Origin of the sequence: Streptomyces sp. NPDC046870 (assembly GCF_040704595.1) — a bacterium.
Taxonomy (GTDB): domain Bacteria; phylum Actinomycetota; class Actinomycetes; order Streptomycetales; family Streptomycetaceae; genus Streptomyces; species Streptomyces argyrophylli.
The window spans coordinates 308988-366658 of the sequence record NZ_JBEYXM010000002.1 but is presented as its reverse complement, the minus strand read 5'-3'; the positions used below and the strand labels follow the sequence as shown (position 1 = coordinate 366658).

The 57671-nt window shown below is 71.4% G+C and carries 49 protein-coding genes and 1 pseudogene (1 of these 50 only partly in view); 31 read left to right on the top strand and 19 right to left on the bottom strand.

Translation table 11 applies throughout. The features are described 5' to 3' along the window. The 3 genes from AB0946_RS06100 to AB0946_RS06090 form a co-directional block, all read left to right on the top strand. On the top strand, positions 1 to 326 hold the 3' portion of the coding sequence (locus AB0946_RS06100) for a (deoxy)nucleoside triphosphate pyrophosphohydrolase (protein WP_366759399.1). Its footprint begins 100 nt before the window's first position; the window shows 326 of its 426 coding nt (coding positions 101-426); its start codon lies beyond the left edge, outside the window; the stop codon is at positions 324 to 326. A 113-nt stretch (positions 327 to 439) separates the two neighbouring features. Beyond that, on the top strand, positions 440 to 868 hold the full coding sequence (locus AB0946_RS06095) for an ATP-binding protein (RefSeq protein ID WP_366759397.1): 429 nt from the start codon (positions 440 to 442) through the stop codon (positions 866 to 868). A gap of 277 nt (positions 869 to 1145) precedes the next feature. Then, entirely contained in the window at positions 1146 to 3734 is a 2589-nt protein-coding gene (locus AB0946_RS06090) for a SpoIIE family protein phosphatase (RefSeq protein ID WP_366759396.1), read from the top strand. 60 nt (positions 3735 to 3794) lie between these two features. Here AB0946_RS06090 and AB0946_RS06085 read toward each other — a convergent pair whose 3' ends face one another. Further along, a complete protein-coding gene (locus AB0946_RS06085; RefSeq protein ID WP_366759395.1) occupies positions 3795 to 5423 on the bottom strand; it encodes a hypothetical protein in 1629 nt (542 codons plus the stop codon). A gap of 80 nt (positions 5424 to 5503) precedes the next feature. Between AB0946_RS06085 and AB0946_RS06080 the strand changes: the two genes are divergently transcribed. Then, positions 5504 to 6685 (top strand): hypothetical protein, encoded by a 1182-nt coding sequence (locus tag AB0946_RS06080; protein WP_366759394.1) that lies wholly within the window; start codon positions 5504 to 5506, stop codon positions 6683 to 6685. Here the strand turns inward: AB0946_RS06080 and AB0946_RS06075 are convergent. Genes AB0946_RS06075 through AB0946_RS06060 form a run of 4 tightly spaced genes read right to left on the bottom strand, consistent with a single transcriptional unit; the run spans position 6663 to position 10525 of the window. Then, on the bottom strand, positions 6663 to 7436 hold the full coding sequence (locus tag AB0946_RS06075) for a succinate dehydrogenase/fumarate reductase iron-sulfur subunit (protein WP_366759393.1): 774 nt from the start codon (positions 7434 to 7436) through the stop codon (positions 6663 to 6665). The genes AB0946_RS06080 and AB0946_RS06075 overlap by 23 nt on opposite strands. After that, positions 7433 to 9364, bottom strand: coding sequence for a fumarate reductase/succinate dehydrogenase flavoprotein subunit (locus AB0946_RS06070; RefSeq protein ID WP_366759392.1), 1932 nt, complete (start codon positions 9362 to 9364; stop codon positions 7433 to 7435). The genes AB0946_RS06075 and AB0946_RS06070 overlap by 4 nt, the downstream gene beginning before the upstream one ends. Before the next feature lie 23 nt (positions 9365 to 9387). Further along, a complete protein-coding gene (locus AB0946_RS06065) occupies positions 9388 to 10209 on the bottom strand; it encodes a hypothetical protein (protein WP_366759391.1) in 822 nt (273 codons plus the stop codon). Between the two features lie 28 nt (positions 10210 to 10237). After that, positions 10238 to 10525, bottom strand: a complete 288-nt coding sequence (locus AB0946_RS06060) for a hypothetical protein (RefSeq protein ID WP_366759390.1) — start codon at positions 10523 to 10525, stop codon at positions 10238 to 10240. Between the two features lie 313 nt (positions 10526 to 10838). Here AB0946_RS06060 and AB0946_RS06055 point away from each other — a divergent pair, with 313 nt between their 5' ends. From AB0946_RS06055 to AB0946_RS06025, 7 genes are all read left to right on the top strand, one after another. After that, positions 10839 to 13145 carry an ABC transporter family substrate-binding protein gene (locus tag AB0946_RS06055; RefSeq protein ID WP_366759389.1) on the top strand — a complete coding sequence of 769 codons (2307 nt, stop codon included), beginning with the start codon at positions 10839 to 10841 and terminating at the stop codon, positions 13143 to 13145. A 173-nt stretch (positions 13146 to 13318) separates the two neighbouring features. Continuing rightward, positions 13319 to 15226, top strand: coding sequence for a translational GTPase TypA (typA, locus tag AB0946_RS06050; protein WP_366759388.1), 1908 nt, complete (start codon positions 13319 to 13321; stop codon positions 15224 to 15226). Positions 15227 to 15717: 491 nt separating this feature from the next. Then, entirely contained in the window at positions 15718 to 16758 is a 1041-nt protein-coding gene (locus tag AB0946_RS06045) for an ABC transporter permease (RefSeq protein ID WP_366759387.1), read from the top strand. A gap of 103 nt (positions 16759 to 16861) precedes the next feature. Further along, positions 16862 to 18655, top strand: coding sequence for an ABC transporter substrate-binding protein (locus AB0946_RS06040; protein ID WP_366759386.1), 1794 nt, complete (start codon positions 16862 to 16864; stop codon positions 18653 to 18655). A 92-nt stretch (positions 18656 to 18747) separates the two neighbouring features. Continuing rightward, the gene (locus AB0946_RS06035) at positions 18748 to 19725 is read left to right on the top strand and encodes an ABC transporter permease (protein WP_366759385.1); all 978 of its coding nucleotides are present in this window, start codon (positions 18748 to 18750) and stop codon (positions 19723 to 19725) included. 14 nt (positions 19726 to 19739) lie between these two features. Continuing rightward, entirely contained in the window at positions 19740 to 20801 is a 1062-nt protein-coding gene (locus AB0946_RS06030; protein ID WP_366759384.1) for an ABC transporter ATP-binding protein, read from the top strand. A 13-nt stretch (positions 20802 to 20814) separates the two neighbouring features. Beyond that, positions 20815 to 21927 (top strand): dipeptide ABC transporter ATP-binding protein, encoded by a 1113-nt coding sequence (locus AB0946_RS06025; RefSeq protein WP_366759383.1) that lies wholly within the window; start codon positions 20815 to 20817, stop codon positions 21925 to 21927. Here AB0946_RS06025 and AB0946_RS06020 read toward each other — a convergent pair. The 6 genes from AB0946_RS06020 to AB0946_RS05995 all read right to left on the bottom strand — a co-directional run bounded on the left by AB0946_RS06020 (position 21924) and on the right by AB0946_RS05995 (position 29035). Beyond that, the gene (locus AB0946_RS06020; RefSeq protein WP_366759382.1) at positions 21924 to 22676 is read right to left on the bottom strand and encodes a class I SAM-dependent methyltransferase; all 753 of its coding nucleotides are present in this window, start codon (positions 22674 to 22676) and stop codon (positions 21924 to 21926) included. The genes AB0946_RS06025 and AB0946_RS06020 overlap by 4 nt on opposite strands. A 272-nt stretch (positions 22677 to 22948) precedes the next feature. Further along, positions 22949 to 23992 carry a dipeptide ABC transporter ATP-binding protein gene (locus AB0946_RS06015; protein ID WP_366759381.1) on the bottom strand — a complete coding sequence of 348 codons (1044 nt, stop codon included), beginning with the start codon at positions 23990 to 23992 and terminating at the stop codon, positions 22949 to 22951. A gap of 26 nt (positions 23993 to 24018) precedes the next feature. Next, positions 24019 to 25056, bottom strand: a complete 1038-nt coding sequence (locus AB0946_RS06010; protein WP_366759380.1) for an ABC transporter ATP-binding protein — start codon at positions 25054 to 25056, stop codon at positions 24019 to 24021. Between the two features lie 71 nt (positions 25057 to 25127). Then, on the bottom strand, positions 25128 to 26108 hold the full coding sequence (locus AB0946_RS06005; RefSeq protein ID WP_171153140.1) for an ABC transporter permease: 981 nt from the start codon (positions 26106 to 26108) through the stop codon (positions 25128 to 25130). Positions 26109 to 26204: 96 nt separating this feature from the next. Next, the gene (locus AB0946_RS06000) at positions 26205 to 27965 is read right to left on the bottom strand and encodes an ABC transporter substrate-binding protein (protein WP_366759379.1); all 1761 of its coding nucleotides are present in this window, start codon (positions 27963 to 27965) and stop codon (positions 26205 to 26207) included. A gap of 80 nt (positions 27966 to 28045) precedes the next feature. Continuing rightward, positions 28046 to 29035: an ABC transporter permease gene (locus AB0946_RS05995; RefSeq protein WP_366759378.1), complete on the bottom strand. Its 990-nt coding sequence runs from the start codon at positions 29033 to 29035 to the stop codon at positions 28046 to 28048. Between the two features lie 512 nt (positions 29036 to 29547). Here AB0946_RS05995 and AB0946_RS05990 point away from each other — a divergent pair. The 5 genes from AB0946_RS05990 to AB0946_RS05970 are packed head-to-tail and all read left to right on the top strand — an operon-like array spanning position 29548 to position 35131. After that, on the top strand, positions 29548 to 31173 hold the full coding sequence (locus AB0946_RS05990) for an ABC transporter substrate-binding protein (RefSeq protein ID WP_366759377.1): 1626 nt from the start codon (positions 29548 to 29550) through the stop codon (positions 31171 to 31173). A 6-nt stretch (positions 31174 to 31179) separates the two neighbouring features. Next, positions 31180 to 32103 carry an ABC transporter permease gene (locus AB0946_RS05985; RefSeq protein WP_366759376.1) on the top strand — a complete coding sequence of 308 codons (924 nt, stop codon included), beginning with the start codon at positions 31180 to 31182 and terminating at the stop codon, positions 32101 to 32103. Continuing rightward, positions 32096 to 33088: an ABC transporter permease gene (locus tag AB0946_RS05980; protein ID WP_366759375.1), complete on the top strand. Its 993-nt coding sequence runs from the start codon at positions 32096 to 32098 to the stop codon at positions 33086 to 33088. The genes AB0946_RS05985 and AB0946_RS05980 overlap by 8 nt, the downstream gene beginning before the upstream one ends. An 8-nt stretch (positions 33089 to 33096) precedes the next feature. After that, the gene (locus AB0946_RS05975) at positions 33097 to 34080 is read left to right on the top strand and encodes an ABC transporter ATP-binding protein (protein WP_366759374.1); all 984 of its coding nucleotides are present in this window, start codon (positions 33097 to 33099) and stop codon (positions 34078 to 34080) included. Further along, positions 34064 to 35131 (top strand): dipeptide ABC transporter ATP-binding protein, encoded by a 1068-nt coding sequence (locus AB0946_RS05970; RefSeq protein ID WP_366759373.1) that lies wholly within the window; start codon positions 34064 to 34066, stop codon positions 35129 to 35131. Before AB0946_RS05975 ends, AB0946_RS05970 begins: the two co-directional genes overlap by 17 nt. 100 nt (positions 35132 to 35231) lie before the next feature. On the opposite strand, the gene AB0946_RS05965 is transcribed toward AB0946_RS05970, so the two are convergent. Next, positions 35232 to 37373, bottom strand: a complete 2142-nt coding sequence (locus AB0946_RS05965) for a prolyl oligopeptidase family serine peptidase (protein ID WP_366759372.1) — start codon at positions 37371 to 37373, stop codon at positions 35232 to 35234. A gap of 173 nt (positions 37374 to 37546) precedes the next feature. Here AB0946_RS05965 and AB0946_RS05960 point away from each other — a divergent pair, with 173 nt between their 5' ends. From AB0946_RS05960 to AB0946_RS05925, 8 genes are all read left to right on the top strand, one after another. Continuing rightward, positions 37547 to 37741, top strand: coding sequence for a hypothetical protein (locus AB0946_RS05960; protein ID WP_031163587.1), 195 nt, complete (start codon positions 37547 to 37549; stop codon positions 37739 to 37741). Positions 37742 to 37789: 48 nt separating this feature from the next. Continuing rightward, positions 37790 to 38650: an N-acetyl-1-D-myo-inositol-2-amino-2-deoxy-alpha-D-glucopyranoside deacetylase gene (gene mshB / locus AB0946_RS05955; RefSeq protein ID WP_366759371.1), complete on the top strand. Its 861-nt coding sequence runs from the start codon at positions 37790 to 37792 to the stop codon at positions 38648 to 38650. After that, positions 38647 to 39063, top strand: a complete 417-nt coding sequence (locus AB0946_RS05950; protein ID WP_366759370.1) for a DUF6113 family protein — start codon at positions 38647 to 38649, stop codon at positions 39061 to 39063. Before mshB ends, AB0946_RS05950 begins: the two co-directional genes overlap by 4 nt. A gap of 193 nt (positions 39064 to 39256) precedes the next feature. After that, complete coding sequence (locus AB0946_RS05945) at positions 39257 to 41683, top strand: hypothetical protein (RefSeq protein WP_366759369.1); 2427 nt, start codon at positions 39257 to 39259, stop codon at positions 41681 to 41683. A 221-nt stretch (positions 41684 to 41904) separates the two neighbouring features. Next, on the top strand, positions 41905 to 42834 hold the full coding sequence (locus AB0946_RS05940; RefSeq protein ID WP_366759368.1) for an ABC transporter ATP-binding protein: 930 nt from the start codon (positions 41905 to 41907) through the stop codon (positions 42832 to 42834). Continuing rightward, the gene (locus tag AB0946_RS05935; protein ID WP_366759367.1) at positions 42831 to 43571 is read left to right on the top strand and encodes an ABC transporter permease; all 741 of its coding nucleotides are present in this window, start codon (positions 42831 to 42833) and stop codon (positions 43569 to 43571) included. The genes AB0946_RS05940 and AB0946_RS05935 overlap by 4 nt, the downstream gene beginning before the upstream one ends. Before the next feature lie 5 nt (positions 43572 to 43576). Next, a complete protein-coding gene (locus AB0946_RS05930) occupies positions 43577 to 44770 on the top strand; it encodes a histidine kinase (protein ID WP_366759366.1) in 1194 nt (397 codons plus the stop codon). Next, the gene (locus AB0946_RS05925) at positions 44767 to 45381 is read left to right on the top strand and encodes a response regulator transcription factor (RefSeq protein WP_366759365.1); all 615 of its coding nucleotides are present in this window, start codon (positions 44767 to 44769) and stop codon (positions 45379 to 45381) included. The genes AB0946_RS05930 and AB0946_RS05925 overlap by 4 nt, the downstream gene beginning before the upstream one ends. 9 nt (positions 45382 to 45390) lie before the next feature. Here AB0946_RS05925 and AB0946_RS05920 read toward each other — a convergent pair whose 3' ends face one another. Beyond that, on the bottom strand, positions 45391 to 46257 hold the full coding sequence (locus AB0946_RS05920) for a transglutaminase-like domain-containing protein (RefSeq protein ID WP_366759364.1): 867 nt from the start codon (positions 46255 to 46257) through the stop codon (positions 45391 to 45393). A 441-nt stretch (positions 46258 to 46698) separates the two neighbouring features. After that, positions 46699 to 47694 (bottom strand): annotated as a pseudogene (locus tag AB0946_RS05915) (GNAT family N-acetyltransferase); the annotation flags it as partial. A 140-nt stretch (positions 47695 to 47834) separates the two neighbouring features. Here AB0946_RS05915 and fdxA point away from each other — a divergent pair. Both fdxA and AB0946_RS05905 read left to right on the top strand, forming a co-directional pair. Continuing rightward, positions 47835 to 48155, top strand: coding sequence for a ferredoxin (fdxA, locus tag AB0946_RS05910; RefSeq protein WP_014674796.1), 321 nt, complete (start codon positions 47835 to 47837; stop codon positions 48153 to 48155). 123 nt (positions 48156 to 48278) lie between these two features. Beyond that, positions 48279 to 49376 carry a bifunctional succinyldiaminopimelate transaminase/glutamate-prephenate aminotransferase gene (locus AB0946_RS05905; protein ID WP_366759363.1) on the top strand — a complete coding sequence of 366 codons (1098 nt, stop codon included), beginning with the start codon at positions 48279 to 48281 and terminating at the stop codon, positions 49374 to 49376. 70 nt (positions 49377 to 49446) lie between these two features. Here the strand turns inward: AB0946_RS05905 and AB0946_RS05900 are convergent, their stop codons facing one another. Together AB0946_RS05900 and AB0946_RS05895 are read right to left on the bottom strand one after the other, a co-directional pair. Then, positions 49447 to 49944 (bottom strand): ATP-binding protein, encoded by a 498-nt coding sequence (locus tag AB0946_RS05900; protein ID WP_366759362.1) that lies wholly within the window; start codon positions 49942 to 49944, stop codon positions 49447 to 49449. Between the two features lie 286 nt (positions 49945 to 50230). Beyond that, positions 50231 to 51247, bottom strand: coding sequence for a heavy metal transporter (locus tag AB0946_RS05895; protein ID WP_366759361.1), 1017 nt, complete (start codon positions 51245 to 51247; stop codon positions 50231 to 50233). A gap of 105 nt (positions 51248 to 51352) precedes the next feature. Between AB0946_RS05895 and dapE the strand changes: the two genes are divergently transcribed. Then, positions 51353 to 52432 (top strand): succinyl-diaminopimelate desuccinylase, encoded by a 1080-nt coding sequence (gene dapE / locus AB0946_RS05890; RefSeq protein WP_366759360.1) that lies wholly within the window; start codon positions 51353 to 51355, stop codon positions 52430 to 52432. A gap of 106 nt (positions 52433 to 52538) precedes the next feature. After that, positions 52539 to 53297 (top strand): TIGR00730 family Rossman fold protein, encoded by a 759-nt coding sequence (locus tag AB0946_RS05885; protein ID WP_366759358.1) that lies wholly within the window; start codon positions 52539 to 52541, stop codon positions 53295 to 53297. A gap of 55 nt (positions 53298 to 53352) precedes the next feature. Here the strand turns inward: AB0946_RS05885 and folP are convergent, their stop codons facing one another. Then, positions 53353 to 54213 carry a dihydropteroate synthase gene (gene folP, locus AB0946_RS05880; RefSeq protein ID WP_366752069.1) on the bottom strand — a complete coding sequence of 287 codons (861 nt, stop codon included), beginning with the start codon at positions 54211 to 54213 and terminating at the stop codon, positions 53353 to 53355. Positions 54214 to 54351: 138 nt separating this feature from the next. Between folP and AB0946_RS05875 the strand changes: the two genes are divergently transcribed. Beyond that, on the top strand, positions 54352 to 54717 hold the full coding sequence (locus AB0946_RS05875; protein WP_366759357.1) for a DivIVA domain-containing protein: 366 nt from the start codon (positions 54352 to 54354) through the stop codon (positions 54715 to 54717). Further along, positions 54714 to 55301 (top strand): DNA-3-methyladenine glycosylase I, encoded by a 588-nt coding sequence (locus AB0946_RS05870; protein WP_366759356.1) that lies wholly within the window; start codon positions 54714 to 54716, stop codon positions 55299 to 55301. The genes AB0946_RS05875 and AB0946_RS05870 overlap by 4 nt, the downstream gene beginning before the upstream one ends. Positions 55302 to 55378: 77 nt before the next feature. On the opposite strand, the gene AB0946_RS05865 is transcribed toward AB0946_RS05870, so the two are convergent. Continuing rightward, entirely contained in the window at positions 55379 to 56182 is an 804-nt protein-coding gene (locus AB0946_RS05865) for an enoyl-CoA hydratase-related protein (RefSeq protein ID WP_366759355.1), read from the bottom strand. A 371-nt stretch (positions 56183 to 56553) separates the two neighbouring features. Between AB0946_RS05865 and AB0946_RS05860 the strand changes: the two genes are divergently transcribed. Beyond that, a complete protein-coding gene (locus tag AB0946_RS05860; RefSeq protein ID WP_018544333.1) occupies positions 56554 to 56721 on the top strand; it encodes a DUF3117 domain-containing protein in 168 nt (55 codons plus the stop codon). 84 nt (positions 56722 to 56805) lie between these two features. Here AB0946_RS05860 and AB0946_RS05855 read toward each other — a convergent pair whose 3' ends face one another. Continuing rightward, positions 56806 to 57504, bottom strand: coding sequence for an O-methyltransferase (locus AB0946_RS05855; RefSeq protein ID WP_308071244.1), 699 nt, complete (start codon positions 57502 to 57504; stop codon positions 56806 to 56808). Between the last annotated feature and the right edge of the window lie 167 nt (positions 57505 to 57671).

The window sequence follows — 57671 nt, the reverse complement described above, 5'->3', positions numbered from 1 at the left end:
ACCTGGCCGGACGCTGGGAGCTGCCCGGTGGCAAGGTCGAGACGGGGGAGCGACCCGAGGACGCGCTGGTGCGCGAACTGCGCGAGGAACTGGGCGTCGACGCCGAGCCGGTCGACCGCGTGCCCGGCGAGTGGCCGCTGCGGACGCCGTACGTCCTCCAGGTGTGGACCGTGCGTCTGCGCCCCGGCTCGCCCCCGCCCCGGCCCCTCCAGGACCACGACGAGCTGCGCTGGCTGACGCCGGACCGGATCTGGGAGGTCGACTGGCTCGACCAGGACGTCCCGGCGGTCCGGGAGGCGATGGCCGTGATCGGGCACGGGGTGTAGGCGCACGGCCCCCTGGCGGGACGCGCCCGTTCGTGCCACAGTGCGCCCTCTCGCGCGGTACTGCCGCCCGGATATCGGGTATGTGCCCATTAACCCCATGAAACCGGACATGGGTGGGCTCGCTGGCCTGGGAAGTGATCGGCGTGATCGACACCGATGGCGACTGCGCCGAGTGGACGTTTCCCGCCGAACCGGGCGCCGTGCGCAGCGCCCGCGCGGCGGTCCGGTCGAAGCTGCACGGCTGGCACCTGGACTGCGTCGCCGACCTCGCCGCACTGCTGGTCAGCGAGCTGGTCACCAACTCGCTGCGGCACGCCACCGGTCCCATCGGCGTACGGCTCGTCCGCCCGGCCGGACTCGACGGCACGCTGCGCGTAGAGGTCTCCGACCCGCTCCCCGACCTGCCGCGCGAACGCGTCGCGCACCCCGAGGACGAGAGCGGACGCGGCCTTCAGCTGGTCGCCGGCTCCTCGCTGAGCTGGGGCACCCGGCCCGCCGCGAACGGAAAGACCGTCTGGTTCGAACTGGCGGTGCCCGGGTGACGGCTCGGCACGGCACGCGCAGGGGCACGGGGGTGTACAGCCGACGGCGTGCCGTCCATCGTGCGCGCCGGGGGCGCACGTGGTCCCGCGGTGGGTGGTTCGGCGGTGTGTTCCCTGGTTAGAAGAGTGGAAGTGTTGTCACGGACCGGTCCGAAAAGTACCTGGGCCGTGCTGTGATCGTGAACACCGTGTTGTGCGGCGCCGTAGTGCTGGATACTGCGGGCAGCCGCCCCCGGTGACCGGTGCCGGACGCGGTGAGCTGGAGGGGACGGTTCGCGTGAGCGAGATACCAGCGAAGGCCACGGAGTCCGAGGACCCGTCGGACGGCGCGAGGAGGCAGGCCGCGGAGGCCGCCGCGGCACCTGGTGACGCCATGTGGCAGAGCAGTCCGCCCGGTTCCATCTACGACTACATCAAGGTCGCGTCCTTCTCCATCAGTCCCGGCGGGCTGGTCGACCAGTGGAGCCTGCGCGCCGAGCAGCTCTTCGGCATCCCCGCCGCACGCGCCGTCGGCATGGACCCCATAGAGGCCTTCATCGACCCCGATCTGCGGGAGCGCGGCCAGCGGAAGATGGCCGAAATCCTCGACGGCCGGGAGTGGACCGGGGTGGTGCCGTTCCGGATGCCCGACCGGCCGGACGGCACGCGCGGTGAAGAGGGCCTGGCCGAGGTGTACGTCATGCCGACGCGCACCGCCGAGGGCGACAAGGCGGCCGTGTGCATCGTCGTGGACGTCCGCACGCTGCGCAACATCGAGACCGACCTCGCCGCCTCGCAGGCCATTTTCGGTCAATCCCCTTTCGGATTCCTGCTGATCGACACGGATCTGCGGGTGCGCCGCGCCAACATGCGGTTCGCCTCCATCTTCGGCGGCACCCCGGACGACCACCGGGGCAAGGGAGTCCACGACTACCTGCCGCGCGGCGAGGCCGAGCGGGTCTCGGCCACGCTGCGGCGGGTGCTGGAGAGCGGCGAGTCCATCACCGACATGCACGTCACCGGCTTCGTCCCGGGGTCCGAGGAACGCCGGCACTGGTCGGTCAACCTCTACCGGGTGCACAGCGGCAGCGGCCGGCCCATCGGCGTCGCCTGGCTCGGCACCGACATCACCTCCCGTCGCGCCGCCGCGCGCGAGGCGGCCGCCGCCCGGCGCAACCTGGCCCTGCTCAACGAGGCCGGCGCCCGCATAGGGAACTCCCTCGACCTGGAGACCACGGCCCGCGAACTCCTCGACGTCGTCGTCCCCGGCTTCTGCGACCTCGCCACCGTCGACCTCTACCAGGGCCTGCTGACCGGCGACGAGGCCCCGCCCGGCCTCGCCGACGGCAGCGCCGAACTGCGCCGTGTCGCCTACGCCAGCGCCGTCTCCGGCGCGCCCTTCGGCCATTCCGGCAAGCGCGTCGAGGTGGGCGCGGTCCACCACTTCCCGTTCACCTCGCCCTGCGCGGACGCCCTGCGCACCGCCCGCCCGCAGCACGTGCCCCCCGAGGAGGGCGGACTCGTGCAGTCCACGCTGGCGGTGCCGATGGTCGCCCACGACACGGTCGTGGGACTCGCGCAGTTCGCCCGGACGAAGGGCAGCGAGCCGTTCGGCGACCGCGACCGGGACCTCGCGGTCGAACTGGCCGCACGGGCCGCCGTCTGCATCGACAACGCGCGCCTGTACCGCCGGGAACACGAACGGGCGTTGATACTGCAACGCTCCCTGCTCCCGCCCGGCGACCCCGAGGCGTCCGGCCTGGACATCGCCTGCCGCTACCTTCCCGGCAACGCGGCGACGGAGGTGGGCGGCGACTGGTTCGACGTCATCGAACTCCCCGGTCACCGCACGGCCTTGGTGGTCGGGGACGTCATGGGCCGGGGCCTCAGGGCGGCGGTGGCGATGGGCGAACTCCGCACCGCCGTGCGCACGCTGGCCCTGCTGGACCTGGAACCGGCGGAAGTGCTCTCGGCGTTGGACGAGATCGCGCGGGGCCTCGGCACGCCCGGCGGTATCCAGCAGGCGACCCGGACGGCCCGTCAGCCCCGGGACGCGGACCTCTCCGAGGTGTACCTCGCGACCTGCGTGTACGCCGTGTACGACTCCGTCACCCGACGCTGCACGTTCGCCAACGCCGGGCACCTGCCGCCGGTGCTGGTCGAGCCCGGGGAGGCGGCGCTGATGCTCGACGTGCCGCCCGGCATGCCGCTGGGCGTGGGCGGGGAGCCGTTCGAGGAGGTCGAGGTCGAACTCCCCGAGGGCGCGCTGCTCGCGCTCTACACGGACGGCCTGGTCGAATCCCGCGACCACCCGCTGGACGAGGGGCTCCAGGCTTTCGTCGGCGCCCTCACCGACCCCTCCCGGCCCCTGGAGGACGTCTGCGACCACGTCCTCAACACCCTCGACACCCACCACGGCGAGGACGACATCGCCCTGCTGATGGCCCGGGTGCAGGGGCTGCCCGCCGAGTCCGTCGGCGACTGGACGCTGCCGCGCGAGCCGCGCAGTGTGGGCCGGGCCCGGGAGTACGCCCGCGGACAGCTGCTCTCCTGGGACCTGGAGCCGCTGGTCGACACGACGGAGCTGCTGGTCAGCGAGCTGGTGACGAACGCACTGCGGTACGGCGAGGGGGACATCAGGCTACGGCTGCTGCTGGACCGCACCCTGGTCTGCGAGGTCTGGGACTCCGGCCTGGTCCAGCCCCGGCGCCGCCGGGCCCGCGACACCGACGAGGGCGGGCGCGGGCTCCAGCTGGTCGGGCTGCTCAGCGCGGCCTGGGGCTCCCGGCGGACGCCTCGCGGCAAGACGGTGTGGTTCGAGTTGCCGCTGCCCGGCTCGGAGGGCGGCCTCACCGACCCGGCCGAGGCCCTGCTGAGCCTGTTCTGACCCCGGTCCGCCCACGCGCCTGGCCCCCAGGCCGCCGCTGCCGGGGGCGTCCGGCCGGTCCTACCTGTGCAGCCGGGAGCGGGTCCGGGGGCCGCCGAACGCGGGCGGGGGACCGCCGTCCGGGTCCTCCGCGAGGAGGATCCCGCCCAGGACCGCACCGGCGAGGCCGGCCGCGTCCCCTGCCGGTCCGTGGGCCCGGACATCCCGGTCGGCCAGCCTGCGCGCCTCCCCGGCCACGACGTCGGCCCGCCCCGCGTTGCCCGCGCCCTGCTCGCGCACCGCCTCCGCCAGCCGCGCCCGGGCCTCCGTACCCACCGCCCCCCGGTGCACCCCGACGAACTCCTCCGCCCCGGCGACCGAACTCCGCGCCACGAGCAGCGCCGCCGTGTCCAGCACCCCCGACCGCACCCCCGTCAGCCGCTCGACGGCCCGGGTGATCCGGCGCAGCGCGTCCAGCGGGTCGTACGGCCCACCGGTCAGCTCCTCGCGGACCGCAGCCAGCACCGCGTCGGCGTGGGCCGGCCGGGCAGCCGGTTCGTCCGGGGGCGGCGACGTCTTCCCGGTCTCCCCCCGGACCGTGGCCGGCGCCCCGTCGGCGGGTGCGGGCCGGACGTGGGGTCCGCCCGGCGTGGGCGTGGCGCGCCGGGCCGCGGCCACCTCCGCCTCGGCGCCGGTCAGCGCCGCCGGCAGCAGTCCGGCCGCCTCCCGTACCTGGTCCGCGAGCCGCTCCACCCCGTCCACCAGCACCACCGTCCGGGCCACGGCGCCCTCGCCCGCGCGCAACTGCCATACGGCCCGCTGTGTCTCGCCCACGTCGGCGGCCTGCCGGGCCTCGTTCAGCCGTGCGCCGGCGAACACCAGCAGATCCTTGGCCTGTTCGACGTACCCGGTGACGGACCCGGTGGCCGAGGGCGCGTACCGCTCCCGCAGCTCCGCCAGGGTCCGCTGCGCGGTCATCGTCCGTGCCGCCAGCTCCCGGAACCGCTCCTCGGCCGCCTCCAGCGCCGCGCGCATCCCCTCCTCGTCCGCCGTGAGACCCCGCAACCGGTCCAGCGCCTCCGCCTGCGCGTCCAGCCGCCGCCCCGCCTCCGCGCAGCGCCCGATCACCCCGACCAGCGCCTGACGCCGGGCGCCCGCCTCCCCGGGGACGCCCTCCTCGTACCGCCGCCAGATCGCGAACGCCGCCGACAGTTCCGTCTCGGCGGCCCGCACCGCGTGCGTGAACGGCTCGGTCCGCTGCTCCCCGAAACGTTCCCGCACGAAGGACAGCTCCTCCCGGCTGGTCCGCACGCAGTCGTCGGCCAGCCGCAGTGCCGCCCGGGCCTGGCGTTCGGAGTCGGCCGGGGCGGCCACGGGCGGACGCTTCGCGACGCCGGCCGGGGTCGTCCGGGTCCGGGCCCGGCGGGTGCGCCGCACACAGCCGTATCCGGCCAGGGCCACGGCCGCGACCCCGGCGACGAGCGGCGGCACGAGATCGGCGGTCGATGCGCCGCCGGCCGGCCGCGGGGCGGCGGCGCTCGCCACCGCGCCGGCGGGAGCCACGGGAACCGGATCACGGGCGTCGACCGTCATCACCGGCAACACGAGCCACCCCGCTCCCACCAGGGTGCCCAGCACGGCATGTGCCACCCGCACCCGTATGTGCGCGGTGGCCCGCCGGGGCCGGCCCCGGAACTGGGAGGAGGACACGTTTCGGAGCGTATGGGCCGGTAGACGACTCCGCGAGCGGGATGGATACGGGTGGGGGACCAGGCGGACAGGGGGACGGAATGGACGAGAACCGGACGGACGGCATCCCGGCGGACGGGAACCGGACCGACCGGCACCCCCCGGCGCCGGACCCGGTCCGGCAGGCGCAGCCCCGCCCGGACGACCACAACGACCCGGACGCCTCCGGAACCCGGCCCGCGCCCCCCGCCCGCCCCCGCTCCCGCACGCGCCGTCTCCTCCGGGTCGCCGCCGGGCTCCTCGCCCTCCTCCTGCTCCCGCTGCTCGCCGCCGAGACGGCCCTCCGGCTCGAGTACACGGGTGATCCGGCCCCCGGCACCCGCACCCGGCACCGGGACGCCCTCTGGCTCGGGCACGCCTGGGTGGACGGGCGGAAGACCGACCGGGACGTCGAGGCCCTCGCCCGCCGCCTGCGGGGCACCGGCATCCGCGATCTGTACGTCCACGCGGGGCCGCTCGAACACGACGGGACCCTCCCGGCGTCGGCCTACCCGAAGGCCCGCCGGCTGATCGCGGCCGTCCACCGGGAACTCCCCGGCGTCCGCGTCCAGGCATGGCTCGGCGACAAGCTGGCGACGGAGAGCCCGGACGGCCTGCGCCTGGAGCGCGCCGCGACCCGGGCGGCGGTCGTCACCTCGGCCCGGCAGATCCTCGCCGCCGGCTTCGAGGGCACCCACCTCGACCTGGAGCCGCTCCACTCCGGCGACCGCGACTACCTGTCCCTCCTCGACGACCTGCGCGACCTCACCCACGCCCGGGGCGCCGTCCTCTCGGTCGCCGCCCACCAGATCGACCCACTGCCCGCCTTCCACTCCTTCTGGGGCACGACCACCGGCCACCCCAAGTGGTGGTCGCAGAGGTACTTCGGGCAGGTGGCCCGCCGGGTCGACCAGATCGCCGTCATGTCGTACGACACCATGCAGCCGTTGCAGAGCCTGTACGGCGGTTATGTGGCCCAGCAGACCAGCCTGGCCCTGGAGGTCACCCCCGAGAGCACCGACCTGCTGATGGGCCTGCCCTTCTACCACGAGAACCGGTTCGGTCACCGGGCGCGCGCCGAGACCGTCCCGGCCGCCGTGCGCGGGGTCCGCCTCGGACTGAGCCGCACCGACGCCGGCCGCGCCCGCTTCGGCGTCGCCCTCTACGTGGACTTCGCGGCCACCGAGGCGGACTGGCGGGCGTACCGGGACGACTGGACGGCTACCCCCCCGACCGCCTCCTGATCCTGGAACCCAGCCAGACCAGCGGGTCGTACTTGCGGTCCACCGCGCGTTCCTTCAGCGGGATGAGGGCGTTGTCGGTGATCTTGATGCCCTCGGGGCAGACCTCGGTGCAGCACTTGGTGATGTTGCAGTAGCCGAGGCCGTGGTCGTCCTGGGCGGCGCGGCCGCGGTCCAGGCCGCTCCCGGCGGCCGCGTCCAGCGGGTGCATGTCGAGTTCGGCGACGCGCATCAGGTAGCGCGGGCCGGCGAACGCCTGCTTGTTCTCCTCGTGGTCGCGCACCACATGGCAGGTGTTCTGGCACAGGAAGCACTCGATGCACTTGCGGAACTCCTGCGGGCGGTCCACGTCCTCCTGGAACATGCGGTACTCGCCGGGCCCGAGACCGGGGGGCGGCACGAAGGCCGGGACCTCGCGCGCCTTCTGGTAGTTGAAGCCGACGTCCGTCACCAGGTCCCGGATCACCGGGAAGGCGCGCAGCGGGGTGATCGTGACGGTCTCGGCGCGGTCGAAGACCGACATGCGGGTCATGCACAGCAGCCGGGGGCGGCCGTTGACCTCCGCCGAGCACGAACCGCACTTGCCGGCCTTGCAGTTCCAGCGCACGGCGAGGTCGGGCGCCTGGGTCGCCTGGAGGCGGTGGACGATGTCCAGGACGACCTCGCCGTCGTTCACCTCGACCGTGAAGTCCTGAAGGTCCCCGCCCCGTTCGTCGCCCCGCCACACCTGGAAGCGGGCTTCGTAGCTGCTCACTCGTACAGCTCCTCTTCGGCGAGGTACTTGACCAGCTCCTCCTTCTCGAAGAGGGCGAGCAGGTCTGGGCGGATGGGATCGGTGGTCTCGCGGGTGAGGCGGATCTGGCCGCGGGCCGGGTCGGTCGCCGCGAGGCCGCCGGTGGGGTCGGCGAGGGTGCACAGCAGGTTCACGTTGCGCCAGGCGCGGTCCATCCGGGGGTGGTCCTCGCGGGTGTGCCCGCCGCGCGACTCGGTGCGCTCCAGCGCGGCCCGGGCCACGCACTCGCTGACCAGCAGCATGTTCCTGAGGTCCAGGGCGAGGTGCCAGCCCGGGTTGAACTGGCGGTGGCCCTCGACGCCGGCCCGCCGGGCCCGCATCCGCAGCTCGGCCAGCCTGTGCAGGGCCTGCTCCATCTCGCCCTCGCGGCGGATGATGCCGACCAGGTCGTTCATCGTCTGCTGGAGTTCCTGGTGCAGGGTGTACGGGTTCTCCGGCGGGCCCGCCTCGCCCTCCGCCCCGGCGGAGAACGGCCGCAGCGCCTCCGCCGACGCCGTGCCGACCTGGGCGTCGTCCACGGGCGGGCGCCGGTCCGCCAGCGCCCGCGCGTACTCGGCCGCGTGCCAACCGGCCCGGCGCCCGAACACCAGCAGGTCGGAGAGGGAGTTGCCGCCGAGCCGGTTGGAGCCGTGCATGCCGCCGGCCACCTCACCGGCCGCGTACAGCCCGGGCACCCCGCGTGCCGCCGCCGTGTCGGAGTCGACCGCGATGCCGCCCATCACGTAGTGGCAGGTCGGCCCGACCTCCATCGCCTCCGCGGTGATGTCGACGTCCGCCAGCTCCTTGAACTGGTGGTACATGGAGGGCAGCCGGCGCCGGATCACCTCGGCGGGCATCCGGGTCGACACGTCCAGGAAGACCCCGCCGTGCGGGGAGCCCCGGCCCGCCTTCACCTCGGCGTTGATCGCGCGGGCCACCTCGTCGCGGGGGAGGAGTTCGGGCGGCCGGCGGTTGTCGTCCGGGTCCTCGTACCACCGGTCGGCCTCCTCCTCCGACTCGGCGTACTTCTCCTTGAAGACGTCCGGGACGTAGTCGAACATGAACCGCTTGCCCTCGGAGTTCCGCAGCACCCCGCCGTCCCCGCGCACCGACTCGGTGACGAGGATGCCCTTCACCGACGGCGGCCAGACCATCCCCGTCGGGTGGAACTGCACGAACTCCATGTTGAGCAGCGGGGCGCCGGCCAGCAGCGCCAGGGCGTGCCCGTCGCCCGTGTACTCCCACGAGTTTGACGTGACCTTGAAGGACTTGCCGATGCCGCCGGTCGCGAGGACCACGGCCGGCGCCTGGAGGACGAAGAAGCGGCCGGTCTCACGGTCGTAGGCGAACACGCCCGAGACGCGGTCGCCGTCCTTGAGGATCCGGGTGACCGTGCACTCCTGGAAGACCTTCAGCCGGGACTCGTAGTCCCCGGTCCGGCGGAAGTCCTCCTGCTGGAGCGCGACGGTCTTCTGCTGGAGCGTGCGGATCAGCTCCAGGCCCGTACGGTCGCCCACGTGGGCCAGGCGCGGGTACTCGTGCCCGCCGAAGTTCCGCTGCGAGATGCGGCCGTCCTTCGTGCGGTCGAACAGCGCGCCCCAGGTCTCCAGCTCCCAGACCCGGTCCGGTGCCTCCTGCGCGTGCAGTTCGGCCATCCGCCACTGGTTGAGGAACTTGCCGCCGCGCATGGTGTCGCGGAAGTGGACCTGCCAGGTGTCGTGCTCGTTGGCGTTGGCCATCGCCGCCGCGATGCCGCCCTCGGCCATCACCGTGTGCGCCTTGCCGAACAGCGACTTGCAGATCACGGCCGTGCGGGCGCCGCGCTCGCGCGCCTCGATGGCCGCGCGCAGGCCCGCGCCCCCGGCCCCGACCACGACGACGTCCCACTCCTGCCGGTCGACCACGGACATCAGTTCAGTCCCTCACTGGATCTCTAGAAGAAGCGCGGATCGGCGAAGACCCCGGACGCGACCAGGTAGACGTAGAAGTCGGCGAGCGCCACGCTCAGCAGCGAGGCCCAGGCCAGCTGCATGTGGCGGGCGTTGAGGCGGCCTACGAACCGCCAGGCGCGGTAGCGCACGGGGTGCCGGGAGAAGTGCTTGAGCTTGCCGCCGACGATGTGCCGGCAGGAGTGGCACGAGAGGGTGTACGCCCAGATCAGCGCGATGTTGGCGAGGAAGACGAGGGTGCCGAGGCCCATGTGCCCCCACCGGTAGTGCTGGTCCCGGAAGGACAGCACGGTGTCGTACGTCAGTACGGCGGCCACCAGCAGGGCGGCGTAGAAGAAGTAGCGGTGGACGTTCTGCAGGACCAGCGGGAAGCGGGTCTCGCCGGTGTACGTCCGGTGCGGCTCGGCCACCGCGCAGGCGGGCGGGGACGCCCAGAAGGCGCGGTAGTACGCCTTGCGGTAGTAGTAGCAGGTCAGCCGGAAGCCGAGCGGGAAGATCAGGATGATGACGGCGGGGGAGATGGCCCACCAGCCGCCGAAGAGGTCGGCGTTGGGCCCGGCGCGCATGGTGCGGCAGTTCTCCGCCAGGCACGGCGAGTAGAACGGCGAGACGTACGGCGCCGCGTAGTAGTGGGCGTTCGCGAAGGCCCGCCACGTCGAGTACACGACGAAGGCCAGCAGACCGGCCGCGGTGGCGGCGGGCGCCAGCCACCAGCGGTCGGTCCGCAGGTGCGGGGCGGCGATCGCGGCGCGCGTACGGGCGCGTACGCCACCGCTGTTCTGCTGGGGTTCCGTACCAGTGGCCAAGGGGGACTCCGGTTCGGTTCGGGGGATGTCAGGGGGCGCGGCGGTCGCGGGCGCCCAGGCCCTCGTCGTCCGAGTCCGTCCACAGGCTGATGTCGTAGGGCGCGTCGGAGATGGTGACGAGGTCGGGCCGGCGCGGCATGGCCGGGGCCGCGGCGGCCTCCCGCAGCAGTGCCACGCTCTCCCGCAGGTGGTCGGCGTCCAGGCGGACGCGGCGTATCTCCAGAGCGCCGCCGAGCTGGTGCTCCAGGTGGCTCACCGACCGGTTGAGGTCGTCGAGGCAGCGCTGGACGGCGTTGATGTCGTCGTGCACGGACATGACTTGCCCTCGCTTCCGCGGGTCCGGCGGTCAGGGGCGGCAACGTGCATGCGCCTTGGAGTGTTGCGCCTCCCGACCGCCGGTGTGAAGGGATGTGCAGCGATTGGCCGGGGCGTACGGAGGCACCGCCCGGTGTGTTGCGCCGCACGGGTGGGCTTACGGGCCGTCGCCGCCGTGTCGCCCACCGTGTCCGGATCCTTTCCTCTTCAGTGGCCGCATAGATCTGATCAGCTCCATATACCGCCAAACGTGATCAGCTCCATATACCGACAAATGTGAGCATAAGGCCCGTGGCTTCCTGGAGGTAGCAGAGATGTCCTACGACGGCGTTGGGCAGCGCCCCGAAGCGGCGCGAGGCTCCATCGACGGGCGGCTCTGCCGCGGAGCTCGACCAGCCACGACGCCCCCGCGGACGGCCGGCGCCCGGTCCCGGCACGTGCGGCGTGCCCTCGTCTTCCTCGGCGCGGGCGCCCTCGCCGTCCCCCTCCTCGCCGGCTGCGGCGAGGACGACGACGCCGGCACCCCCCTCGCACCGCAGGACATCGCTCTGGTCGCCCGTGACAAGGTCGCCGACGGCGGCACCCTGAAGTGGGCCGTGGACGCCGTACCGGAGACCCTGAACACCTTCCAGGCCGACGCCGACGCCGGCACCAGCCGGGTCGCCCAGGCCGTGCTGCCGTCCATGTTCCGGCTGGACGCCGCCGGGCGGCCGGTGGCCAACCCGGCCTACCTGGAGTCGGCCAAGGTCATCGAGACCGAGCCGCGCCAGGTCGTGCTGTACAAGCTGAACCAGCAGGCCGTCTGGACCGACGGCCGGGAGATCGGCGCCGCCGACTTCGTCGCCCAGTGGCGCGCCCTGTCCGGCAAGAACAGCGCCTTCTGGACCGCCCGCAACGCCGGCTACGACCGCATCGCCAAGATCGAGCGCGGCGCCAGCGACCTCCAGGTCCGGGTCACCTTCTCCCGCCCCTACGCCGACTGGAAGTCGCTGTTCTCCCCGCTGTACCCCAAGGACGTCATGGGCACCCCGGACGCCTTCAACGACGGCGCCCGGCGCAAGCTGAAGGTCACCGCCGGGCCGTTCAAGGTCGCGAAGGTCGACACCGCCAAGAAGGACGTCGTCCTCACCCGCAACCCGCGCTGGTGGGGCAAGCCCGCCAAGCTCAACGAGATCGTGCTGCACGCCGTGACGCGCGACAAGCGGGCCGCCGCCCTCGCCGACGGCAGCGTGGACCTCGCCGAGGTCGACTCCGCCGACGCCCAGCGGATCGGCCTCGCCCACCGCGAGAAGGGCACCGGCACCCCGCTCCAGGGCGCCGGGGGCAAGACCTCGGCGAAGAAGCTGCGCGACTGGGCGCTCGCGCACGGCTTCGAGTCCGACCAGGTGCACGCCGGCAAGCGGAAGCTGCGCAAGGCCATCACCCGGTACCTGGAGCAGCAGCAGGCACTGCGGGACGTCGAGGTACGCAAGTCCCTGGAGCCCGCCTACACCCAGCTCGCCCTCAACGGCTCCACCGGTCCCCTCGCCGACGAACGGGTCCGCCGGGCCGTCGCCCGTGCCCTGGACCGCGTGGAGCTGGCCCGGCTGGTGCTCACCCCGCTGGGGCTGCCCGCCGTACCGGTCGGCAGCCACCTCGCCCTGTCCGGGCAGGCCGCCTACGCCGACGGCAGCGGCGCGATCGGCGGCCAGGACGCCAAGGAGGCGCAGGCGCTGCTCGCCGACGCCGGCTGGGTGCGCGGCGGCCCGCTCAAGGAGCCGAAGAAGCCCGAGAAGGCGGCCGGCCCCCAGCGTCCCACCGAGGACGTGTCCAACGGCGGCAAGGACGGCGAGTACATCGTCGGGGAGGACGACGACGAGAAGGGCCGCGACGACGGGCCGGGCGGCGGGAGCCACGGCGGCGTGGACGGCGACGGCAAGAACGAGCGCCGGGAGTCCGCCGGCGACCAGCACGAGCACCCCGACCAGCGCCTCGGGGGGGAGGGCAAGCACGGCGGCGCGCCCGGCGCGTACGCCCCGCAGGGCACGGCCGCCCCGGCCGCCGCGCCCGCCGGACCGCTCGCCAAGGACGGCAAGCCGCTCGCGCTGCGCTTCGTCCTGCCCTCCGGGTCCGGTTCGGAGACGCTGAACTCGGTCGGCGAGCGGATCTCCGCGATGCTGGAGCAGGTCGGCATCCGCACGACGATCACGAAGGTCTCGGACGAGAGCTACTTCAAGGACCACATCGCCGCCGGCGACTACGACCTCGCCCTGTACTCCTGGCCGTCCTCCGCGTTCCCGGCGACGGACGCCCGGCCCATCTACGCCAAGCCGGTCGCGGCGGCGGACGGCTCGGTGAACGTCGAGCAGAACTTCACACGGGTCGGCACGGACCAGGTCGACCAGCTCTTCGACCAGGCCGCGACCACGCTGGACGAGGACGAGGCGCGCTCCCTGATCCGCAAGGCCGACTCCCGCATCTGGGCCGCCGCGGGCTCCATCCCGCTCTACCAGCGGCCCCAGCTGGTGGGCGTCCGGAAGAACGTGGTCAACGCGGGGGCCTTCGGCTTCGGGACGCCGGTCTACGAGGACATGGGCTTCCTGAAGAAGGGCGCGAAGGTCTCGCCGAGCCCGGCCAAGTAGCCCGCGCAGGGTGCGTCGGAGGCGGCCTGAGCTGCACCGACGTATCCCGGCGAGCTCCTGCGGCAGCGGCCACGTACCATGGGGTGAGGCCGTGGCGTGTCCAGCCCGGCAGGGCCCGCGCGACACGGACGTACGCGCAGGGCAGTCCGCACACTCCGGGAGTACGCCACACTATGGCCACGCGCCACGACATCCGCAACGTCGCCATCGTCGCCCACGTCGACCACGGCAAGACCACCATCGTCGACGGCATGCTGAAGCAGGCCGGTGCCTTCGCCGCCCATCAGCTCGACTCGGTCGACGACCGCATGATGGACTCGAACGACCTGGAGCGTGAGAAGGGCATCACGATCCTCGCCAAGAACACGGCGGTGAAGTACCACCCCAAGGACGGCGGGGACCCGATCACGATCAACATCATCGACACCCCCGGCCACGCCGACTTCGGTGGCGAGGTCGAGCGCGGTCTGTCGATGGTCGACGGCGTCGTGCTGCTGGTGGACGCCTCCGAGGGCCCGCTGCCGCAGACCCGCTTCGTGCTGCGCAAGGCGCTCCAGCAGCGCCTGCCCGTCATCCTGTGCATCAACAAGACGGACCGCCCGGACTCCCGGATCGACGAGGTCGTCAACGAGACCTACGACCTCTTCCTCGACCTGGACGCGGACGAGGAGCAGATCGAGTTCCCGATCGTCTACGCCTGCGGCCGTGACGGCATCGCCTCGCTGACCAAGCCGGAAAACGGCACGGTCCCGGCCGACAGCGACAGCCTGGAGCCCTTCTTCTCCACCATCCTGGAGCACATCCCCGCCCCGACCTACGACGAGGACGCCCCGCTCCAGGCGCACGTCACCAACCTGGACGCCGACAACTTCCTCGGCCGTATCGCGCTGCTCCGCGTCGAGCAGGGCGAGCTGCGCAAGGGCCAGACGGTCGCCTGGATCAAGCGGGACGGCTCCGTCAGCAACGTCCGCATCTCCGAGCTGATGATGACGGAGGCGCTCACCCGCAAGCCGGCCGAGAAGGCGGGCCCGGGTGACATCTGCGCTGTCGCCGGCATCCCGGACATCATGATCGGCGAGACGCTGGCCGACACCGAGAACCCGGTTCCGCTGCCGCTCATCACGGTGGACGAGCCGGCGATCTCCATGGTCATCGGTACGAACACCTCGCCGCTGGTCGGCCGGGGCGGCACCGGAAAGGGCGCGGACGCCAAGGCGGCCGTGAAGGACCGCAAGGTCACCGCCCGCCAGGTCAAGGACCGCCTGGACCGCGAGCTGATCGGCAACGTCTCGCTGCGCGTGCTGGAGACCGAGCGCCCGGACGCCTGGGAGGTGCAGGGCCGTGGTGAGCTGGCGCTCGCCATCCTGGTCGAGACCATGCGCCGCGAGGGCTACGAACTGACCGTCGGCAAGCCCCAGGTGGTCACCAAGGACGTCGAGGGCAAGGTCTACGAGCCGGTCGAGCGCATGACGATCGACGTGCCCGAGGAGCACATGGGCGCGGTCACGCAGCTCATGGGTGTCCGCAAGGGCCGCATGGACAACATGTCCAACCACGGCTCCGGCTGGGTCCGCATGGAGTTCGTCGTGCCGTCCCGTGGCCTGATCGGTTTCCGTACCGAGTTCCTGACCCAGACCCGCGGCACGGGCATCGCCCACTCCATCCACGAGGGACACGAGCCCTGGTTCGGTCCGCTGCAGACCCGCAACAACGGTTCCCTGGTCGCCGACCGCTCCGGTGCCGTCACCGCGTTCGCGATGACGAACCTCCAGGAGCGCGGCGTGCTCTTCGTGGAGCCGGGCACCGAGGTGTACGAGGGCATGATCGTCGGCGAGAACTCGCGCTCCGACGACATGGACGTCAACATCACCAAGGAGAAGAAGCTCACCAACATGCGGTCCTCGACGGCCGACGTGACCGAGTCGATCGTGCCGCCGCGCAAGCTGTCGCTGGAGCAGTCGCTGGAGTTCTGCCGCGACGACGAGTGTGTCGAGGTGACCCCGGAGGCCGTTCGCATCCGCAAGGTCGTGCTCGACCAGAGGGAGCGGGCGCGCGCCGCGAGCCGCGCCAAGCACAGCTGATTCCGGCCACCTCCCCGGCCATCTGAGCCCGGGTTCCCCCATCGTGGGGGAACCCGGGCTTTTTGCAACCGGTTTTCGGGTGGACCATGTCCGACATGCGGAGATCGCTGCCCGATAGCCATGTAACAAGTCCGTTTCGCGCCTTCTTCTGACGAACAGTTTGTCCAGATTTTGGAAGGTGTAGGCGTGAGCTGTGACTGAATTGAGATCTACGGGCAGTGGTCGGTGGTCGACCCATGGCAGATAGTTAGCCGCGTAGCGCTCGGGTCAATGGGTCTCGCGCTGTGGGGACAGCGCCGACTCACGAGCACCACTGGGTTTCTGACCCTCCGTCAGGGGTGTCGGAGGGAAGACGGAAACCCTCGCCAGTTGGTGAACACGTGAAGTCATGAGGAGGGAACCCCGGTAACTACGCGCGTCCGACTGCGGTCACGCGCGTTCTCGGAGTACGCGGACACCTCTCACGCTCATACCTGTGAAACGGACGAACCGTGACAAGTCCTATCGATATAGAGGGCGGCGGGGCTTCGATCGTCGTCGACGGCGCACCAGGGCCGGAGACGAAGAGCGAACCCGTCAGGCTCGCGGGCCGGTCCCCCGGCCAGCTGATGTGGCTGCGCTTCAAGCGCGACCGCACGGGCGTCATCTGCGCCGTGGTGGTGATCGGCTACTTCGTCGTCTCCCTGCTCGCACCGCTGCTGGTGAAGCTGACGGGCACCGATCCGTACACCCTGTACGGACAGGACCCCACCTACGCCGACAAGCCCGTCCTCGACGAGTTCGGGCTTCCGCTGGGGTACCTGGGGGGCGTCTCCGGCGACCACTGGTTCGGTGTCGAGCCGCAGTACGGCCGCGACCTCTACGCCATGCTGCTGTACGGCATGCGCACCTCGCTGTACATGGCGCTGGGCATCACTGTCCTCATCATGGTCACCGGTGTCGTGATCGGCCTGATCGGCGGGTACTTCGGCGGTCGCACGGACTACTGGATCGGCCGCGGCACCGACTTCTTCCTCTCCTTCCCGCAACAGCTGTTCTTCATCGCCTTCATGCCCGTCGTCACGTCGTTCTTCGTGGATCCCCGCGAGGAGACGCCGACCTACTTCCGCGCCCTGGCCATGCTGATCGTGCTGTGGCTGCTGGGCTGGATGGGCATGGCCCGACTGGTCCGGTCGACCGTACTGTCCCTGCGCGAAAGGGAGTTCGTGGAGGCGGCCAAGGTGTCGGGCGCCTCGCCGTGGCGGATCGTGCGCAAGGAGATCCTGCCCAACGTCGTCACCCCGATCCTGGTGCAGTTCACGTACCAGCTGCCCAGCACCATCCTCAGCATCGCCTTCCTGTCCTTCGCGGGCGTCGGGTTCGTCGAGCCGACGCCCGACTGGGGACGCCTCTTCGCCGCCGGCGCCCGCTACGCCGAGCAGGACCCGGCGTTCATGTTCTTCCCCGGGGTGGCGCTGGTGATCTTCGTCCTGTGCTTCAACCTCCTCGGGGACTCCGTACGGGACGCGTTCGACCCCAAGTCCGGGCGGTAGGTCGTCCGTTGGGTGGGGGTGGCTGCCGCCCCCGCCGGCCCGCACCCGGCCGGCGCCCGGCAGATCTCACGGATAACAACCGACAGGTAGGTGGATTCGCCACATGATGTCTCATCGCGCCCGCGGAGCGCGTGCCGTAGTGATCGCCATCGCGGCCGGCTCCCTGGCTCTCACGGGCTGCTCCAAGAACGAGGGCGGCAAGTCCGGCAAGGACTCCAAGAAGGACCAGAAGGAAGCGGCGGTCCAGTCGAAGGCGGTCACCTACGTCGACGCCGCGGGTTCGACCGGACCCGCGAAGGAGGTCCCCGGCGCCAAACCCGGCGGCACGATCACGGTGTACCAGGAGGCGGGCCTGTCCCACCTGGACCCCGCCCAGATCTACGTCTCCGACGCCGGCCAGGTCGCCAACCTGCTCTTCCGCCGCCTGACCCAGTTCCAGGAGGACGACAAGGGCAACGTGTCCGTCGTCGGTGACCTCGCCACCGACTCCGGCAAGTCCTCCGACGGCGGCAAGACCTGGACCTTCACGCTGAAGGACGGCATCAAGGACGAGAAGGGCAACCCGATCACGTCGGCCGACGTCCGGCACACCGTCGAGCGTCAGTACGCGAAGTTCATCTTCGACGGCCCGACCTACCTCCAGACCTGGCTGAGCGGCGCGGACTACCGCAAGGCCCTGCCGGGCGGCGGCTTCGACGGCAAGCACCTGCCGGCCTCCGTGCTGGACACCCCGGACGACAAGACGGTGGTCTTCCACTTCGACCAGGCGCACCCCGACCTGCCGCAGACGCTCGCCATGGCCGGTTACGCCGTCGTCCCGGCGAAGGGCGACACCAAGGAGGGCTACGAGAAGAAGCCGGTCGCCACGGGCCCGTACAAGATCGCCGAGAACAAGCCCGGCAAGACCCTGAAGATGGTCAAGAACACCAACTGGGACCCGAAGACCGACTCCGTGCGCCACCAGTACGTCGACGGCTTCACCATCCAGTTCGGCGTCACCGAGTCCACCCAGACCAAGCGTCTGATCGCGGACAAGGGCGAGAACAGGAACGCCATCCAGCTCACCAACGGCGTCGAGGCCACGCAGATCCAGGACGTCGTCAACAACCCCGAGGCCAGCAAGCGCACGGTCAAGGGCTACCAGCCCTACGTGATGACGCTGGCCTTCAACCTCGACCGGGTCAAGGACAAGAAGGTCCGCGAGGCCATCACCTACGCGGTCAACTCCAAGTCCCTCATCGCCGGCGAGGGCGGCGCCTACGGCGGTGACGTCGCGCCGAACTACTTCGCGCCGACGCTGCCCGGCTACGAGGCGAGCTACGACCCCTACGGCCGTCTGAAGACCCCGCAGGGCAACATCGCCAAGGCCAAGGACATCCTCAAGGGCGTCCCGGCCGGCGAGAAGAAGATCGTGTTCGCCTACCCCAACAGCGAGGCCGGCCAGAAGCGCAAGGTCGCCATCGAGGACGCCCTGACCAAGGTCGGGATCGACGTCGTCGCCAAGGAGGTCGACTCGGCGAGCTATTACGAGCAGATCGGCAAGCTCGACAACCCGTACGACGCCTACATCACCGGCTGGGGCCAGGACTGGCCGTCCCCGGGCACGGTCGTCACCCCGATCTACGACGGCACGCAGGTCTTCGACGGCTCCGCGAACTACTCGCACGTCAAGGACCCGAAGGTCGACGCCCTCATCAAGAAGGCGCTGACGCAGAACCCGACCGACGCCGCCAAGACCTGGAAGGAAGCGCACCACTACCTGCTGGAGAACGTCATCCCGGCGGCCCCGCTGTGGTACACGAAGCAGTTCCAGATCTCCGGCTCCAACGTGGGCGGTGCCCGCTACGGCTCGGTGTCCAGCCTCATCGACATCAACCGGCTGTACCTGAAGTCGTGACCCGCGGCTGACCCAGGGGGCGCGCTCCGCGGCGAGCGCGCCCCTTGTCCGAGCGCCCCCTACCCACCGTCTCCGCAGAGAGCCAGCCCGCCATGCTTCAGTTCATCATCCGGCGCACGGTCGGCGCCTTCGTCACGCTCTTCCTCATCGGGGCGGCGACGTTCTTCCTCTTCGTGGCCGCACCCTCCGACTACGCCTCCCTGGCCTGCGGCAAGGACTGTTCGCCCCAGCGGCTGGCGGACATCCGGGAGGCCCTCGGGCTCAACCTGCCCCTGGCCCAGCAGTTCTGGGACTTCATGTCCGGCATCGTGACGGGCCGCGACTTCCCGACCGGGCACTGCTCGGCCCCCTGCCTGGGCGTGTCCTTCTACTCGGGGGACATGGTCTGGAGCACGATCATGGACCGGTTCCCGCTGACCCTCACCCTGACCGCCGGCGGCGCGATCGTCTTCCTCGTCATCGGCATCGGCGCGGGCATGATCGCCGCCTACCGGCGCGGGACCCTGGTCGACAAGGTCGCCACCGGCGCGTCCATGGTGCTCAGCTCGTTCCAGATCTACTTCCTCGGCCCGATCGTGCTGACGGTCCTCGTCTACAGCACCGGCTGGATGGAGGACCCCAGGTACGTGCCGCTCACCGAGGACCCGGTCGGCTGGTTCGTCGGGATGTCGATCCCGGTCTGTGTGATGGCCACGATCTTCACCGCGCAGTACACCCGTATGGCGCGCTCCTCGATGATCGAACAGCTCGCCGAGGACCATGTGCGCACCGCCCGGGCCAAGGGCATGTCGCGCAAGTACGTCTTCCTGCGCTACGCCTGGCGCGGCTCGCTCATCCCGATCGTCACCGTGCTCGGCATCGATGTCAGCTCCATGCTGGGCGGCGCCGTCGTCACCGAACTGACCTTCTCCCTCCAGGGGATCGGCCGGCTCGCCGTGGACGGCGCGGTCAACAAGGACCTGCCGCTGACGATGGGGGTCATGCTGTTCGGCGCCTTCTTCATCCTGGTCATCAACATCCTGACCGACATCACCTACGCGTGGATCGACCCCCGCATCCGGCTCTCCTAGGAAGAACAGCCATCGTGACCACAGTGACCAAGGCCGAGGGGGCACCGGCCCCGGCCGGGCCGGACGGATTCCTCTCGGTACGCGATCTCCAGGTGACGTTCTCCACCGAGGACGGCCCGGTCAAGGCCGTCGACGGCCTCTCCTTCGACCTGCACCGCGGGAAGACCCTCGGCATCGTGGGCGAGTCGGGCTCGGGCAAGTCGGTCACCAACCTGACGATCCTCGGGCTGCACGACCCGGTGTTCACGACGATCGACGGGGAGATCCTCCTCGAGGGCAAGGAACTGATCACCGCCACCGAGAAGGAGATGGAGAAGCTCCGCGGCAACCGGATGGCGATGATCTTCCAGGACCCGCTCACCGCGCTGTCGCCCTTCTACACCATCGGCCGGCAGATCGCCGAGCCGTACATGAAGCACACCGGCGCCTCCAAGAGGGCGGCCTGGGAGCGGGCCGTGGAGATGCTCGCCAAGGTCGGCATCCCCAACCCCAAGGAGCGCGCGCGGGACTACCCGCACCAGTTCTCCGGCGGTATGCGCCAGCGCGCGATGATCGCCATGGCGCTGGTCTGCGACCCGGACCTCCTGATCGCCGACGAGCCGACCACGGCGCTGGACGTGACCGTGCAGGCCCAGATCCTGGACCTGCTCAAGGACCTCCAGCGGGAGTTCGGCACGGCGATCGTCTTCATCACCCACGACCTCGGGGTCATCGCCGACATGGCCGACGACATCATGGTCATGTACGCCGGGCGCGCGGTGGAGCGCGGCACCGTCGACGAGGTGCTCAGCGCGCCGCTGCACCCGTACACCTGGGGTCTGCTGAACTCCATGCCCCGGCTGGACTCCGACCTCGGCACCCCGCTCTCGCCGATCCCCGGCACCCCGCCGAGCCTGCTCAACCCGCCGACCGGCTGCCGCTTCCACCCCCGGTGCACCTTCCGGGACCGGGTCGAGGGTGACCGGTGTGTCACCGAGCGCCCGCTGCTGGGACCGGACCGTTCCTCGGCGTGCCATCTGAGCACGGAGCAGAAACGCACCATCTTCATCGAAGAGATCAGGCCCCGTCTGGGCTAGGAGGACAACCGTCATGACAGAGGACCTGGTCCTCCCCACTTCCCGCGGGGCCGGTGACGACGCGGCGTCGCAGCCGTTGCTGAAGGTCTCCGGTCTGGTCAAGCACTTCCCGGTCAAGGGCGGCTTCCCGATCCGGCGGACGGTCGGCGCGGTCCAGGCCGTCGACGGCCTGGACTTCCAGGTCGCCGAGGGCGAGAGCTTCGGCCTGGTCGGCGAGTCGGGCTGCGGCAAGTCGACCACCGGCCGGCTCATCACGCGCCTGCTGGAGCCGACCCGCGGCACGATCACCTACCGCGGTCAGGACATCAGCCACGCCAACCGCAGGCAGCTGGCGCCGATCCGCTCCGAGATCCAGATGATCTTCCAGGACCCGTACTCGTCGCTGAACCCGCGGCAGACGGTCGGCAAGATCATCTCCGGCCCGATGGAGATCAACGGCATCGATCCGGAGGGCGGCCGGGAGAAGCGGGTGCGTGAGCTCCTGGAGATCGTCGGCCTGAACCCCGAGCACTACAACCGCTTCCCGCACGAGTTCTCCGGCGGCCAGCGCCAGCGCATCGGCGTCGCCCGCGCGCTCGCCCTGGAGCCCAAGCTGATCGTGGCGGACGAGCCGGTCTCGGCCCTGGACGTCTCCATCCAGGCCCAGGTCGTCAACCTGCTCCAGAAGGTGCAGCGGGAACTGGGCATCGCGTTCGTCTTCATCGCCCACGACCTCGCGATCGTGCGGCACTTCTCCCAGCGTGTCGCGGTGATGTACCTCGGCAAGATCATCGAGGTGGGTGACCGGGACTCCATCTACACCCGGCCGCGGCACCCCTACACCCACGCCCTGCTGTCCGCCGTCCCCGAGGTCACCCTGACGGAAGGGGAGGGGCAGCAGCGTGAGCGCATCCGCCTCGCCGGTGACGTGCCGTCGCCCATCTCGCCGCCGTCGGGCTGCCGCTTCCGCACCCGCTGCTGGAAGGCGCAGGACAAGTGCGCGGCCGAGGAGCCCCCGCTGCTGCAGATCTCCGGCAATCGCGACGGCCACCTGACGGCCTGCCACTTCCCGGAGGAGCCGACCATCGAGGCCCGTGAGGAGGACATCGTCCTGGACCCGGCCCTGGCGGCACTGGAGGAGGACTAGGTTCCTGTTCCGGCCCGGCGGGCCACGGTGATGATCTCCGGGGAGGTGTCCGTCAGCGGGCCCCGGCCCCAGTCGCCGTACTGTTCGGTGACGGCCAGGCCCGCCTCCGCGAGGAAGGTCTCCAGCGTTCCGGCGTCCAGGAAGCGCAGGACGCTGTGGTTGACCCGGGGGGCGGGCCAGCCGGGTCCGGCGTAGGTCTCGGTGAAGCGGATCCGGCCCCGGTCCGGGTCCCCGTCCTGCACCTCGTGCCAGACCCGCACGGCAGTGCCGTCGGCGGCGTCGATCTCGTGCACCCGGTCCGGGGTCCACCGCTCCCAGGCGCGGGCCCCCGGATTGCGGGTCTCGAAGACGAACCGTCCGCCGTCCCGCAGGGCCGCGCGGGCGGCGCCCAGGCAGACCCGGATCTCCTCGTCCGTCACGAGCTCCTGGAAGGCGTGCCCGGTCATGACGACAAGGTCGAACTCCTCCTGCCACCGCCGCACCCGTACGTCGCCGAGCACCCACTCGACGTCCGGCCGTGCCCGCCGCGCCTGCACGAGCATGGCCGCGGCCGGATCGAGGCCCATCAGCCGTCCCCCGTGCCCCTCGGCCCGGGCCCGCCGCAGCAACCGGCCGGTGCCGCACCCGATGTCCAGCACGCAGCCGGCGTCCCGCAGCAGACCGAGGTAGAAGTCGTCACCCGGTCCCCAGGGATTGAGGCTGTCGTACAGCGCGGCCAGCGAGAGATCGGCAAAGACGTGATCCACCACCGCGGCAGTCTGACACACCGTCTTGAACGGTGGGTCAGGAAACCGTCGGTTCACGAACTCCTCATACCCAAACGGCCGTTGACGCCGGCCTCGCGGACGGCGGACGGCGGACGGCGGGCGGACCGGCGGCAGGGCGGGAGCCCGGAACGCGGAAGAGGGCCCGCGCCTGGGGAGGCGCGGGCCCTCGTCCCCTGGAGCGGACGATCAGGGGCTCGGGTCAATGGGCCGTGACAGTCCGATCCGCAAGGTGGCGGCTGACGGAAAGGGGTGTGTCAGGCCGCCGCCTCGGGGTCCTTGGCGAGACGGGGGGCCGGGATCGTGGGCTGCGTCTCGGGGTAGTGGCACGCCGTCAGGTGGCCCGGCTTGTTGCCCTCCACCTGCACCAGCGGCGGAGCCTCCGTGGCGCACTTCTCGGTCGCCTTCCAGCAGCGGGTGCGGAAGCGGCAGCCGGAGGGCGGGTTGATCGGGGACGGCACGTCACCGGTCAGGCGGATGCGCTCGCGCGGCTCCTCGTCCACCGTGGCCTCGGGCACGGCGGAGAGCAGGGCCCGGGTGTAGGGGTGGCGCGGGTTGTCGTACAGGTCCTCGCGGTCGCCGATCTCGACGATCTTGCCGAGGTACATGACCGCCACGCGCTGGGAGAAGTGCCGCACGATCGCGAGGTCGTGGGCGATGAAGACGAACGCGATGCCGAGTTCGCGCTGCACCTTCTGGAGCAGGTTGACGACCTGGGCCTGGATGGAGACGTCCAGGGCCGAGACCGGCTCGTCCGCGACGATCAGCTTGGGCTCCAGGGCGAGCGCGCGGGCGACGCCGATGCGCTGGCGCTGGCCGCCGGAGAACTCGTGCGGGAAGCGGTTGTAGTGCTCGGGGTTGAGACCGACGATCTCCAGCAGTTCCCGGACCCGCTTCTCGCGGCCGCCGGGCGGGGTGATGTCGTTGATCTCCATGGGACCGGAGATGATCTTGCCGACCGTCTGCCGCGGGTTCAGCGAGGCGTACGGGTCCTGGAAGATCATCTGGATCTCGGAGCGGATCGGCGCCAGCTGCTTGCGGTTGGCGTGCGTGATGTCCTGACCGCGGTAGGTGACCCTGCCGCCGGTGGGCTCCAGCAGGCGGGTGATGAGCCGGCCGGTGGTCGACTTGCCGCAGCCCGACTCGCCGACGAGGCCGAGGCTCTCGCCCTCGGCGACCTGGAAGTCCAGGCCGTCGACGGCCTGGACCGCGCCGACCGTCCGCCGGATCGGGAAGCCGCCCTTGATGGGGAAGTGCTTCGTCAGCCCGGAGACGTCCAGGAGGGGGTTCGTGTTGCTCATGATCGTGAAATCCGCTCTCGTGTCCGTCAGTGGTGCCGGGTTCCGGCGAAGTCAGCGAAGAGTTCCCGCTTCTGCTCCTGGGTGAGGTGGCAGGCGGCGCCGCGGCCGTCGACCACCTCGAGCAGCGGGCTCTCCTTGGAGCACAGCCCGCCCGCCACCTTCTCGGCGAAGGCGCACCGGGGGTGGAAACGGCAGCCCGACGGCGGGTTGAGCAGCGAGGGCGGCGAACCGGGGATCGGCGTCAGCGGCACGTCCACCGGCCCCTGCAGGCTCGGCATCGAGCCCAGCAGACCCAGGGTGTAGGGGTGCTGCGGGTCGCGCAGCACCTCCTGCTTGGTGCCGCGCTCCACGCACCGGCCGCCGTACATCACCAGCACGTCGTCGGCGATGTCGGCGATGACACCGAGGTCGTGGGTGATGAAGATGATCGCGGTGCCGAACTCCTGCTGGAGGTCCTTGAGCAGGTCCATGATCTGCGCCTGGACCGTCACGTCCAGGGCGGTCGTCGGCTCGTCCGCGATCAGCAGTTCGGGGTCGCACACCAGCGCCATGGCGATCATCGCGCGCTGGCGCATACCGCCCGAGAACTGGTGCGGGTAGTCGTCCACCCGCATGTCCGGCTGCGGGATGCCCACCCGGCGCAGCATCTCGATCGCGCGCTTGCGCGCCTCGGACTTGGAGCAGCCCGTGTGCTTGCGGTAGGTCTCGCCGATCTGCGTGCCGATCGTGTGGTACGGCGACAGCGACGCCAGCGCGTCCTGGAAGATCATCGACATCTTGTTGCCGCGCAGCCGCTCCAGCTCCTTCTCGGAGGCGGTGAGCAGCTCCTTGCCGTCCAGCACGATCTCGCCCTCGATCGCGGTGCGGTCGCGGTCGTGGAGGCCCAGGATCGTCAGGTTGGTGACGGACTTGCCGGAGCCGGACTCGCCGACGATCCCGAGAGTCTGGCCCTTGACGAGGTCGAAGCTGAGTCCGTCGACGGCCTTGACGATGCCGTCCTCGGTGGAGAAGTGGACCCTGAGGTCCTTGACGGAGAGGAACGGCTGCTGATCGGTGCTCGTCACGGGGACGCTCCTGGGGGGTGATGCGAGGTGTCGCCGGGTGGGGCGGGTGGGAAGGGACGGCGGGGCGGAGGTCAGGCGAGCCGGATCCGCGGGTCGATGAGGGCGTAGACGGCGTCGACGATGATGTTGAAGAGCACGATGGCGCCGGCGGACAGGAGGGTGACGCCGAGCACCATGGGCAGGTCGCTCTTGTTCACGGCGTCCAGCGCGAGCCGGCCCACGCCCTGGAGGCTGAAGACGGACTCGGTGATGATCGCGCCGCCGATCAGGGTGCCCAGGTCGACACCGAAGATGGTGACGATCGGGCCCATCGCACCGCGCCAGGCGAAGCGGAGGAAGACGTTGCGGCGGGAGAGGCCCTTGGCCCGGGCCGTGCGGACGTAGTCCTCGCTGAGCTGCTCCACGAGCTGCGAGCGGGACATACGCGTGTAGTTCGCGGTGAAGATGATGGCGAGCACCAGCCACGGCAGCAGCAGGCCGGAGACCCACTTCACCGGGTTCTCGGTGATCGGCGTGTACGACGGGTTGTCCAGGATGCCCAGCTTGAAGACCAGGAAGTACATCGCGATGTACCCGACGAAGTAGATCTGCAGCGAGGAGCCGAGCAGCGAGGCCGAACTGGCGACCTTGTCCTGCCACTTGCCCTGCTTGAGGGCGGCGATCATGCCCGCGCCCACACCGATGACGAGGAAGACCACGGCCGCGCCGAAGGCGAGCGAGAGCGTCAGCGGGAGCCTGTCCATGATCGTGCCGAGGACCGGCTCACGGTTGGCGAACGAGTAGCCGAGGCACGGAGCGCTGCAGTTGCCGAAGTCGCCGTAGCTGCGTCCGACGAAGATGCCCTTGAGCCAGTACCAGTACTGGACCGGGATCGGGTGGTCGATGCCCAGGTTGTGCCGCACCTGCTTCAGCATGTCGGGCGTGCAGTTCTTGCCGCAGGACATCATGGCGGGGTCACGCGGGATGGCGTAGAACAGCCAGAACGTGACCGCGCTGATGATCAACAGGATGACCAGCGCGCCGAGGAGTCGGCGGACGAGGAAGCGGAACATGGGGCGTGACTTTCCGGACGGGGCGCCGTCGCCGGGGTGAGGGGTGGGCCGGAGGGGGCGGCCAGGTCCTGGCCGCCCCCGAGGGGTCGTGCGCGCTTACTTCTTGGCGTACAGCTTGCAGAGCGCGATGCAGGTGTTGCCGGCGTCGAACACGACGTTGCCGACCTTGGACCCGTACATCCAGTTGCGGATGGAGTGGTAGTCCGGGACGACCGCCGCCAGCTCCATGATCTGGCGGTCGACGTTGCCCCAGGCCTTGTTGGCCTCCTCCGGGTCGGCGATCTTCGCGGCGGCGTCGATCGCCTTGTTGACGCTCGGGTCGTTCAGCTGGGCGTAGTTGCTACGGCCGTCGCCGATGTTCTTGCCGCTCCAGCAGGGGTAGAAGACCGAGTAACCGTTCGGCCAGTCCGGGCTCCAGCCGGCCGCGAACAGGTCGTAGTCGTTGTCGATCTTGCCGATCTGGGTGTAGAACGTCGACTTGTCGACCTGCTTGTTGACGACCTGGAAGCCGGCGGCCTCCAGCGCGTTCTTGATCGCGACGGCGGACTTCACCGCGTTGTCGGAGTGCTGGTAGGCGATGACCAGCTTCTGGCCGAGCTTGCCGGCCTCCTTCAGCAGGGCCTTGGCCTTGGCCGGGTCGCCACCGGGCTTCTTGTCCGTGCCGTAGAGGTCGAACTTCTGGTAACCGGGGGTCACCGGGCTCAGGATCGTGGTGGCCAGCTCGCTGGTGGCCTTGCCGCCGCGGATGGTCTGCAGCTGCAGGTGCGGCCACGCCCAGTTGATGGCCTGGCGGACCTTGACGTCCTTGATGCGGGTCGTGTTGATCGGCCAGTAGTAGGTGACCGTGTCGACCTGGGTGAGGACGCGCTGCTTGAGCTTCGCGTTGGTGAGGACCTGGGCGATGCGCTCCGGGGCGACCTCGTTGAAGATCGACATCGTGTACTGGTCGTTCCCCTTGTCCGCGATGTAGCGGTCGGTGGAGGCGATCAGCTCGAAGCCGAACTGGAAGACGAACTTGTCCGGGTAGGCGTTGCGGATCGGGTCCGTCTTCGCGTCCCAGTGCTCGTTGCGCACGTAGGTCAGCGACTTGCCGATCTTGCGGTCACCGATCTTGTAGGGACCGCAGGAGAACGGGCGCTTGTCGTACTTCTCCTTGGTGTCGTGCTTCTTCGGCACCAGGGAGTAGCCGCGCATGGCGAGCGTGTAGTTGAAGTCCGTGCGGGCTTCGGTGAGGTGGAAGGTGATCGTCTTGCCGGAGACCTCGATCGACTCGAGGTGCTTGCCGTCGTACGGGCCCTTGTACTTGTCGCCGCCGACCAGCCACTGCTGGACGTAGCGCGGACCCTCGGTGATGAAGCTCGCGAAGAGGCGCTCGAAGGTGTGGCGGACGTCGTCCAGGGAGACGTCGGAGCCGTCCTCCCACTTGATGCCGTCCTTGAGGGTGAACGACCAGGTCTTGCCGCCGTTCTTCATGGTGCCGGCGTCGGTGGCCGCGTCGCCGACGAGGGTGCAGCCGCCCTTCTCGTCGATCTTGTAGCCGGTCAGACCACGCATGATCGGGACGGTGATGGCGCCCTCGGTGGAGACGTAGATCTGCGCCGGGTCCATGTGGTCCATGTCGAACTGGTCCAGCGAGTAGATCGTGCCGCCCTTGACGGCGCCCGCGACCTCAGGAGCCGGACCGACCGAGTCGGCCTTCGTGCCGACCGGGATGTTGACCGTCTTGGACTTGCTCACCGACGGCACGTCGTTGTGACCGGAGCCCTTGGAGTCATCGCTGCTGCAGGCGCTCAGCACCGAGGTGGACGCTGCCGCCACACCGGTGGCGATCAGGAAGTTTCTACGAGAAAAGGACATGCTGAGCCTGCCTAGAAGGTTGGTCGGAACAGACGGGACCAGCCGGGTGTCTCCGCCCCGGGCCGGGTGGAACTGCGTTGCTACCGCTTCGACTTGGGGTCGAGTGCGTCGCGCACGGAGTCGCCGAGCAGATTGAAGGCGAGGACGAAGATCACCATGGCGAGGCCCGGGAAGAGCAGGAAGGTGATGTCCTCGGTGTAGAACGTGGCGCCGCGGCCGATCATCACGCCCCAGTCGGGAGTGGGGTCGGTGACGCCGACGCCGAGGAAGGCCAGTCCGGCCTCGGCGGTCACGTACGCCGGCAGCATGAGCGTGGACTGGATGATGATCGGGGTCCACAGGTTGGGCAGCAACTCCTTGAACACGATGCGCATCGGGGACGCGCCCGTGACCTTCGCCGCCTCGACGAACTCGCGCTCACGCAGGCCGAGCACCTGGCCGCGCAGCAGGCGCGCGATGGACGCCCAGCCGAAGGCGGAGAGCACGACGATCAGGGAGAAGACGACCAGCCCGGTCGGGATGTTGTCGTCCGGCTTGACGAAGATGCCGTAGACGACCGGCATGAAGGCGATGAAGAAGAGCGTGGACGGGAACGACAGCAGGATGTCGATGACCCGGCCGACGAGGTAGTCCGTCTTGCCGCCCAGGTAGCCGGCCGTGACACCCACCACGACACCGACGATGGTGGTCAGCAGGGTGGCGGCGGTGGCGATGCCCAGGGAGTTGCGGATCGCGTAGAGCAGGAAGGTGAACACGTCCCGGCCGAGCTGGGGCTCGATGCCGAACCAGAACTCGGAGCTCATGCCGCCGTTGGGGCCCGCGGGGTACGAGAAGGCGTCGAGCAGGCTCGGGTCCTGGCTCGCGTAGGTGGTGTACGGGTTCTTGCCGTACACCTTCGCTATGAGCGGCGCCGCGACGCCGATCACGAAGAAGAAGATCACGATGCAGGCCGATATGACGCCTGTCCGGTCGCGCTTGAAGCGCTTCCAGGCCAGTCGTCCCGGGGAACGCCCCTCGCCGCCCTTCGGGTCGCCGGAGGTAGTCACCTTCTCGACGGACTCGTCGGTCACCTCGAGGGGGACAGCCGCAGATGGAGTTGGGAGGGTCATGGTGCTCCTGGCCCAAGGGAGGGTCTGATGACTCCGCAGGGCACTCCCCTACGGGCTACGCCGGACTTTTTCAACGCAATTCATTCAAGGTCAATAAATTCTCGGCCGCCTTGGTTTTGTCTTTACCTTCTTTACTCACGCTTGATCATTCCGTAGCTACGCGGGTAGCGCGCCGTAATCAATCCGTGCTTCACATCGGGCCAACCGGACTAAACAGGCAAGGCGTTCGATATGCGGACGGTGGAGTGTCGACATGCGTACATCGGCCCGTCTCAATCCAACGTTTCGGCATCGTTACGCGAAGATCTATTGCGCTCTTCAGGCAAGATCATCAAGCCCTCGGACAGGGCGGTGCCTGCATTCGGATGACGTCTTCCTCCAAAGGCCGCTCAATCGGGCGGCGGGCATGCGATACATGCCTTATGTGGCGATATTGACCAGTAGTGGATCACTGTCGCTGGAGGAGGCACGCCATGCGGGGAGTCACGCGGGCCCGAGGGGCCGTGTGCGCGGTGGCGCTGGCCCTCGTCGCCACCGGCTGCGGGGGCGGCGGCTCAGGCGGCGGCACCGCCGGCGCGGTGCTCAGCTCCTCCTGGGGAGACCCGCAGAACCCGCTGGAGCCCGCCAACACCAACGAGGTGCAGGGCGGCAAGGTCCTCGACATGATCTTCCGGGGCCTGAAGAAGTACGACCCGAGGACCGGCAAGGCCACCGACATGCTCGCCCGGTCCATCGACACCGACGACTCGCGGAACTTCACCATCAGGGTGAAGCCCGGCTGGACCTTCTCCAACGGCGAGAAGGTCACCGCCCGCTCCTTCGTGGACGCCTGGAACTACGGCGCCGGCCTGCGGAACAACCAGAAGAACGCCCTCTTCTTCGGCTACATCGACGGCTACGACAAGGTCCACCCCAGCGCCGGCAGGCAGACCGCCGACACCCTGTCCGGGCTGAAGGTGGTGGACGACCACACCTTCACCGTCCGGCTCAACCAGAAGTTCTCCAGCTTCCCGGACACCCTCGGCTACGCGGCCTTCGCCCCGCTGCCGCGCGCGTTCTTCACCGACCACGCGGCCTGGCTCCGCAAGCCGGTCGGCAACGGTCCGTACATGGTCGCTTCCTATATGAAGGGCGCTCAGATGTCCCTGCGGAGGTGGGACGGCTACCCGGGCCCGGACAAGGCACGCAACGGTGGGGTCGACCTGAAGGTCTACACCGACGGCAACACCGCCTACACCGACCTGATGTCCGGCAACCTCGACCTGGTGGACGACGTGCCCGCCGCCCAGCTGAAGAACGTCAGGACCGACCTGGGCGACCGCTACATCAACACCCCGGCCGGCATCCTCCAGACCTTCGCCTTCCCCTACTACGACAAGGCGTGGGACAGACCGGGCACGGAGAAGGTCCGCACGGGCCTGTCCATGGCGATCAACCGCAAGCAGATCACCGAGACGATCTTCCACGGCACCCGCACCCCGGCCACCGACTGGACCTCGCCCGTCCTCGGCGTGGCGGGCGGCTTCAAGGAGGGCCTGTGCGGCAAGCCCTGCGAGTACCACCCGGAGGAGGCCAAGAGGCTGATCAAGGAGGGCGGCGGGATCCCCGGCGGCCAGGTGAGGATCACGTACAACGCGGACACGGGCTCGCACAAGGAGTGGGTGGACGCCGTGTGCAACTCCATCAACAACGCCCTCGGCGACGACAAGGCGTGCGTCGGCAACCCGGTCGGCACCTTCGCCGACTTCCGCAACCGCATCGGGCAGCACAAGATGACCGGACCGTTCCGCGCGGGCTGGCAGATGGACTACCCGCTCATCCAGAACTTCCTCCAGCCGCTGTACTACACGAACGCCTCCTCCAACGACGGCAAGTGGTCGGACAAGGAGTTCGACGAGCTGGTCGACCGGGCCAACGCCGAGAGCGACCAGACCAAGGCCGTGCGCCTGTTCCAGCAGGCCGAGGGCGTCGTCCGGGACCACATGGCCGCCATCCCGCTCTGGTACCAGAACGGCAGCGCCGGCTACTCCGAGCGGCTGTCCGACGTGGCGCTGAACCCGTTCAGCGTGCCCGTCTACAACGAGATCAAGGTCGGCTGAGCCGCCATGGGGCGCTACGTCGTCCGGCGACTGCTCCAGATGGTCCCCGTCTTCGTCGGGTCCACCCTGCTGATCTTCCTCATGGTCAACGTGATGGGCGATCCCGTGGCGGGCCTGTGCGGGGAGCGGGCGTGCGACCCGGCGACGGCGGCCCAGCTCAAGCGGGAGTTCGGCTTGGACAAGCCGGTCTGGCAGCAGTACCTCACCTACATGGGGCACCTGTTCACCGGCGACTTCGGCACGGCGTTCAACGGGCAGAAGGTCACCGAGCTGATGGGCACCGCGTTCCCGGTCACCATCCGGCTGACCGTGGTGGCGATCCTGTTCGAGGTCGTCATCGGCATCACCCTGGGCGTCGTCACGGGTCTCAAACGCGGCCGGCCCGTCGACACCACCGTGCTGCTGCTCACCCTCGTGGTGATCTCCGTCCCCACCTTCGTCACCGGCCTGCTGCTCCAGCTGCTCCTCGGGGTGAAGTGGGCCTGGATCAGACCCTCCGTCTCCCCGGACGCGGCCTTCGGCGAGCTGATCGTGCCGGGGCTGGTCCTGGCCTCGGTCTCCCTGGCCTACGTCACCCGGCTGACCCGCACCTCCATCGCGGAGAACAAGCGCGCCGACTACGTCCGTACGGCCGTCGCGAAGGGCCTGCCGCGACGGCGGGTCATCACCCGGCACCTGCTGCGCAACTCGCTCATCCCCGTGGTCACCTTCATCGGCACGGACATCGGGGCGCTGATGGGCGGGGCGATCGTCACCGAGCGGATCTTCAACATCCACGGCGTCGGCTACCAGCTCTACCAGGGCATCCTGCGCCAGAACACCCAGACGGTCGTCGGCTTCGTCACCGTCCTCGTGCTGGTCTTCCTGGTCGCCAACCTCCTCGTCGACCTCCTGTACGCCGTACTCGACCCGAGGATCCGCTATGCCTGAGCAGCAGCCGTTCGAGCCCGGGCCTGCCGTCGCCGGTACCGGGATGGGCGGCGCGATGGACCTCGCGGCGAGCGAGGCGACCACGCTGGAGGGCCCCGGGCCCGGGGGAGTCGGGCCGGGAGGCGTGGGGCCGGCCGGCAAGCCGCGCTCCCTGTGGTCGGACGCCTGGCGGGACCTGCGCCGCGACCCGGTCTTCCTGCTCTCCGCCCTGGTCATCCTCCTTCTGGTGTTCGTCTCGCTCCGGCCGTCGGCGATCGCCTCCGGCAACCCGCTCACGTGCGACCTGGCCAAGGCGCAGGACGGTTCGGCTCCCGGGCACCCCTTCGGCTTCGACGGCCAGGGCTGCGACGTCTACACGCGCACGGTGTACGGCGCCCGTACGTCGGTGACGGTCGGGGTGCTGGCCACGCTCGGGGTGTCGGTGTTCGGGTCGGTGCTGGGCGGGCTGGCGGGCTACTTCGGGGGCCTGTGGGACGCGGTGCTGTCCCGGATCACGGACGTCTTCTTCGCCATCCCGGTCGTCCTCGGCGGACTCGTCCTCCTCTCGGTCGTGACCTCCAATACGGTCTGGCCGGTCATCGGGTTCATGGTGCTGCTCGGCTGGCCGCAGATCTCCCGCATCGCGCGCGGCTCGGTCATCACCGCCCGGCAGAACGACTACGTCCAGGCCGCCCGCGCGCTGGGCGCCTCCGACGCACGGATCCTGCTGCGGCACATCGCGCCGAACGCGGTGGCCCCGGTGATCGTCGTGTCGACCATCGCGCTGGGCACCTACATCGCCCTGGAGGCGACGCTGTCCTACCTCGGCGTGGGCCTCAAACCGCCCAGCGTCTCCTGGGGCATCGACATCTCCGCCGCCTCCCCCTACATCCGCAACGCGCCCCACGCCCTGCTGTGGCCCTCGGGTGCCCTGGCGGTGACGGTGCTGGCGTTCATCATGCTCGGCGACGCGGTCCGCGACGCCCTCGACCCGAAGCTGAGGTGACGCGCGCCGTGCTGCTCGACGTCCACGACCTGCACGTGGAGTTCCACACCCGGGACGGCGTCGCCCACGCCGTCAACGGCGTCGGTTACGCCGTCGACGCGGGTCAGACGCTGGCTGTGCTGGGGGAGTCGGGGTCGGGCAAGTCGGTCACCGCGCAGGCCGTGATGGGCATCCTCGACACACCGCCCGGGCGGATCACCCGGGGGCGGATCCTGTTCCAGGGGCGGGATCTGCTGACGCTGAAGGGCGAGGAACGCAGGAGGATCCGGGGCGCCGGGATGGCGATGATCTTCCAGGACGCGCTGTCCGCCCTCAACCCGGTGATGACGGTCGGGGACCAGCTGGGGGAGATGTTCGTCGTCCACCGGGGCGTGTCGCGCAGGGACGCGCGTGCGAGGGCGGTGGAGCTGATGGAGCGGGTGCGCATCCCGGCCGCCGCCCAGCGCGTGCGCGACTACCCGCACCAGTTCTCCGGCGGGATGCGCCAGCGCATCATGATCGCCATGGCGCTGGCCCTGGAACCGGCGCTCATCATCGCCGACGAACCCACCACCGCCCTCGACGTCACCGTCCAGGCGCAGGTCATGGACCTCCTCGCGGAGCTGCGGCGCGAGTACCGCATGGGGCTGATCCTCATCACCCACGACCTGGGCGTCGTCGCCGACGTCGCCGACCGGATCGCGGTGATGTACGCGGGCCGGATCGTGGAGTCCGCGCCCGTCCACGACCTCTACAGAGCCCCCGCCCACCCCTACACCCGGGGCCTGCTGGACTCCATCCCCCGCCTCGACCACAAGGGCCGGCAGCTCTACGCCATCAAGGGCCTGCCACCCAACCTGACGCACATCCCGCCCGGTTGCTCCTTCCACCCCCGCTGCCCCCTGGCCAGGGACGTCTGCCGTACCGAGGAACCCCCGCTGTACGAGGTGTCCGGCGAGCGGGGCAGCGCCTGCCACTTCTGGAGGGAGTGCCTCGATGGCCCCGGACACTGAGCCCCTCCTCGAAGTGACCGGCCTGGTCAAGCACTACCCGCTCACCCGGGGCGTGCTGTTCAGGAGGCAGATCGGCGCGGTCAGGGCCGTCGACGGCGTCGACTTCACCCTCGCCCAGGGCGAAACGCTCGGGATCGTCGGCGAATCGGGCTGCGGCAAGTCCACCGTCGCCCGACTCCTGTGCGGCCTCGAACGGCCCACCGCCGGCACCGTCACGTTCAGGGGCGAGGACATCACCCGGCTGTCCGGCAAGGCCCTCAAGGCCGTGCGCCGCAACATCCAGATGGTCTTCCAGGACCCCTACACCTCCCTCAACCCCCGCATGACGGTCGGCGACATCATCGGCGAGCCCTACGACATCCACCCCGAAGCGGCCCCCAGGGGCGACCGCCGCCGCAGGGTCCGCGAACTCCTCGACGTCGTCGGCCTCGACCCCGAGTACGCCAACCGCTACCCCCACCAGTTCTCCGGCGGTCAGCGCCAGCGCATCGGCATCGCACGCGCACTGGCGCTGCGCCCCGAGATCATCGTCGCGGACGAACCCGTCTCCGCCCTCGACGTCTCCGTCCAGGCCCAGGTCGTCAACCTGCTCGCCCGGCTCCAGGCGGACTTCGGCCTCTCCTACCTCTTCATCGCCCACGACCTGTCCGTCGTCCGCCACATCTCCGACCGCGTCGCCGTCATGTACCTCGGCCGCATCGTCGAGACCGGACGCGACACCGAGATCTACGACCACCCCACGCACCCCTACACCCAGGCGCTGCTCTCCGCCGTCCCGGTGCCCGATCCCGACGCCCGCGAACACCGCGAACGCATCATCCTCGCCGGTGACGTGCCCTCCCCGGCCGACATCCCCTCCGGCTGCCGCTTCCGCACCCGCTGCTGGAAGGCACGCGAACGCTGCGTCGTGGAGGTGCCCGCGCTCGCCGTGCCGGCCGCCTTCCGTGACGCGGCCGGTCCCGCCGCGCACGCCTCGGCCTGCCACTTCGCGGAGGAGAAACACGTGGTGCCGCCGGAGGAGTCCCGGCTGAACGGCAACGGGCCGGGGTGACATGGTGCACCCCGGCCCGTTCACGGCACCCGCACGGCCGTACGTCCTTCAGGATGCCGTGCCGGTATAGCGGCACAGCTTCCGTGAAGTTGCCTGTGTGTTAACGCGGTTCACCGGCGTCCGCGGGCCGGGGCAGGGAGCGGCGGAGGAAGTCCAGCTGGAGCAGGAGCAGGTTCTCGGCGACCGTCTCCTGGGGGGTCATGTGGGTCACCCCCGACAGGGGCAGCACCTCGTGCGGGCGGCCGGCGGCCAGCAGCGCGGAGGACAGGCGCAGGGAGTGCGCCACGACCACGTTGTCGTCCGCCAGCCCATGGATGACCAGCATCGGGCGGTGCGGCTCCGCGGGGTCCACCAGGCCCGCGTCGTCGATCACCGAGTTGCGCCGGTAGACCTCCGGCCGTTCGTTCGGGTCGCCGAGATAGCGCTCCTGGTAGTGGGTGTCGTACAGCCTGAGGTCGGTGACCGGCGCGCCGACCACCGCCGCGTGGAAGACGTCCGGGCGGCGCAGCACCGCCAGCGCCGCCAGGTAGCCGCCGAAGGACCAGCCCCGGATCGCCACCCGGGTGAGGTCCAGCGGGTACCGCTCGGCGAGCGCGTGCAGGGCGTCGACCTGGTCCTGGAGGACGACCGCCGCCACGTCGTCCCGGATCGACTTCTCCCAGGCGGGCGAGCGGCCCGGGGTGCCCCGGCCGTCGGCGACGACCACCGCGAAGCCCTGGTCGGCGAACCACTGGGAGGTGAGATGGACGTCGTGCGCGGCGGCCACGCGCTGGCCGTGCGGACCGCCGTAGGGGTCCAGCAGGACCGGCAGGGGAGTGTCACCGGGGTAGTCCCGTGGCATAAGCACGGCGCACGGAATTCGGCGTGCGCCCCCTTGGGTGAGAGTCACCCGGGGGGACAGACCGGGATCTTCGGCATACGAGCGGACAGTAGCCGTCGGTTTTCCGTCACACAGCACCTGGACCCGGGTGCCCGGCCGGTCCAGCGCGGCGGACACGAGGACGGTCACGTTCCCCGAGCGCACCGCCGAGTGCACACCGGGTTCCCGCGACAGCCGCTCCACGCCCAGTTCGTTCACCCGGTACACATGGACTTCGCCAATCTCGGGCGCCTCGGCCTCCGGGCCGGAGGAGGCGGAAACCAGTACGTCGTCCGCACCTACGTCCAGCACCGCCCGCAGATGCAACTGACCGCTGGTCAAGGGCCGTTCGCCGACCGCCAGCACCCGCGCCCCGCCCTCGTCCGCGATACGGACAAGCTGCCCGGAGGGGTTCCAGCAGGGCACGCCGGCGAAAAGTTCAAGCCAAGTTGGATCTTCATCGGCGTGCACCATCCGCGTGGCCCCGGAATCCGCGTCCACCGCCAGGTACAGCTGGCCGCGCTGATCCCGCGCCTGTACGAGCAGCAGCGGCGCACCCGCCTCTGACCAGTGCACACGCGCCAGATAGGGGTAGCGAGCACGGTCCCAGACCACCTCCGTGCGCGTCCCGTCGAGCCCGCACACGAACAGGCGGACGTCCGCGTTCGGGGTGCCGGCGGCCGGGTACCGGACGGCGGCCGGCTCACGGTCCGGGTGCGCCGGATCGGAGATCCACCACCGCCGTACCGGCGTGTCGTCCACGCGCGCCACGAGCAGCCGGTCCGAACCCGGCGCCCACCAGAAGCCCCGCGAACGCGCCATCTCCTCGGCCGCGATGAACTCCGCGAGGCCGTAGGAGACGTCCGCCGACTCCGGCTCGGCCAGCGCCCGGTCGCCGTCGCCCTCGGCGCCGACCACCCGCAGCGCACCCCCGGAGACGTAGGCGATGTGCCGGCCGTCGGGGGACGGACGGGGGTCGATCACCGGTCCGGGAACGGGGAGTTCGCGTGCCGTCCCGGCGCGCAGCTCCGCCGCGAAAAGCCGCCCTGACAAGGCGAAAGACGCCAACTCCAGGGCACTGTCGGTGGCATAGCCGATGATTCCGGCGCCGCCCTCGCGGCTGCGCTCGCGGCGCGCCCGCTCCTCGGCCGAGAGCTCCTCGGCGGCGCCCTGGAGGAGCGCGCGCGGATCGGCCGCCAGGCGTTCCGCACCCCCCGGAAGATCCATCACCCACAGGGAGTTGGCCCGGTCGGTGCCCGAGCCGGAACGCAGGAACGCGACACGCGAACCGTCGGGTGCCACGGCGAACGCACGCGGCGCGCCGAGCGTGAACCGCTGGGTCCGGGCGTGCCGGCGGGGGAAGGAGTCAGCCTCGGTCGTCATACCCCGACCATATTGGCCATGCGCCCCCTTGTGCGGCTGTGCGCCGATCGATGCGCGAGTACGGATAGTTATGATCACTACCGCAGAGTGGGTATGAACCCCGCTGGCGTCTGCATGGACTTGCTCAACTGATCTGGAACCCGCGTCCCTGGGATCTTTGGAGGTGAGCCGCCGTGGCACTCTCGATTTCGGCGGTGGTGCTGCTGGCGATCATCGTCTTCCTGCTGATCAAGAAGTCAGGGCTGAAGGGCGGCCACGCCGTCATCTGCGTCCTGCTCGGCTTCTACCTCGCCTCCTCGACCGTCGCTCCCACGATCAGCGAGCTGACGACCAACGTCGCCAGCATGATCGGCAGCATCAAGTTCTGACGGGCGGCGTCGCGGGGCCGGGCGCGGGGACCTCGTAGGGTGGTGGCCATGACGGAACTGCCCTCCCGGCGTCTTCTCCTGGTGCACGCGCACCCGGACGACGAGTCGATCAACAACGGCGCGACCATGGCCCGGTACGCGGCCGAGGGCGCCCACGTGACCCTGGTCACGTGCACCCTGGGGGAGCGGGGCGAGGTCATCCCGCCCGGGCTGCGGCACCTGACGGGCGCCGCGCTGGGCGCGCACCGGCGCGGCGAGCTGGCCGCGGCCGTGTCCGCGCTCGGCGTCACGGACACCCGGCTGCTCGGCGGCGCCGGGCGGTACGGCGACTCCGGGATGATGGGCCTCGCCGACAACGACGACCCCGGCTGCTTCTGGCAGGCCGACGTCGACGAGGCCGCGGGGACGCTCGCCGAGGTGATCCTGGAGGTCCGGCCCCAGGTCCTGGTGACGTACGACGACGACGGCGGCTACGGCCACCCGGACCACATCCAGGCCCACCGCGTCGCCATGCGCGCGGTCGACCTCGCGGCCGGACGCGGCCACCGGATCGCCAAGGTGTACTGGAACCGCGTCCCGCGCTCCGTCGCCGAAGCCGCCTTCGCCCGCCTCCAGGACGAGCTGCCCGCATTGCCGTTCGACAAGGGCGCCACCGTGGACGACGTACCCGGCGTGGTGGCCGACGAGCGGATCACCACCACGATCGACGGCACCGCGTACGCCGCCGCCAAGGCCGCCGCCATGCGCGCCCACGCCACCCAGATCGAGGTCGCCGAGCCGTACTTCGCGCTCTCCAACGAACTCGCCCAGCCGCTGTTCACCACCGAGTACTACGAGTTGGTGCACGGGCCGGGAGAGCGCGGGGAGACCGACCTCTTCGCCGGTCTCGGCCCCGGGGAGGCGTCATGAGCGACGGCGGGAACGGACCCCTGCTCGCCCAGCCGCTGCGTCCGCCCTCCGCGGGACGGGCCGCCGCCCTCGTCGGCCTCTTCCTGCTCGGGGCCGTCACGGGCCTCGCCGGGGCCCTGCTCCAGGCCGCCTGGTTCCCCGGCGGGCTGCTGCTCTCCCTCGCGGGCGCCGCCGGCCTCTTCCTCGGCGGCGCGTACGCCACCCGGGGCCGGGGCGGGGCGGTCGCGCCGGCGGCGGGCTGGGTCGTCGCCGTCATCCTGCTCACCACCACGCGCCCGGAGGGCGACTACCTCTTCGGCGCGGGCGGCAGTTCCTACCTGTACCTGCTCGGCGGCATGGCCGTCGCTGTGATCTGTGCCACCGTCGGCGCGGGACGGCAACCGCGCGGCGGCTCCGCCCGACTTGCCAAGTGACGTACCACTTCGCCGTGCGGTGCCCGTGCGAGTCCGGTGTGGGTTTCCTCGGCGGTCATGGGATACGCGCCAGAAGTGGCCAGTATGGTGGTGCGCGCCGCCGAGCCTCCCCCAAGTTGTCGACTGCGCTCGAACAGGGGGTCCCCCCAGCTGAGGTCGAAACGGGCGGCGGAGCCAACCGGGAGAACCTGCCTTGAGTCGTGAAACTGACACTCCGTCCTCCGGGCCCAACGGGCGCGGCGGAGCCGCATACCCCTCCGGCACGCCGCCGTACGGGACCCCCATGGCTTCCGACGACGGTACGGGCGCGGGCCGTTCGGGCACGCGGCCCGAGGAGAAGAAGACCGAGACCACGCTGACGACCCGGATCCGGATCAACATCCCCGGGTCCCGGCCCATCCCGCCGGTCGTCGTGCGCAAGCCCGTCGGGGACGCCGAGGGCGCCGGGGAGGACGCACCGGCGGCCGAGCCGCGGCCCGTGGCCGACGTTCCGTCCGCCGGCGCCGCCGAGGCCCCGGCCGAGCCCGCCGCCCAGGCGGAGGAGAAGACCAGCGACTGGTTCGCGCCGCGCAAGTCGGGCGCACCCAAGGGCGGTCCGGGCGGCGGCGGCGCGAACGGCGCCGGTACGTCCGGCGGTTCCGCCGCCACCGCTGCCCCCTCCGGCGTGTCGGGCACTCGTTCGAGTGGTCCGGGAGCCTCGGGTGCGGCCGGTACCACCGGCGCGCGCTCCGGAGGCGGGCGTCCCGGTGGGGTGGTCGGCTCCATGAGCGTGCCGGGCGGACCCCGCACCGGCGGTACGAACGGCAAGGGACTGCCCGGCGCCACCGGTGGCCCGGTCGCCCCCGGGCACGGCGGCGGCACCGGCTCCTTCGACGTGACCGAGGCCCTGACCGCGGGTCCCCTCGGCGGCTCCCGCCCCGGCTCCTCCGCCGGCTCCGACGAGCCCCGCCGTGACGACCTGCCGTACTTCTCGGAGAACGGCGGCCGGGACGACTTCGGCACGGGCGCCGGCGGGCACGACGGCTTCGGCGGCGGTGCCGCGGGCGCCGGCGGCCAGGACGGCTTCGGCGGTGCCGCCGGGGCAGGCGCTCACGACGGCTTCGGCGGACCCGGTGGCCACGGCGGCCCCGGCGGCCCGCAGGGCGGCCCGGCCGGTCCCACCAGCGGCCCGGTGACCGGCGACGGCACCCTCCTCCCGCCGGCCGCCGGCGGCGCCGGCATGGGACCGGGCGAGCCCTTCGACGGCCCGGCGGGCGCCGGCTTCGGCGGCCGGGGCACCTCGCCCGCGCGCAGCGCCCTCAGCGACATCGCCGACCTCGACGCGCCCGGCACCGCCGGCGGCCCCGGAGGCTTCGACGCCGCCGGCCGGCCCGGCGGTCCCGGTGCCCCCGGTGTTCCGGGAGTCACCCCGGGCGGCCCGGCCGGCCGTGCTCCCGGTGGCGGGATCAGCGACGACACCGCGATCCTCACCCCGCAGAAGCCGGCCCCCGAGCCGGGCACGCCCGGATACCGCTCCCCGTCCGCCGACAACGTCTCCGGACACACCGTCACCAGCGGCATCCCGGTCGTCCCGAACACCGGCAAGCCCCCGTTCGGCACCCAGCCCGGCGGCCCGGCGGCGCCCACGGCGCCCAAGCCGGCCCCCGCCCCCAAGGCTGCGGGCAAGCCCAAGAAGAAGGGCCGCAGCAAGCTGATGCTGCTCGTCGTCGGCGTGTTCGTCGTGGCGGGCGGCGCCTACGGCGCCGGACTGCTGATGAACCACACCGACGTGCCCAAGGGCACCACCGTGCTCGGTGTCGACATCGGCGGCGGCACCCGCGACGACGCCGTCAAGAAGCTGGACGACGCCTTCGGCAGCCGGGTGAACAAGCCGCTGAAGCTGGCCGTGGGCGGCAAGACGGTCACCCTCACGCCGGAGAACGCCGGTCTCCAGTTCGACTACCAGGCCACGGTGAGCGGGGCCGCGAAGAGCGACTACAACCCGGTCCACGTCGTCGGCTCCCTCTTCGGGCAGAAGCGCGTGGTCGAGCCGGTCATGCCGGTGGACGAGGAGAAGCTCCAGGCCGCGCTCCAGCAGGCCGGCGGAGGTTCGGGCTCGGCCACGGACGGCACCATCAGGTTCGAGCCCGGCGGCAAGGCCGTGGCGGTCTACGGCAAGGCGGGCAAGGCCATCGACGCGGCCCGCTCGACCACGGCGGTCGAGCAGGCGTACCGCACGCTGGTGGAGACGGGCAGCACGCCCCCGGTCACCGTGCCGACCACCATCAAGCAGCCGACGGTGTCCAACGCCGAGGTGGACCGGGTGATGAACGACTTCGCGAAGCCCGCGATGTCCGGCATCGTCAAGGTGCAGACCGACGCGGCGCACGTCATCCGGTTCGGTCCGCTGTCGCTGCCGAAGATCCTCGGCTTCAAGGCCGTGGACGGCAAGCTCGTGGACACGTACGACCTGGGCGCGCTCAAGGAGGCGTACGGCAGCACCTTCGACGGCGTACAGATCCAGACCGCGACCGGGAAGCGCGGTGTGCTGCCGCAGGACGTGGTCGGCGCGCTGCGCCAGGCCCTGCGGGGCAAGACGGAGGCGGAGCGGGTCGGGGTCATCGACACCAACCCGAACTAGGATCTTTCGTCGGGATCAGGCCGGGTCGGGGAGCGGTGCCAGGACCCGTGAGCCCGGCATGATCCGAACGAGAGGGCCCGGCCTGGCCGTTTCCAGGGGCGCTCCCGCCGAGGGGGCGCCCCTCGCCGTGTCCGCGGCCCGGTCCGCGTGACATCTGTCATGCGGCACTCGGGACGCCCGGCACTGCCCGGCCGGAGGCCCCCACCGCCAGCATGGACGGCATGACGACGACAGCGGCACCGGCCACCACCACCCCGGTGGTCGGGTTCGACCAGGTGACCAAGACGTACGGGAGCGTACGGGCCGTCGACGGCCTCTCGCTCCGGCTGTACCCGGGCGAGACCGTCGCCCTCCTCGGCCCGAACGGGGCCGGCAAGTCCACCACCCTGGACCTGCTCCTCGGGCTCAAGCAGGCCGACACCGGCACGGTGAGCCTGTTCGGCGGCAGCCCGCGCGAGGCGATCGTCGCCGGCCGGGTCGGGGCGATGCTGCAGAGCGGCGGCCTGATGGACGGGGTCACCGTCGCCGAACTGGTGAAGCTGGCCTGCTCCCTGCACCCGCGGCCGTACCCGGTCTCCGACGTGCTGGCCCGCGCGGGCATCGCGCAGATCGCCGACCGCAAGGTCGACAAGCTCTCCGGCGGCCAGGCGCAGCGGGTCCGCTTCGCCCTCGCCACCGCCGGCGACAGCGACCTGATCCTCCTGGACGAGCCGACCACCGGCATGGACGTCGCCGCCCGCCAGGCCTTCTGGGCCACCATGCGCGAACAGGCCGACCAGGGCCGTACGGTCCTCTTCGCCACCCACTACCTGGAGGAGGCCGACGCCATCGCGGACCGGGTCCTGGTGCTGCACCGGGGCCGGCTCCTCGCCGACGGCACGGCCGCCGAGATCAAGGCCCGGGCGGGCGCGCGGCGCATCTCCTTCGACCTGGCCGGCGAGATCGACGAGGGTGCCCTGCGCGGGCTGCCGTTCCTCACCTCGATCGACGTCTCGGGCCAGACCGTCCGCATCCAGAGCGCCGACGCCGACGCGACCGTGCACGCCCTGTACGGCCTCGGCGTCTACCCCCGCAACCTCGAAGTCGCCGGGCTCGGTCTGGAGCAGGCCTTCGTCGCCATCACGGAGGCCGAGGAGGCCAAGCAGTCGTGAACGCCCTCATCAAGCTCGAACTGGCCCGCGCCCTGCGGAACAGGAAATTCCTGTTCTTCTCGGTGCTCTACCCCTCGATCATCTACCTGATCTTCTCCAGCAGCGCCGGCGCGAACGAGCGGGTCGACGGCAGCGGCCTGACCGTCGCCACCTACCTGATGGTCTCCATGGCCTCCTTCGGCGCCCTGACCGCCGTCCTGATGGGCAACAGCGAGCGCATCGCCAAGGAACGCGAGAGCGGCTGGGTACGGCAGCTGCGGCTGACCCCGCTGCCGGGCCGCGGCTACGTCCTCGCCAAGACCGCGAGCGCCGCCGTGGTGAGCCTGCCGGCCATCGTCGTCGTCTTCGCCGTCGCCGCCGGTGTGAAGCAGGTACGCCTGGACGCCTGGCAGTGGCTGGCGCTCACCGGGGTCATCTGGGCCGGCAGCCTGGTCTTCGCCGCGCTCGGCGTCGCCCTCGGCTACCTCGCCTCCGGGGACGCGGTCCGCCCGATCACGATGATCGTCTACTTCGGTCTGTCGATCCTCGGCGGCCTGTGGATGCCGTCCACGACCTTCCCGCAGGTCCTCCAGGACATCGCCGAGTGGCTCCCCACGCACGCGTACGCTGCCCTGGGACGGGCGATCGAGCAGAGCCAGGCGCCCCACGCGGCGGACATCGCCGTCCTCGCCGTCTACTTCGTCCTGTTCGCGGGCGGCGCGGCCTGGCTGTACCGGAAGGACACGCTGAAGGCGTGAGCGCGATGACGGAAGACCCCCTGACCGGCGAGAAGTGGCCGGAACACCAGGTGCGGCTGGGCCAGCGCCCCCGCACCCGGCGGGACGTGCTGACCAAGGTGCTGTGGATCGGCGTGTGGCTGGTCTTCCTCAGCTCCCCGGTCGACGACCTGGTCAACGGCGACCACACCGCGCGCGCCACCCTGGCCGGCTCGCTCGGCCTGGCCGCGTTCGTCGGGACCTACCTGACGCTGGTCTTCCGCAACATGGGCCGGCCCTTCTCCCCCCGGACCGTCGTCGGCCTCATCGCGGTCCTGGCCGTCCTGGCCCCCGTCCTCGCCTACACCCTCGGCAGCGCCTGGCTCGGCCTCTTCGTCTACCTGTCGGTGGCCTGCGGGGCCACCCTGCCGGTCCGGGCGTCGTACTGGGCGATCCCGGCGACGGCCGCGCTGATGTACCTGGTGGGGCTGCACTCGAACGAGAAGGAGGCCCGTGGCCTGCTGCTCCTCGTGGGGCTCATCGGTTTCGCGATGGTCGGCGTCGGACAACTGGTGCGCACCACGATCGAGTTGCGCAAGGCGCGGGCCACCGTCGCCCAGCTCGCCGCCAACGAGGAGCGGCTCCGCCTCGCCCGCGACCTGCACGACCTGCTCGGCCACTCCCTGTCGCTGATCACGCTCAAGAGCGAGCTGGCCGGCCGGATGCTGCCCGGCCACCCCGACAAGGCGGCCCGGCAGGTCGCCGACATCGAGCAGGTCAGCCGGCAGGCCCTGGTGGACGTCCGGGAGGCCGTCACCGGTTACCGGCGGCCCCGGCTGGCCGACGAACTCGCCGGCGCCCAGGTCGCCCTGACGGCCGCCGGGGTCGTCGCCGAGGTCCCCGCCGAAGCCGACCTCGCCGGCGTGCCCGAGGAGGCCGAGTCCGCGCTGGCCTGGGCGCTGCGCGAGGCGGTCACCAACGTGGTCCGGCACAGCGGCGCCGACCGCTGCGCCGTACGGCTGCTGCACCGCCAGACCCTGGACGGACCGGTGCTCGAACTCTCCGTCGAGGACAGCGGGAGCGGGGGCTCCGGGAAGGGGCCGGGCAACGGGCTGACCGGGCTGTCCGAACGCCTGGAGAAGGCCGGCGGCACGCTGGAGGCGGGACGGGTCAGGCACGGGTTCCGGCTCGTCGCCCGCGTGCCCGCGGCCCCCGGGGCGGACGTAGGATCCGGGGCATGACGAGCATGATCAAGGTCCTCCTCGCCGAGGACCAGTCGATGGTCCGCGAGGCGCTGGCCGCGCTGCTCGGCCTGGAGGACGACATCGAGGTCGTCGCCCAGGTGGCGCGCGGTGACGAGGTGCTCCCGGCCGTCGGCGCGCACGACGTGGACGTCGCGCTGCTCGACATCGAGATGCCCGGCTGCACCGGCATCGAGGCCGCCGCCCGGGTGCGCCGGGAGCATCCGCGGGTCAAGCTGGTCGTCCTCACCACCTTCGGACGCCCCGGCTACCTGCGCAGCGCCATGGAGGCGGGCGCCGACGCCTTCCTCGTCAAGGACGCCCCGGCCGCGCAGCTCGCCGAGGCGGTCCGCAAGGTGCTGGCCGGGGAGCGGGTCATCGACCCCACCCTGGCCGCCGCCGCCCTCGCCGACGGCGCCAACCCGCTCACCGACCGCGAACGCGAGGTGCTCCGCGCGGCGGCCGACGGCTCCACCAACGCCGAACTCGCCCAGGCCCTCCACCTGTCCCAGGGCACGGTCCGCAACTACCTGTCGACCGCCATCCAGAAACTGGCCGCGCGCAACAGGGCGGAGGCGGTACGGATAGCCCGGGACAAGGGATGGCTCTGAGGGACCGGCTCAGTTGAGCTTGGCCCTGGCCGTGCGCGCCTCCTGCCGGACCTTGCGGGCCGCGGACTCGTCCACCACCTCGATCAGGTCGGCGTAGTGCTGCAGTTCCTCGGCGCCCGCGACGAACTCGCCGCGCTGCACCAGTAGTTGCCCCCGCTCGTAGCGCAGCCGCGCCGGGTGCGAGGGGATGAGCAGCGCCAGCTCGACGGCCCGCAGCGCGACGTCCGACCGCTCCGGCCGGGCCGCCGCCCACGCCCGGATGTTGTTCAGGATGCGCTGGACGACCTCCAGCGGCGGCGCCGGTTCCAGCATCGAGGGGTCCGGCGGCGTGCCCGTGGCACCCACGACCAGCAACTCGGCGTCCGTCCCGGTGAGCAGCCGGCCACTGTCGAACGGATCGGCCAGCACCTGCTCCGCCGCCGCCCCGAACCCGACCACGAAGTGCCCTGGCAGCGCGACCCCGTACACCGGGGCGCCCGCCCGGCGCGCGACCTCCAGCCACACCACCGACAGCAGGATCGGCAGCCCGCGCCGCCGCCGCAGCACCTCGTGCAGCAGGGAGGACTCCAGCCGCTGGTAGTCGCCCGGCGTCCCGTGGAACCCGTGGCGGGTGCCGAGCAGCCCTCGTACGGCCTCGGCCCACGCCCGCGGCCCGCCCGGCCGGTACGGCAGCTCGCCCGCCAGCCGGTCCAGCTCCGCCTGCGCGGCGTCCATGCCGGCCTCGTCCAGCGAGCCGTCCGTCTCCGCGCCGATCAGCAGGCACAGCGCCGACAGGTCCGGCCGCTCGGACCGGGCCTCCTCGGCGAACCGCCGCCGCAGCTCGGCGGAGCGGTCCTCGGGGGGCGGGTACGGGGGCGGCAGATACGGATGGCTCATGGCAGCCTCATGCCCTTCCACGACGAGTTCTACAGCCGCCCGGACCGGGACGCCCGCCACGCCCGGGACACCGGGTGGCCACCGGGCCGTGTCCGGCGGCAGCGGTGGTTGCTCGGCAGGGCCGGGCCACCGGGCATGCCGCCTCGCCGGGGACGGCCACCGGGCGCGTCACCTGCCCGGGCCCGGGGTCTCGGGGGTGTCCTTCGGTAGCGACCGGGTCGTAGGGCTGTCCTGCGGCAGGGACCCGGTCTCGGGGGTGTCTTGCGGTAGTGACCGGGTCGCGGGGCTGTCCTGCGGCACGGACCCGGTCTCGGGAGTGCCTTTCGGCAGGGATCCGGACCCGGTCTCGGAGGCGCTCTGGCTCGGGGGCCGCCTCTCCGGTGCGTCCCCCGGCGACAGCCGGTCGGCGGAGGCGGGGGGCTGCTCCGGTGGGCTCTGCTCCTCGGGGGCCCGGTAGTGGTGGTAGGCGTGGTGGGGGGTGAAGCCGAGGGCGCGGTAGAGGGCTCGGGCGGAGTCGTTGTCCGTCTCCACCTGGAGCCAGGCCGCCGAGGCGCCCTCCTCCAGCGCGCGCCGGGCCAGCGCGGCCATGATCTCGGTGGCCAGCCCCTGCCGCCGCCGGCCGGGGTCCACCTCGACGGCGGCGAACCCGGCCCACCGCCCGTCCACGACACACCGCCCGATCGCCGCCGGAGGCTCGCCCTCCCCGGCACCGGGCACGGAGGCGAACCACACCGACGGGCCGGAACCGAGCACCCGCAGGGCCACCTCGCCCACCCCCTTGCGCCGGTACCGCGCGAGCCACGCCTCGTCCGCCGCCCGGGACAGGACCACCCCCGCGCCCGGGGCCCGGTCCGCGACCGGCGCCAGGGCCCCGGTCCACAGCTCGGCGGTCACCTCCCGCACCCAGCCGCGCCGCTCCAGCTCCGCGCACAGCATCTCCTGCGTGCCCTCGGCCCCGGTCGCGGTCTGCACGTACGCGGGCAGACCGCGCTCGCCGTACCAGCGTCGTACGGCCGCCAGGGCCGCGTCGAGCGGCAGCCCGGGGTCCCCGGACGGCAGCACGCTGTTGGCGCGCCGCGTGAACCCGCCGGCCGCCCGCAGCTCCCACCCGCCCAGCCGCTCGCTCTCCACCGGCCGCCACGCCCGGGCGGAGATCCGCTCGAGTTCCGGGTACGTGGCGGCGGGCCCCCTGCGGCGCGCGGGGGCGGCGGGCACGACCTTCCCGGCGACCAGCGCGGATTGCGGGATACGGACCCGTTCGCCGTCCCGGCGTGTGATCATGAGCACGCCACCGTCCCATGATGTGAGAACACCCACCGTGTCAGTGAACTTCTCCGGTCCGTCACCGGGTTCGCCCAACCGCCGTACAGAGACCCGTTTCCCCACGTCAGCAGGGGTGATTCGGACCTCCAGGCGTCCTTTCGCCGAGATTTCCACCGGTCAGTTCACCCCTCCTGTTCGGATCGTGCTCCGGAACGGAGATACTAGGGGCGGGCATCGACGACGCCGCGCTCCCGCGCGCCAGGCGGCGGAGCCTGAGGAGGCCCGCCAGCGCCCTATCGAGGAGGAACGACAGCGTGACCTACGTCATCGCGCAGCCTTGTGTCGACGTCAAGGACAAGGCGTGCATCGAGGAGTGCCCGGTCGACTGCATCTACGAGGGCCAGCGGTCCTTGTACATCCACCCGGACGAATGCGTCGACTGTGGTGCCTGTGAGCCGGTCTGCCCGGTCGAGGCGATCTTCTACGAGGACGACGTCCCCGAGGAGTGGAAGGACTACTACAAGGCGAACGTCGAGTTCTTCGACGAGCTCGGCTCGCCCGGCGGCGCCAGCAAGCTGGGGCTGATCGAGCGCGACCACCCCTTCGTCGCCGCGCTGCCCCCGCAGGGCGAGTGACCGTCTGAGCGCCAAGCGGCCGCCATACCGCGCCGCCTCGGTCCCGTACGGCCCGATCACCCTGATCACCGCCGCACGGGACCGAGGCGTTTGCCGCACCGTACGAAAGTGAGCCTGATTCCCGTGTCCGCAGTCTCCGACCGGCTTCCCACCTTCCCCTGGGACAAGCTGGAGCCGTACAAGAAGACGGCCGCGGCCCATCCGGACGGCATCGTCGACCTCTCCGTCGGCACCCCGGTCGACCCGGTCCCCGAGCTGGTCCAGAAGGCCCTGATCGACGCGGCCGACTCCCCGGGCTACCCGACCGTCTGGGGCACCCCCGCCCTGCGCGACGCGATCACCGGCTGGCTGGAGCGCCGCCTGGGCGCCCGGGGGATCACCCACCGGCACGTCCTGCCGGTCGTCGGCTCCAAGGAACTGGTGGCCTGGCTGCCGACCCAGCTCGGTCTCGGCCCCGGCGACAAGGTCGCCCACCCGCGCCTGGCCTACCCCACGTACGAGGTCGGCGCCCGCCTGGCCCGCGCCGCGTACGAGGTCTACGACGACCCGCGCGACCTGGACCCGGCCGGTCTGAAGCTGCTCTGGCTGAACTCGCCGTCCAACCCCACGGGCAAGGTCCTGTCCCGGCAGGAGCTGACGGACATCGTCGCCTGGGCCCGCGCCCACGACGTCCTCGTCTTCTCCGACGAGTGCTACCTGGAGCTGGGCTGGGAGGCCGACCCGGTCTCGGTCCTGCACCCGGACGTCAACGGCGGCTCCTACGACGGCATCGTCGCCGTCCACTCCCTCTCCAAGCGCTCCAACCTGGCGGGCTACCGCGCGGCGTTCGTCGCCGGCGACCCGGCCGTCCTGGGCCCGCTGCTGGAGATCCGCAAGCACGGCGGCATGATGACCTCCGCGCCGACGCAGGCGGCGGTCGTGGCCGCGCTCGGCGACGACGTCCACGTGCACGAGCAGCGCGAGCGCTACGCCGCCCGCCGCGAGGCCCTCCGGGAGGCGCTCCTCGCCGACGGCTTCCGCATCGAACACAGCGAGGCGAGCCTCTACCTCTGGGCCACCCGCGACGAGTCCTGCTGGACCACGGTCGCCCACCTGGCCGAGCGGGGCATCCTGGTGGCCCCGGGCGACTTCTACGGCGAGGCGGGCCGCGACCACGTCCGCGTGGCCTTCACCGCGACGGACGAACGCGTACGAGCGGCGGTCGCCCGCCTGGCCGCCTAGCCCCCGGCGCACAGGCGGACGGGGCCCGGGAGAGGAGACCCGGACCCCGTCCGCGTTCGCACCCCGGCGCTCAGCCGCCCAGCGGCAGGCCCTTGGCCGGCAGGGACGACGTCGGCAGGGACGAGGTCGGCAGGGAGGCCGTCGGCAGGGACGAGGTCGGCAGCCCGCCCTTGGTGAGGGAGTCCGTCGGAAGCCCGCCCCTCGTCGCACCGGAGGCCGCGTCGCCCAGGACACCGCCCGCCGTGCCGGCCGCGGCGCCCGCGGCCTTCTGCACCGCCGGCGCCGCCTTCTTCACGGCACCGGCGCCGGTCTTGCCCGCGACCGGCACCGCCTGCTCGACCGCCTTGCCGCCCGTGTGGCCCGCGACCGTGGTGACGCTCTGCGCGGCGCTGTCCACGGTGTTGCCGACGTGCGCGCCGTCCAGGGCGGTCAGGCCACCCAGGTTCGGGGTGGCCACCGGCAGGTTCGTGGCCGCTCCGGCGGAGCCGGCCGCACCGACCCCGGCAGCCGCTCCCGCTGCGACGAGCAGCGCGGCACGGGCGATCCGGCGGGTCAGAGGGAGGGACATGATGCTCCATTCGACGGGAGAGAACGGTGTCTGTGTCCGAGCCCGTCTCCGGCTCGGACGCCGTGACTACCGCTCGAAGCCCGCGAAGGTTGCGGACGCCCCCGGTAAAGAATGGATAACGCGTCGCATTATCAGGTGTGGATAAAAACGGGCAAAGAGCGTCCGCCGGAGATCGTGCAGAATCCTTCCCGCCCTTGGTTGCCAAGGGTTTCCGAGGCGGATGCGCCACCCGTTCGAGCCGTCGTGCGCCCCGGCGCCGCACAACCCGCCGGAGTGATCGTCCGTACTACTGTCCGGCCACGATCCGCACCGTGCCCACGGACGTCTCCCCGGACTTCCCCGTGGAGCTCTCCGCGCCCCCGGCCCCGTCCGGCCCGGCCGTCCGCCACTCGTCGCTGTCGCTCCCCTCGGTCCACACCCGGCCCGCGTACGCCACCCGCTCGATGTGCAGCGCAGAGGAGTTGGCGACCGCCCACTGCGCCAGCTGCCAGCCCCGCTCCCGCTCACCGCGCCCGGTGGCGTCCGTCCTCGTCCCCTCCGGAACCGGAACCGTCACCGTCCGCCCGCGCGCGGTCGCGGTCACGCTCGGCGACGGAGAGGGCGACGGCACGGGCGTCCCGCCCACCACCGCGCCGGTCTCCTGGAGCGCGTCCCGCCCGAAGTCCCGTACCAGCGCGGCGCGCACCGCGTCCGGACCGGTCGCCGCGTCCGTGCGCCGCGGGCGTCCGTCGCAGGTCAGCGTGGCCGCCGCCCGCCCGGTCAGGGCCGCCGCCAGCAGCGTGGCGTCCTGCTCGTGCTTGGCGTACGCCTCCGGGTAGCCGCTGCGCTGCACCCGCTGCGCGGCCACCGTCAGCGGCAGGCCGGTGTAGTCCGGCACCCTGGCCAGGTGCGCGTAGAAGATGCCCGCCGCGTAGGCCGGGTCCATGATCTGCCGCTCGGTGCCCCAGCCCTGCGAGGGCCGCTGCTGGAACAGGCCCAGCGAGTCCCGGTCGCCGTGCTCGATGTTCCGCAGCCCCGACTCCTGGATGGCGGTCGCCAGCGCGATCGTCACGGCCCGCTCGGGCATCCCGCGCCCGGTGCCGACGGCGGCGATCGTCGCCGCGTTCGCCGCCTGCTCGGGCGTGAACTCGTACGACTCCCCCCCGTCCGAGGCCGAGACCACCTTGCAGCCGCGCGCACCGCCGCCTCCGGTGACGTACTGCACCACGAGGTACGCGGCGACACCGCACAGGACCAACAGGGCCGCGGCGTAACGGAAGAGGCGCCCGCGGCGCTTGGGACGGGTGGGGGACGGCTCTGACACGCGTACAAGGTACTGGAGCCCCACGGGCCCCTCACGCGGGGTCCGAGGGATCGCGCCGTCCCGCGCGCCGCCGGCCCCGGCGGGCGGCGCGCTAGGGTCGTGACCATGGCCGACACCTCGCTTGACCTCACGCTGGACGCCGCCGCGCTCACCGCGCGGCTCGTGGACTTCCCCTCCGAGAGCGGCTCCGAGAAGCCGCTCGCGGACGCCATCGAGGCCGCGCTGCGCGCCCTGCCGCACCTGACGGTGGACCGCTACGGCAACAACGTGATCGCCCGGACGGACCTGGGCCGCGCCGAGCGCGTCATCCTGGCCGGGCACATCGACACCGTGCCGATCGCGGACAACGTGCCCTCGCGGCTCGACGCGGACGGGGTGCTGTGGGGCTGCGGCACCTGCGACATGAAGTCGGGCGTGGCGGTGCAGCTGCGCATCGCGGCCACCGTGCCCGCCCCCAACCGCGACCTGACCTTCGTCTTCTACGACAACGAGGAGGTCGCCGCCGACCTCAACGGCCTGAAGCACGTCGCCGAGGCCCACCCGGAGTGGCTGGCGGGCGACTTCGCGGTCCTGCTGGAGCCCTCCGACGGCGAGGTGGAGGGCGGCTGCCAGGGCACGCTGCGGGTGCTGCTGAGGACGAAGGGCGAGCGGGCCCACTCGGCGCGCGGCTGGATGGGCTCCAACGCCATCCACGCGGCGGCCCCGATCCTGGCCCGGCTGGCGTCCTACGAGCCGCGCCGGCCGGTCATCGACGGGCTGGAGTACCGCGAGGGCCTGAACGCGGTGGGCATCAGCGGGGGAGTGGCCGGGAACGTCATCCCGGACGAGTGCGTGGTCACGGTCAACTTCCGGTACGCCCCCGACCGCACCGAGGAGGAGGCCGTCGCGCACGTCCGCGAGGTGTTCGCGGACTGCGGGGTGGAGGAGTTCGTGGTGGACGACCACAGCCCCGGCGCGCTGCCCGGCCTCTCCCAGCCGGCCGCCGCCGCCTTCATCGAGGCGGTGGGCGGCGCCCCGCGGCCCAAGTACGGCTGGACGGACGTGTCCCGCTTCTCCGCGCTCGGCATCCCCGCGGTCAACTACGGCCCCGGCAACCCGCACCTGGCGCACAAGCGGGACGAGCGCGTGGAGACCGCGAAGATCCTCGCGGGCGAGGAACGGCTGCGGAACTGGCTCACCGCGTAGCCCGCCCGGGACGCGCCACCGCACGCCGGACACGCCCAGGTCCCCCCGCCGTAACCCGCGTAGATCTAGTCTGAGATCGAACTACCGGCAAGCGGAGGGAGCGCACATGCCTACCGGCAATCCCGAGGGGAAGAAGCAGCCGCCGGACGAGCAGCGGCTCGGACCGGTCCTCCGACGGCGGGGCCAGGTGACGGCCAGCACCACCGACCAGCGGCTGCTGGACGAGCGCGCCCCCACGGACTGGGTCCACACCGACCCCTGGCGGGTCCTGCGGATCCAGTCGGAGTTCATCGAGGGCTTCGGCACGCTCGCCGAACTCCCGCCCGCCATCAGCGTGTTCGGCTCGGCGCGGACCCCGGTGGACTCGCCCGAGTACGACGCGGGCGTGCGGCTCGGCCGGGGGCTGGTGCAGGCCGGCTGGGCGGTCATCACGGGCGGTGGCCCGGGAGCGATGGAGGCGGCCAACAAGGGGGCGTGCGAGGCGGGCGGCGTCTCGGTCGGCCTCGGAATCGAACTTCCCTTCGAGCAGGGGCTCAACCCCTATGTCGACATCGGCCTGAACTTCCGCTACTTCTTCGTCCGCAAGATGATGTTCGTGAAGTACGCGCAGGGCTTCGTGGTGCTCCCCGGCGGCCTCGGCACCCTCGACGAGCTCTTCGAGGCGCTGACCCTGGTCCAGACCCAGAAGGTCACCCAGTTCCCGATCGTTTTGTTCGGCAGCGCGTACTGGGGCGGCCTGGTGGACTGGCTGAAGAACACGCTGGTGGCCCAGGGCAAGGCGTCGGAGAAGGACCTCCTGCTGTTCCACGTGACGGACGACGTGGACGAGGCGGTGTCCCTGGTGTCCAAGGAGGCGGCCCGCTAGGCGTCCCCACCGGGGGGCCGAGGGGGATGTCCGCCCGTCTCGGCCCCCCGGCCGGTCAGGCCAGGCCCCGGCGCGCCACGGCGGGGACCCGGTGGCCGGCGATGGACGCCACCATCTCCAGCACCTGCCGGGTCTCGGCCACCTCGTGCACCCGGTACACCTGCGCTCCCAGCCACGCGGAGACGGCGGTCGTCGCCAGCGTACCGATCAGCCGTTCCTTCACCGGCCGGTCCAGCGTCTCCCCGACGAAGTCCTTGTTGGACAGCGACACCAGCACCGGCCATCCCGTGGCCACCATCTCGTCCAGCCGCCGCGTCGCCTCCAGGCTGTGCCGCGTGTTCTTCCCGAAGTCGTGCCCGGGATCGATCAGCACCGACTCGCGCGGCACACCGAGCGCGACCGCCCGCTCGGCCAGCCCCACGGTCACGTCCAGGATGTCGGCCACGACGTCGTCGTACGTCACCCGGTGCGGACGCGTACGCGGCTGCGCCCCGCCGGCGTGCGTGCACACCAGCCCCACCCCGTAGCGGGCCGCGACCTCCGCGAGGCCCGGGTCGACCCCGCCCCACGCGTCGTTCAGCAGATCCGCGCCGGCCTCGCACACGGCCTCGCCGACCTCGGCCCGCCAGGTGTCCACGCTGATGACCACGTCGGGGAAGCGCCGCCGCACCTCAGCGACGAAACCCACCGTCCGGCGCGCCTCCTCCTGGGCCGTGACCTCTTCGCCGGGCCCGGCCTTGACCCCGCCGATGTCGATGATCGCGGCACCCTCGGCCACCGCCTGCTCCACACGTGCGAGGGCCGGCTCGTCGCGGAAGGTGGCTCCCCGGTCGTAGAAGGAGTCCGGCGTCCGGTTCACGATCGCCATGATCACCGGCTCGTGCGGCCCGAATTCCCGCCTGCCCAGCCTGAGCATCCGCTGTGACCTCTCCTAGTACGTTCCGCAGTGCGGCCGCCTGCGACCCTAACTGTCAGACTCGCATGGCACGATCGGACCCTGACAGTTTCGGCTTCCGGCACAGCGTCCGGTAACGAGCGTGGGGACCCTTAGGCGATGGTGATGTTCTTGTTCCTGGTCGTCGCGCTGGCCGTCGTGGTCGCCGCGGTGACCCTGGCCGTGGTGGGCGGCGGGGAGAGCGCCCCGCTGCCCGAGGCGGCGCCCGAGCGGCTCCAGGACCCCCTCCCCGCGGACCGTCCGGTGGGCCGCGCGGACGTGGAGGGCCTGCGCTTCCCCCTCGCCCCGCGCGGCTACCGCATGGCCGACGTCGACGACGCGCTCGGCCGGCTCGCCGCGGAACTGGCGGAGCGGGACGCCCGCATCGCCGACCTGGAGTCCGCGCTGGCCGGCGCGAGAGCCGCGGCGGCGCACGCGCGCCCCGCACAGCCGGACCGGAGCGAGGGGCCGGAGGAGCAGCGATGACCACCGGAGCGGCCGTTCCCGGGCCGGACGGCGCCCTGCGCTGCCCGTGGGCCCTGTCCACCGTCGACTACGTGGCGTACCACGACGAGGAGTGGGGCCGCCCGGTCCACGGCGACGACGCCCTGTTCGAGCGGCTCAGTCTGGAGGCCTTCCAGTCGGGCCTGTCCTGGATCACCATCCTGCGCCGCCGCCCGGGCTTCCGGGCGGCCTTCGCCGGCTTCCGCGTCGAGAAGGTCGCCGCCTTCACCGAGACCGACCGCGACCGCCTGCTCGCCGACCCCGGCATCATCCGCAACCGGGCCAAGATCGACGCCACCCTCGCCAACGCCCGCGTCCTCGCCGACTGGTCCACGGGCGAGCTGGACGAGCTGATCTGGTCCCACGCCCCCGACCCGGCCACCCGCCCGGCCCCGAAGACCCTCGCGGACGTCCCGGCGGTGACCGCGGAGTCGACGGCCCTCTCCAAGGCCCTGAAGAAGCGGGGGCTCAGATTCGTGGGCCCGACGACGGCGTACGCGCTGATGCAGGCGTGCGGCCTGGTCGACGACCACCTGGAGACGTGCGTGGCCAGGAGCGCCCGCTGAGCCAGGGTCTTCCGTTCGGATCAGGCCGGATCAGGGAGCGGGGGCCCGCGAGTCCGGCATGATCCGAACGAGAGGCCCTAGCGGCCCAGGTACTTCGGCTTCTCCTTGTTCACGAACGCCTGGACGGCGATGGCGTGATCCTCGGAGCGCCCCGCCCGGGTCTGGAGCTCGTCCTCCTTCTCCAGCGTCTCGGCGAGGGAGTGCGTCAGCCCGAAGGCCACCGCCTCCTTGATCGCCGCGTACGCCACCGTCGGCCCCGAGGCCAGCGCCCGCGCCACCTCCCCGGCCTCCGCGCGCAGCTCGGCCGAGGGCACGACCCGGTTGGCGATCCCCAGCTCCAGCGCGTCCTGCGCGCCGATGCTGCGCGGGAAGAGCAGCAGGTCGGCGGCGCGGCTCGGGCCGACCACCCGGGGCAGCGTCCAGGAGATCCCGGAGTCGGCGGTGAGGGCCACACCGGCGAACGAGGTGTTGAAGGAGGCGCTGTCGGCCACCAGCCGGTAGTCCGCGGCGAGCGCGAAGCCGAACCCGGCCCCCGCCGCCACACCGTTCACCGCCGCGACCACCGGCTTCGGCGCCCCGGCGAGCGCCCGCACGATCGGGTTGTAGTGCTCCCTGACCGTGGTCATCGTCTGCCCGGACCCGGTCTCCCGGTCACTGGCCAGCAGCCCGATGTGCTCCTTGAGGTCCTGGCCCACGCAGAACGCCCGGTCCCCGGCGGCGGTCAGCAGGATCGCCCGCACGGCCGTGTCGCCGGCCGCCGATTCCGCCGCCTCCCGGAGGGCGACCTTGGTCGCGATGTTCAGCGCGTTCATCGCCTCGGGGCGGTTCAGCGTGATCGTCGCGAGTCCGTCGCCCACCTCGTAGAGCACGGTGTCGGCCATGGCGCATCCCCTCTGCTTCGCGGCTGGTGACGTACCGCTCAGTACGTCCGTCTGTGAGGACAGCATGGCGGAGATCGCCGTCCATGGGCCGGACCGGTCGTGTGACCTGCGTCAAAGAAAACCGGAGTGGAATCCGTCGGCGGATCGCCGTGCGGGGGCGCAGTATCGCAGCCACATCGCCGAATTGGGTGGTTTTGCTCGCGCGCGTTGCCCAAGCGATGCCGACTGATGTTGGTCATCGGGTCCTGCGATGCGGGATAATGGCCTGGAAGCAATGTGTTCGATGCCGGTGTCGCGTGTCCGTTCCGGATGGCGGGTGCCCCGTGGGGTCGTCGGCAGACGATGAGCTGGTTTCAGGAAGGGGAACGAGCATGGCGGCCATGAAGCCGCGGACGGGTGATGGCCCGCTCGAGGTGACCAAGGAGGGGCGGGGCATCGTCATGCGCGTTCCGCTCGAAGGCGGCGGTCGACTCGTCGTCGAGCTGACCCCTGACGAGGCCGAGGCGCTCGGCGACGCCCTGAAGAAGGTCGTCGTCTGACGCCCCAGCGACCAGTCCTTCCGGCTGCCCCGGCATCGTACGCGGTGCCGGGGCAGCCGCGTTTCCGCACCCCCCGCCGCGGCCTCAGCGCTTGACGGCGCACAGCAGGCCGTCGCCCACGGGCAGCAGCGAGGGGACCAGTTCCTGGCTCTCCCGTACGGTGCGCAGCAGCTCGCGCAGCCGCAGCACCTCGGTGGGCTGCGGCCCGGAGTCGACCGTACGGCCGTTGGCGAACACGCCCTCGAACACCACCAGGCCGCCCGGCCGCAGCAGACGCAACGATTCAGCGAGGTAGTCGGGGTACTCCAGGCGGTCCCCGTCGCAGAAGACGAGGTCGTAGCCGGCGTCCGCGAGACGCGGGAGCACGTCCAGCGCGGGACCGGGGATGAACCGGGCCCGGTTGCTGGCGAAGCCGCAGACGCGGAAGGCCTGCCGGGCGAACTGCTGGTGCTCCGGCTCCGGGTCCACCGTGGTGAGCACCCCGTCCGGCCGCATCCCGTGCAGCAGATGGATGCCGGACACCCCGCAGCCCGTGCCGATCTCCGCGACCGCCTTCGCGTCCACGGAGGCGGCGAGCAGTCGCAGCGCGGCGCCCGTGCTGGGCGACACCGAGCGCAGCCCTGCCTCGCGGGCCCGGTCGCGGGCCCAGCGCAGCGCTTCGTCCTCGGCGACAAAGGCGTCGGCGAACGCCCAGCTCGTCTGCCGGTTGCCGGTAATGACCCTCTCCTGTCCCCGTGGTTGCCTGGGCGTGACTGTATCCGTTGGCGCCGGGAACCCGCAGATGGGACCGGGCGTTTAGAAGGATGAGCCGGTGACCGGGGACGCGACGGGGGGCGAGGGTGGAGCAGGACGCCGAGCAACTGCTGACGCAGCCGCACGAGCCGTGCCAGCGTGTATCAAATTCTCGTAAAACCGCTTATCCGGAGCTAACGGGCGAGGTGGCTATGGTA

What these genes read in the sequence shown, in the direction of transcription:
- AB0946_RS06000 (WP_366759379.1), bottom strand. Translation starts at nt 27,965, where the DNA reads ATGTCCTTTTCTCGTAGAAACTTCCTGATCGCCACCGGTGTGGCGGCA.
- AB0946_RS05870 (WP_366759356.1), top strand. Translation starts at nt 54,714, where the DNA reads ATGACCACCGGAGCGGCCGTTCCCGGGCCGGACGGCGCCCTGCGCTGC.
- AB0946_RS06070 (WP_366759392.1), bottom strand. Translation starts at nt 9,364, where the DNA reads ATGTCCGTGGTCGACCGGCAGGAGTGGGACGTCGTCGTGGTCGGGGCC.
- AB0946_RS05965 (WP_366759372.1), bottom strand. Translation starts at nt 37,373, where the DNA reads ATGACGACCGAGGCTGACTCCTTCCCCCGCCGGCACGCCCGGACCCAG.
- AB0946_RS06025 (WP_366759383.1), top strand. Translation starts at nt 20,815, where the DNA reads ATGACAGAGGACCTGGTCCTCCCCACTTCCCGCGGGGCCGGTGACGAC.
- AB0946_RS05875 (WP_366759357.1), top strand. Translation starts at nt 54,352, where the DNA reads ATGGTGATGTTCTTGTTCCTGGTCGTCGCGCTGGCCGTCGTGGTCGCC.
- AB0946_RS05930 (WP_366759366.1), top strand. Translation starts at nt 43,577, where the DNA reads ATGACGGAAGACCCCCTGACCGGCGAGAAGTGGCCGGAACACCAGGTG.
- folP (WP_366752069.1), bottom strand. Translation starts at nt 54,213, where the DNA reads ATGCTCAGGCTGGGCAGGCGGGAATTCGGGCCGCACGAGCCGGTGATC.
- AB0946_RS06055 (WP_366759389.1), top strand. Translation starts at nt 10,839, where the DNA reads ATGTCCTACGACGGCGTTGGGCAGCGCCCCGAAGCGGCGCGAGGCTCC.
- mshB (WP_366759371.1), top strand. Translation starts at nt 37,790, where the DNA reads ATGACGGAACTGCCCTCCCGGCGTCTTCTCCTGGTGCACGCGCACCCG.
- AB0946_RS06080 (WP_366759394.1), top strand. Translation starts at nt 5,504, where the DNA reads ATGGACGAGAACCGGACGGACGGCATCCCGGCGGACGGGAACCGGACC.
- AB0946_RS05885 (WP_366759358.1), top strand. Translation starts at nt 52,539, where the DNA reads ATGCCTACCGGCAATCCCGAGGGGAAGAAGCAGCCGCCGGACGAGCAG.
- AB0946_RS05980 (WP_366759375.1), top strand. Translation starts at nt 32,096, where the DNA reads ATGCCTGAGCAGCAGCCGTTCGAGCCCGGGCCTGCCGTCGCCGGTACC.
- AB0946_RS06015 (WP_366759381.1), bottom strand. Translation starts at nt 23,992, where the DNA reads ATGAGCAACACGAACCCCCTCCTGGACGTCTCCGGGCTGACGAAGCAC.
- AB0946_RS05865 (WP_366759355.1), bottom strand. Translation starts at nt 56,182, where the DNA reads ATGGCCGACACCGTGCTCTACGAGGTGGGCGACGGACTCGCGACGATC.
- AB0946_RS06040 (WP_366759386.1), top strand. Translation starts at nt 16,862, where the DNA reads ATGATGTCTCATCGCGCCCGCGGAGCGCGTGCCGTAGTGATCGCCATC.
- AB0946_RS05925 (WP_366759365.1), top strand. Translation starts at nt 44,767, where the DNA reads ATGACGAGCATGATCAAGGTCCTCCTCGCCGAGGACCAGTCGATGGTC.
- AB0946_RS06060 (WP_366759390.1), bottom strand. Translation starts at nt 10,525, where the DNA reads ATGTCCGTGCACGACGACATCAACGCCGTCCAGCGCTGCCTCGACGAC.
- AB0946_RS05920 (WP_366759364.1), bottom strand. Translation starts at nt 46,257, where the DNA reads ATGAGCCATCCGTATCTGCCGCCCCCGTACCCGCCCCCCGAGGACCGC.
- AB0946_RS06005 (WP_171153140.1), bottom strand. Translation starts at nt 26,108, where the DNA reads ATGTTCCGCTTCCTCGTCCGCCGACTCCTCGGCGCGCTGGTCATCCTG.
- AB0946_RS05950 (WP_366759370.1), top strand. Translation starts at nt 38,647, where the DNA reads ATGAGCGACGGCGGGAACGGACCCCTGCTCGCCCAGCCGCTGCGTCCG.
- typA (WP_366759388.1), top strand. Translation starts at nt 13,319, where the DNA reads ATGGCCACGCGCCACGACATCCGCAACGTCGCCATCGTCGCCCACGTC.
- AB0946_RS05940 (WP_366759368.1), top strand. Translation starts at nt 41,905, where the DNA reads ATGACGACGACAGCGGCACCGGCCACCACCACCCCGGTGGTCGGGTTC.
- AB0946_RS05860 (WP_018544333.1), top strand. Translation starts at nt 56,554, where the DNA reads ATGGCGGCCATGAAGCCGCGGACGGGTGATGGCCCGCTCGAGGTGACC.
- dapE (WP_366759360.1), top strand. Translation starts at nt 51,353, where the DNA reads ATGGCCGACACCTCGCTTGACCTCACGCTGGACGCCGCCGCGCTCACC.
- AB0946_RS06035 (WP_366759385.1), top strand. Translation starts at nt 18,748, where the DNA reads ATGCTTCAGTTCATCATCCGGCGCACGGTCGGCGCCTTCGTCACGCTC.
- AB0946_RS05900 (WP_366759362.1), bottom strand. Translation starts at nt 49,944, where the DNA reads ATGTCCCTCCCTCTGACCCGCCGGATCGCCCGTGCCGCGCTGCTCGTC.
- AB0946_RS05970 (WP_366759373.1), top strand. Translation starts at nt 34,064, where the DNA reads ATGGCCCCGGACACTGAGCCCCTCCTCGAAGTGACCGGCCTGGTCAAG.
- AB0946_RS05990 (WP_366759377.1), top strand. Translation starts at nt 29,548, where the DNA reads ATGCGGGGAGTCACGCGGGCCCGAGGGGCCGTGTGCGCGGTGGCGCTG.
- AB0946_RS05985 (WP_366759376.1), top strand. Translation starts at nt 31,180, where the DNA reads ATGGGGCGCTACGTCGTCCGGCGACTGCTCCAGATGGTCCCCGTCTTC.